This is a genomic window from Streptomyces carminius (assembly GCF_002794255.1).
Classification (GTDB): domain Bacteria; phylum Actinomycetota; class Actinomycetes; order Streptomycetales; family Streptomycetaceae; genus Streptomyces; species Streptomyces carminius.
Map to the genome: position 1 here is coordinate 1 of NZ_PGGW01000020.1, position 42,483 is coordinate 42,483.

The 42,483-nt window shown below is 73.8% G+C and carries 28 protein-coding genes; 11 read left to right on the plus strand and 17 right to left on the minus strand.

Annotated elements, in window-relative coordinates; genetic code table 11:
* From CUT44_RS07780 to CUT44_RS07805, 5 genes are all read left to right on the plus strand, one after another.
* On the plus strand, positions 1-3,324 hold a 3,324-nt coding region (locus tag CUT44_RS07780; protein ID WP_146252181.1), incomplete at its 5' end, for a lonely Cys domain-containing protein.
* A 107-nt stretch (positions 3,325-3,431) separates the two neighbouring features.
* On the plus strand, positions 3,432-4,139 hold the full coding sequence (locus CUT44_RS07785; RefSeq protein ID WP_100201451.1) for a type VII secretion system-associated protein: 708 nt from the start codon (positions 3,432-3,434) through the stop codon (positions 4,137-4,139).
* Positions 4,140-4,688: 549 nt separating this feature from the next.
* The gene (locus tag CUT44_RS33440) at positions 4,689-5,777 is read left to right on the plus strand and encodes a type VII secretion system-associated protein (protein ID WP_199185650.1); all 1,089 of its coding nucleotides are present in this window, start codon (positions 4,689-4,691) and stop codon (positions 5,775-5,777) included.
* A complete protein-coding gene (locus CUT44_RS32995; protein ID WP_158239577.1) occupies positions 5,774-8,659 on the plus strand; it encodes a hypothetical protein in 2,886 nt (961 codons plus the stop codon). The genes CUT44_RS33440 and CUT44_RS32995 overlap by 4 nt, the downstream gene beginning before the upstream one ends.
* Positions 8,660-9,729: 1,070 nt before the next feature.
* The gene (locus tag CUT44_RS07805; protein ID WP_146252182.1) at positions 9,730-11,061 is read left to right on the plus strand and encodes an RICIN domain-containing protein; all 1,332 of its coding nucleotides are present in this window, start codon (positions 9,730-9,732) and stop codon (positions 11,059-11,061) included.
* A gap of 155 nt (positions 11,062-11,216) precedes the next feature.
* Here CUT44_RS07805 and CUT44_RS07810 read toward each other — a convergent pair whose 3' ends face one another.
* The 6 genes from CUT44_RS07810 to CUT44_RS07835 all read right to left on the minus strand — a co-directional run bounded on the left by CUT44_RS07810 (position 11,217) and on the right by CUT44_RS07835 (position 24,590).
* Positions 11,217-12,308 carry a sugar-binding transcriptional regulator gene (locus CUT44_RS07810; protein WP_100201454.1) on the minus strand — a complete coding sequence of 364 codons (1,092 nt, stop codon included), beginning with the start codon at positions 12,306-12,308 and terminating at the stop codon, positions 11,217-11,219.
* A 178-nt stretch (positions 12,309-12,486) separates the two neighbouring features.
* The gene (locus CUT44_RS32670) at positions 12,487-22,785 is read right to left on the minus strand and encodes a hypothetical protein (protein WP_146252183.1); all 10,299 of its coding nucleotides are present in this window, start codon (positions 22,783-22,785) and stop codon (positions 12,487-12,489) included.
* A complete protein-coding gene (locus CUT44_RS07820) occupies positions 22,786-23,151 on the minus strand; it encodes a hypothetical protein (protein ID WP_100201455.1) in 366 nt (121 codons plus the stop codon).
* Entirely contained in the window at positions 23,148-23,657 is a 510-nt protein-coding gene (locus tag CUT44_RS07825) for a YbaB/EbfC family nucleoid-associated protein (RefSeq protein ID WP_233221299.1), read from the minus strand. Before CUT44_RS07825 ends, CUT44_RS07820 begins: the two co-directional genes overlap by 4 nt.
* Before the next feature lie 313 nt (positions 23,658-23,970).
* On the minus strand, positions 23,971-24,348 hold the full coding sequence (locus CUT44_RS07830) for a toxin Doc (protein WP_100201456.1): 378 nt from the start codon (positions 24,346-24,348) through the stop codon (positions 23,971-23,973).
* Positions 24,348-24,590, minus strand: coding sequence for a hypothetical protein (locus CUT44_RS07835; RefSeq protein WP_100201457.1), 243 nt, complete (start codon positions 24,588-24,590; stop codon positions 24,348-24,350). The genes CUT44_RS07830 and CUT44_RS07835 overlap by 1 nt, the downstream gene beginning before the upstream one ends.
* A 293-nt stretch (positions 24,591-24,883) precedes the next feature.
* Here CUT44_RS07835 and CUT44_RS07840 point away from each other — a divergent pair, with 293 nt between their 5' ends.
* Positions 24,884-26,104, plus strand: coding sequence for a cytochrome P450 (locus CUT44_RS07840; protein ID WP_100201458.1), 1,221 nt, complete (start codon positions 24,884-24,886; stop codon positions 26,102-26,104).
* A gap of 78 nt (positions 26,105-26,182) precedes the next feature.
* On the opposite strand, the gene CUT44_RS07845 is transcribed toward CUT44_RS07840, so the two are convergent.
* From CUT44_RS07845 to CUT44_RS07870, 6 genes are all read right to left on the minus strand, one after another.
* The gene (locus tag CUT44_RS07845; protein ID WP_100201459.1) at positions 26,183-27,460 is read right to left on the minus strand and encodes a cytochrome P450; all 1,278 of its coding nucleotides are present in this window, start codon (positions 27,458-27,460) and stop codon (positions 26,183-26,185) included.
* The gene (locus CUT44_RS07850) at positions 27,457-28,074 is read right to left on the minus strand and encodes a GTP-binding protein (protein WP_100201460.1); all 618 of its coding nucleotides are present in this window, start codon (positions 28,072-28,074) and stop codon (positions 27,457-27,459) included. Before CUT44_RS07850 ends, CUT44_RS07845 begins: the two co-directional genes overlap by 4 nt.
* Entirely contained in the window at positions 28,055-28,414 is a 360-nt protein-coding gene (locus CUT44_RS07855; RefSeq protein WP_100201461.1) for a DUF742 domain-containing protein, read from the minus strand. The genes CUT44_RS07850 and CUT44_RS07855 overlap by 20 nt, the downstream gene beginning before the upstream one ends.
* On the minus strand, positions 28,411-28,830 hold the full coding sequence (locus CUT44_RS07860) for a roadblock/LC7 domain-containing protein (protein WP_100201474.1): 420 nt from the start codon (positions 28,828-28,830) through the stop codon (positions 28,411-28,413). The genes CUT44_RS07855 and CUT44_RS07860 overlap by 4 nt, the downstream gene beginning before the upstream one ends.
* Before the next feature lie 135 nt (positions 28,831-28,965).
* The gene (locus CUT44_RS07865) at positions 28,966-30,645 is read right to left on the minus strand and encodes a sensor histidine kinase (protein ID WP_100201462.1); all 1,680 of its coding nucleotides are present in this window, start codon (positions 30,643-30,645) and stop codon (positions 28,966-28,968) included.
* A gap of 443 nt (positions 30,646-31,088) precedes the next feature.
* Complete coding sequence (locus CUT44_RS07870; RefSeq protein WP_100201463.1) at positions 31,089-31,991, minus strand: TIGR03619 family F420-dependent LLM class oxidoreductase; 903 nt, start codon at positions 31,989-31,991, stop codon at positions 31,089-31,091.
* A gap of 289 nt (positions 31,992-32,280) precedes the next feature.
* On the opposite strand from CUT44_RS07870, the gene CUT44_RS07875 reads away from it, so the two are divergent.
* A complete protein-coding gene (locus tag CUT44_RS07875; protein WP_100201464.1) occupies positions 32,281-32,844 on the plus strand; it encodes a snapalysin family zinc-dependent metalloprotease in 564 nt (187 codons plus the stop codon).
* Positions 32,845-32,892: 48 nt separating this feature from the next.
* Here CUT44_RS07875 and CUT44_RS07880 read toward each other — a convergent pair whose 3' ends face one another.
* Positions 32,893-33,513, minus strand: a complete 621-nt coding sequence (locus CUT44_RS07880; RefSeq protein ID WP_100201465.1) for an L-threonylcarbamoyladenylate synthase — start codon at positions 33,511-33,513, stop codon at positions 32,893-32,895.
* Between the two features lie 204 nt (positions 33,514-33,717).
* Here CUT44_RS07880 and CUT44_RS07885 point away from each other — a divergent pair, with 204 nt between their 5' ends.
* Positions 33,718-35,124, plus strand: coding sequence for an FAD-dependent oxidoreductase (locus CUT44_RS07885; RefSeq protein WP_100201466.1), 1,407 nt, complete (start codon positions 33,718-33,720; stop codon positions 35,122-35,124).
* 195 nt (positions 35,125-35,319) lie between these two features.
* Here CUT44_RS07885 and CUT44_RS07890 read toward each other — a convergent pair whose 3' ends face one another.
* The 3 genes from CUT44_RS07890 to CUT44_RS07900 form a co-directional block, all read right to left on the minus strand.
* On the minus strand, positions 35,320-36,753 hold the full coding sequence (locus CUT44_RS07890) for a DEAD/DEAH box helicase (RefSeq protein WP_100201467.1): 1,434 nt from the start codon (positions 36,751-36,753) through the stop codon (positions 35,320-35,322).
* Positions 36,754-37,048: 295 nt separating this feature from the next.
* The gene (locus CUT44_RS07895; RefSeq protein ID WP_006604579.1) at positions 37,049-37,252 is read right to left on the minus strand and encodes a cold-shock protein; all 204 of its coding nucleotides are present in this window, start codon (positions 37,250-37,252) and stop codon (positions 37,049-37,051) included.
* Between the two features lie 826 nt (positions 37,253-38,078).
* Entirely contained in the window at positions 38,079-38,834 is a 756-nt protein-coding gene (locus tag CUT44_RS07900; protein WP_233221301.1) for a LysR family substrate-binding domain-containing protein, read from the minus strand.
* A gap of 118 nt (positions 38,835-38,952) precedes the next feature.
* On the opposite strand from CUT44_RS07900, the gene CUT44_RS07905 reads away from it, so the two are divergent.
* Entirely contained in the window at positions 38,953-39,357 is a 405-nt protein-coding gene (locus tag CUT44_RS07905; RefSeq protein WP_100201469.1) for a DUF5997 family protein, read from the plus strand.
* 91 nt (positions 39,358-39,448) lie between these two features.
* Positions 39,449-39,868: a NifU family protein gene (locus CUT44_RS07910; RefSeq protein WP_100201470.1), complete on the plus strand. Its 420-nt coding sequence runs from the start codon at positions 39,449-39,451 to the stop codon at positions 39,866-39,868.
* A gap of 83 nt (positions 39,869-39,951) precedes the next feature.
* On the opposite strand, the gene CUT44_RS07915 is transcribed toward CUT44_RS07910, so the two are convergent.
* A complete protein-coding gene (locus CUT44_RS07915) occupies positions 39,952-40,860 on the minus strand; it encodes a MerR family transcriptional regulator (RefSeq protein ID WP_100201471.1) in 909 nt (302 codons plus the stop codon).
* A 377-nt stretch (positions 40,861-41,237) separates the two neighbouring features.
* Here CUT44_RS07915 and CUT44_RS07920 point away from each other — a divergent pair, with 377 nt between their 5' ends.
* The gene (locus CUT44_RS07920) at positions 41,238-42,446 is read left to right on the plus strand and encodes an IS110 family RNA-guided transposase (RefSeq protein WP_100201472.1); all 1,209 of its coding nucleotides are present in this window, start codon (positions 41,238-41,240) and stop codon (positions 42,444-42,446) included.
* Positions 42,447-42,483 lie beyond the last annotated feature (37 nt).

Consider the following 42,483-nt stretch of genomic DNA (forward strand, 5'->3'; position numbering starts at 1 on the left):
CGGCTGGAGCGGATGCGGCTGGCCGATCCGGCCTACGCCGGTGACCGGAGCGGTCCGCTGACCTGGGCGCTGCTGGTGGAGATCGCCGGGCGGTACGAGAACTGGCAGACCGGTCTGGCGGGCAGCCGGTCCGAGATCGTGGTGCTGCGTGAGCTGCTGGGCAAGGCGCTGAATCCGCGGGCCGGTGCCCCGGGGATGACGCTCACCGGGTTCATCGAGCAGTCCGCGGCCCTGGCCGAGCCCGCCGATCCGCTGCCCGCCGCCCTGGACCCGGCCGCCTGGGACGACGGCCCGCTCCCGGGCGGGCAGAACGTCCAGCCCTCACCCGCCCAGCCTCTGCCCGCCCAGCCCTCGCAGGAGGAGCAGGCCGGTCCGTCCGGCACGCCCCGGGACGGGAGTGACCCGGCGCCGGTCTTCCCGGAGTCGGGAGCGTGGAACAGCCCCGGTGCCGACGGTGACAGTCCGATGGACACGGAGCAGGACGGCTCCGGAGTGCTGGACGCCTTCCTGGCCGGGGAAAGCCACGGCGATATCGGCATACCCGATCTGGACATGGACCTGGAGGACGCCCCGGCACCCGGCACCTCCCCCGGGGAAAGCCCCGGCAGGACCTCTCAGGACTCGCCCGGACAGGAGCGACAGACGCCCGGGGAAGTTCCCGGCGGCCAGGGCGCGGGCTTTTTCCCGGAGCTCGACCAGGAGGCACTCGGTCAGTTCCTGGCGTCGCTGGACGAGTTGTCGCCGGTGGACTTCTCCTGGGACGACATGACGGCGGGGGACCCGTCCACGGTCGGCGGGTCCGGAACGACGGATCCCCAGCAGGCCGGCACGGTGGAGGCCGGCGGGGCCGTGCCCGCCACCGACCCCGTTTTCCCGGAGCTCGACCAGGAGGCGATCGGTCAGTTCCTGGCGTCGCTGGACGAGTTGCCGCCGATGGACTTCCCCTGGGAGGACATGACGGCGGTTCCGCAGCCCACCGCCGAGCAGATACGACTCGAGCAGACACGACTGCTGAACGACACCGTGGGTGTGCAGGTGGGCGAGGAGGGCTTCGACCACTACCTGGCCATGCTGAAGGTGCTGGACGCCCTGCGGGCGTCGGATGCCGCGTTCTCGCAGGGGCCGATGGACTCCGCGACCCTGGCGAGGATGGCCCTCAGGATCTCCCACCTGGCCGACTGGTATCCGCTCACCGGGGACGACTACAAGACGTTCTTCACCACCGTGTCCGAGGCCGTGGCGGCCGGCCGGGCGGACACCGTCGCGGCTGTGGCGGCGTTCCACCTCGACCGCTATCTGGGAGTGCTCTCGGGACCGGGCACCGTGCACACGGCCATCGGGCAGCTGCCGGGGCGTAACTGGGGAGGGTTGGACACCACCTTCCTCAACCCGGACTTCGTCGGCACCTTCCAGTGGGCAGCCCTACCGACCCTGGTGCCGGCGAAGTGGGCCGGCCGCCGCCCCTACGTGTTGGTGGCGGCCGGCGACCACCGGAGCATCATGGTGACCGACATGCTGGGCGGCTCCCACCCGGTGGGGGCCGAGGAGCTGGCGGAGCTGCTCCGGCACGACCCGGCCATGCCGCCGGACGGCCCGGTGGTGTTCCTGGTGAGCCGCGCCGGGGCGGGCGGTCTGGAACTGCCCCGGTGGGTGGCCGACCGGCTGGGCGGCCAGGACCGCACCGTCTGGTCCACCGACGGGGAGCTGTTCTTCCACTGGGACCTGTGGACAGGGCATCAGTACGCGCTCCTCAACGACCGGGACCCGGGCAACGCCCCGGTGGGCAAGTGGATCCCCAGCAGGCCCGGTTACGTCCTGCCGCCGGGCACCGCGCCCGGGTACTTCCGCACGGTCGACGGCCGGGAGTACCCCGACAGCCGGCTGATGCGGTACACGCTGCTCACCCAGGACGGCGAGGACGTCCACGGCTGGGTCAGCATGACTCCACAGGACATGGCCATCCGGGAGCAGGACTACGCTCATCTGTCCGCGGTGCGGCACTTCCGCCGCGTCTACGTCAACAAGGGGGACTTCCAGGCCGCCGTCCACCCGCTGGAGGGCCCGGATGTCGGATACTCGGTTGCCGGACACAGCAATGAGCAGGAGATCGCTCTGGTCCTGGACGACGGAAGCCAGGTCATCGTGAGCGGTGAGCAAGTCGGCGGAATCATGCGGCGCAGGCCGAGCTTCCGGCAACTGCCCGCCGACAAGACCGCACTCGCACTCTTCTGTCTGGTCGGAGCATCGGCCCCGAACAGTGATCCGCTGGTCGTCCCCGTCCACGGCCAGGCCATGGCCAATGCCGCCGGAAAGGCGATGCGCGCCTCGAACTCGTCGATCGGTTCCAAGGGTCCGGTGGATACGACCCCGCCGACGCTGCAACTGCTCAGCCACGCCGACGAGCCCGACGTGATGCCCCGGATGTTCCACCCCGAACCGACCGGCCCCGAGCTGCTGAGGCTGGCCGGTGAGCAGGCCGGACTGGGACATCTGCCGCCGGGCGAGCAGCAGGAGCGCGTCCTGCGCATGGTGCGCGCCATCAGCGAGATCTTCGGCATCCCGCCCCGGCCCCGGCTGCTGGAGGCGTTCGGAGTGCTGGAGCGCATGCGTCTGGCGGATCCCGGCTACGCGAACGGCGAGGACGGCCCTCTGACCTGGAAGCAGTTGCAGGAGATCGCCTTCATGTACGAGCTCCACCAGGCCGTGCCTTTCGACGGCAGACCACAGCCGGAGCTGATGCGGGAGATGCTGAGCAAGGCACTGGCACTGCCTGCCGACGCGCGTGGGACGACGCTCAGCCAGTTCCTCATGGACTCCGGTCACCTCCCGCTGTCCGCCGAACCGCTGCCCGCCGCTCTCGTCCCCGCCAACTGGCAGGACGGCCCGCTTCCGGCGGCGCCTCCCGCCGCTCCCCAGGGACAGCCGCCGGTGATGAACGGCGGCCGCGGGGCGGACGGCGGGAACGGGCGGCCCTCCGGAGAACCGGGTCCGGTCCGACCGTGGCCCGGACCGCGCCCGGACACCACCGGTCTGGACGGCCGGACGTGGTCGCGGATGCGGGAGTGGCTGCTCAGCCGTGGTGAGAGCGCGGACCAGCAAGTTTTCCGGGTCCTTGACCGCATCGTCCGGTACACCCGGAACCCGGGGCTGCGGCCCCCGGACCGCGCGGCTCTCCCGGCCCCGGTCCGTGAACTCCTCCTGCGGTGGCAGCGGAACGGCATCTGGCAGACGCTCGGGGAACGCCCGGACATCGGGGTGTACTTCCTCTGGCTCGACCAGCTCCCCGCCGGAGACCCGCCACGGGAGGGCTCCGACGGTGCGTGAGACCACGTTCGTGCCGCCGGGGGCGCGAGGCCGCTCCGCACCGGTGAGTACCCGCCCGTTGCCGTGTCCGGAGAAGAGCCGGTGAACCAGGAAGCAAGGAGTACGGCATGAGCGACGCCAACGTCGGCCCGGCGGCCCAAGGGCCGCTGGATCCGGTATCCGGGCAGGAGCCGTCCGGGGACCCGCAGGCCGAGGAACGGATCCTGCCTCCGCCGCACATTCTCGCGGCGGCCCGGGCCGTCCCCGGGGAGCCGGTCTTCGTCGTCGATCCCGCCTGGTCGGGACAGGGCGCTCCGCCGCAGTGGTCGGTACTCGGCTGGTGGCGCAGCGACGAACGGGGCGAGATCACGGGCTGGGAGGACAACGACGAGTACCGGCCGTCCCCGTGGTCGCTGGGCTGGCCTCGGCCCGCCGACGAGGCCGACGCCGCGGCCCAGTTGGCCGTGACCGGCTACGGACCCATGGCGGACGTGCCGCGTGCGCTGGCCGCCGTCGACGAGGTCGCCGTCATCCTGGAGGACGACGGCACAACGGCGCTCGCCACCGTCCCGGACGGGACCACCGCCGTTCCGGTCTTCACCGTGCCGCCCCGCCAGGCCGCCGCCGATCCGGCCGGCGCCGACCTGCCCGCCCACCGGACGGTGCCCGTGGCGGACCTGCCCGGCGTGGTGGGGGAGCGGCCGCTGCTGTACCTCAGCACCACCGCCCCGGTGAGCGTTGTGGTCGAGGTGGACGAGGTGCTGGCCGGGGACGGCGGGCAGGCGGTGCCCACTGCGGCGGACACCCCGGCGTCCCGGCAGGCAGCCGGGACATGAACCGGCCGAGTACGCCCCGTGGCCGCCCGTGGGCGGTGCGTACGGGAGCACGGGGCGTGCTGCACGGGTCCGGAAGGCGTGGCTAAGATGTCTGCGCAGTGGGGCCTCGATGCGGGGTCCGGCCCGGAGCGGGCCGGTGCCCGGCACAGTTCACCCGACCGGCCGCGGACGGCACTCCGCCGGCCGGGAGCCGTGAGCGGCATCGACGGCCGGGTCGTCAGTGACGGTCCTTCGCCACGCCCGCGTGGCGCGGCAGGGGACCGGGCACGGCCGGTGCGTCCGTGGGCGGACGTGAACCGGTCGGCGGGCGCCGACGTGGCATTTCACGGACAGCGCCGCAACCGCAGGAGAACACCGCAACACGGCACCCGCCGCCGCCCGGGCGCGTACTCGCCTTCCCCGTTCACCGGCCACCGGTCTCTCCCCGTCGCACCGCATCCGCGTGTGACGCCGGGCAAGGGCCGCGGAACCGGTCCACCGGAACAGTGAGCACGTCGTCGTGAGGGCGGTGGACCGGGTGAGCGACCCACCACTGAGCTGAGGACGACGATGAGCGAGAGCACCACCGGCGACAGCGCCGTTCCCGAGGCGGGGTCCGGCCCGGCGGCGGACGAGAGCGGCGCGGGCACCCCCGAAGCCCCCGAAGAAACCCCCGACTCCCGGATCGCCGGTGCCGACGAGAACACCCCGCCCGTTCCCGACGAGATCCGCGAGGCGGCCAGGCTCGCCCCCGACCACTGGCTGGGCATGGTCGATCCCACCTGGTCGGGCGAGGGCGAGCCGCCGGAGTGGGCGACGGTCGGCCGCTGGCGCTCCAGCCCCGAGGGCGAGATCGTCGAGTGGCAGGACAACCCCGAGTACCGTCCCTCCCCCCGCGCCCTCGGCTGGCCCGAGCCGGAGGACGAGGTGGACCAGGCCGTGCAGCTGGCCGCCACCGGCTACGGCCCCGGTGAGGCGGTGACCAGGGAACTGGCCGACTACGAGGTGGCGGTCCTCACCGCTCCCGGCGGCGGCCCGCTGTCGGTCGTGACACCCGACGGCGCGGCGGCCGTCCCGCTCTACACCTCGCCGGTGTACCTGCACACCTCCGGCCGCTTCGGCTTCGAACTGATGCGGGTCGACAAGGAGTTCCTGGACCAGGTGCCCGAAGGCCACCTGCTGTACCTCAACCCCTCCGGTCCGGTCTCCATGACCCTGGAGACCGGACCGGTGCGCGAGGCCGTCGAGGGCACCGGAAGCCCTGAAAGCGCCGAGGAAGCCGACGACGAGACCGACGAGGAGTCCGCCGAGGAGACCGGCGAGGAGTCCGGCGAGGGAACTGACGAGCAGCCCGCCGGGAAGCCCGAGGAGACCGGCGACCCGGCCGGGGAGGAGAGCCCGGCACCCGCCGCGGCTCCCGTCCCGATGGTCACCACCAGCTCCGACATCCCCGTCGCCCCCGGCTCCGGCGCGCCCGACCGCGACAGCGCGGGCGAGGCCGAGGCCGGCGCGGGCGCGGACGCCGACGGCACCGGCGCGGAAACCGCCGGTGCCTCCGGAGGCGGGGACGGTGAGGACGGCGAGGGCGAGGTTCTGGACGCGGCGGCCCAGGCACAGCGCATCCTCAGTGGCGACACCTCACAGGAGCGCAAGGCGTGAGCCGCTGGCCATCGGTCTTCTCGCGCAGGAGCGGCAGGTCCGGTCCGTCGCGCGGCACCTCCCCGGCGGACGGCGGCTCACGGGAGGAACCCGCGCCGCCACTGGTGGAGGAGGTCGACGGCGTCCTGCTCCTGCGCTCCGTCGACGACGACTTCCCCTCGCTGGCCGAACTGGCCGAGGTCGCCCGTGCCGTCCGTGCCGACGGCGACGGTGGCGACGGTGGCGAGGGTGGCGAGGGGGACACCGCGACCGTGCTGGTCGGCGCGCCCCCGCAGGACGGGGACGGCGACGCCGGCCACTGGGGGCGGCTCGCCTCCCTGCTGGACACCCTGCGGGAGAAGGGCACCACCCGGGTGCGCCTGGTGCTCTCCGGCGCCGGGCACGACCGCCCCGGGGCGCCGAGTGTGGCCCGCCGTATCTCCGACGCGTGGGAGATGGAGGTCATCGCCCCGGACGGGGCCGTGCTCATCACCCCCGGAGGGGTGCTGTTCGTGCAGGACGCCCCCCGGCCCGGCGGGGGCGGCTGGTGGCACTTCACCCCCGGCGCGGGGCCCCGGCTGCTGGGCCTGCGCACCCCGGTGCCCGGCTGGCAGGACGCCTTCACCCGCCTGCCCGAGCGGACGTCGGGCGGCTGCGTGGTGCATCCGATCCCGGCCGGGGTGGCCGTACGCCCGGCCGAGGCTCCCCAGCCGGGCACCGGCGACCTGCCCTTCGCGGTGCCCGTCCACCCCCGGCGGCCCGTGGTGCTGGTCGGTGCCCCCTACGCGGAGGACGTGGCGGCCGAGGAGGTGGCGGCGGTGCTGGCGGCCCTGCCCGTCGCACAGCGCTCCCAGGTCCGGCTGGTCCCCGGAGGACGGCGCGACCTGCTGCGGCTGGGCCAGTCGGTCGCCGACATGCTCGGCGGCGAGATCGAGGTCCTCACCGGGCTTCCGCTGGCCACCGGCGAGGCGGTGGCCGGAGGCAGGGTCCGCCCGACCCTGATCGGCGCCGGCGGGGAGCTGACCTGGCAGCCGCTGGTGACGGCCGTGGTGTGCGCCCCGGCCGGCGCCGACGGCCGTCCGCCCGCGCCCCGGCCGTTGCACAGCGAATCGCCCCTGCCCGGTGTTCCGCTCACGGAGGAGGGCACCGTGCTGCTGACCGACCGCTGGGCGGCGGCGCCGACCCGGGCCGGTGTGGCGGTGTTCCCCGTCGGCGCGCCGCCACCGCCGGTGGCCGCGCGCACGGTGGACCCCGACAGCCTCACCGTCGAACTCGGCGTACGGGGCGAACCTCTGGACGACTCCCTGCTTCCGGCCCTGGCCCGGCTGCTGACCGACCTGGGTCCCCAACTGCGTGCCAGGGCGACCCTGGTGGTGTGCGGACAGCTGATCATGGGGGAGACGGCGCTGCGCGAACTGGCGGCCCGGCACCGGGTGGCCGGCATCCGCTACATCACGCATCTCGCCTTCCCCGAGCCGGATCCGGCCGCCCCGGCGGTTGCTCCGGCCCCTCCGGCCCCGATGCCGACCCAGAGCGCCACGCGGACCGGTCCGCCGACGCCTTCGCGTACCGACGGGCAGTCCGCGGTGCAGACGGCGGAACGGACCGGACATGGCGGGCGGGACGGCGCGGTGCAGCAGGAGGAGGCGGCTCCACCGGTGAACGCCGCCACCGTCTCCTCCGCTCTCTCCGTCCCTCCCACCATGTCCTCTTCGGCCCCCACGGAGGTCGCCGGAACCGGAGCGGAGAAACCGCCGGCGAGGGGGAGCGCGCCGGTACGGTCCACGGCGCGGCCGGACTCCGGCGCGGCGACGGCCCCCTCGGCGCCCGCAGGGCCCGTCGTGTCCACCGAGCCCGCCTCCGCGCGGAGGACCGCGGCACGTACAGAAGGGCCGGACGCGCCCGCTGCGGACCCCGTGCCGGCACCCGAGCCCGAGCCGGAGCCGGAGCCGGTACCCGAGCCGGAGCCGGTACCCGAGCCGGAGCCGGTACCCGAGCCCGAGCCGGCACCCGAGCCCGAGCCGGCACCCGAGCCGGAGCCGGTACCCGAGCCCCGGCCCGACTCCGTCCCCGAGTACGGCTCCACCCCACCGGCCCACCCGTCCGGGACGGCCCCCCGGCCGGCCGTCCCGGCCATGTCCGCCCCGCTCGCCCCCGGACATGTCAGCAGTGCCGCCGAGCGCGCCGCCTTCCGCGCGCTGGCCGCCGGGGAGTGGGAGCGGCACAGCGCCGCCGTGACCCGGTGGCTGACCCGGATGCCCGCGCTGCGCGGTCTGGAGCTGGAGGCGGCCCGGGAGGACCTGATGGCCGTCCACGCCTACCTGACCGCCGAGGAGGACACGGCACTGCACCACGACGCGCTGGTCCGTGAGCTGCGCACCGGTGAGGAGCGCCTGCTGCCGTACGCCGCGTGCCTGGCGTCGGCACTGCGCAGGCTGCCCTCCTACCGGGGTGTGGTGGTCCGGGGCGCGGACGCTCGCGGCCACGACCCGGACCAGGGCGCCCTGCTGGTGGAACCGGGCCCGGTCAGCGCGCTGGTGCTGCCCCGGAAGCAGCCCGACGGCCCCCCGGTGCGGTATGCCATCTGGTCGGTGACCGGTCGCAGGGTGCGGCAGCTGCTGGACACCGGCGGCGGGGCGCCGCAGCCGCAGGAGGAGATCGTCTTCACCCCGGGGACGGGGTTCCGTGTGCTGGACACCCGGGAGCTGCGCGGCTCGCGGGTGGTCCTGCTGCGGGAGCTGCCCGGTACCGCGGCCACCTGGATGGACAGCGTCGAGGAACTCAGCGCGCTGGACCGCTCGGCACTGGCCCGGCTGGAGAAGGCGCTGGAGGGGGAGGCCGACGACGGGCGGGGCCCGCACTGGCCGCGGCGCTGCACCGGACCGGTGGGTCCGGTCGCATGAGGCCGGTGCCGCCGCCGGCGTAGAGGGCCACCGACAGCGAGGACGAGGAGAGGACACTGATGCCGGAACAGCGTCGGCCTCAGAACGGAACGTCCATCCGCCCTGCGGACACCGGGGACGGCCCGCAGCCCCGCGCGGGTGTCCGCGGGGCGGTTGCGCCGCCGGCGGGACCGTGCGCGGACGCATGGTGGTCCGGCAAGGCGGACGGCACGCCGGTGAAGAACCTGGTCCCGCACCGGCAACTCCGGCCGGACCTGGACGCGGGGGTGAGTACTCCCCCCTGCCGCCGGCCACCGGTGGGCCGCCGTACGCCGTTTCAGCCGGTGGCCCGGCGCGGTGAACCCGCGGGATCGGTTCGTGATCCTGCTGTGTGGGTTTCCCGGGACCGCCGCCCGCGGGACTTCCGGAGACAGCCGGACGGGTCCGCCCGTCCGGTCCGGCCCGGAGAAGGGCCCGGACACGGCCTTCTCCGGCGTATGCCCGTGGTGCCCGGTTCCGGGGAAAGCCGTCTCCCGGACAGTCGGGAGACGGAGTACTGCCGACAGAGCGAGAGCTCCTAAGGAGAACGATTGATGTCAGGTCAGGAAAGGCCGGACGGCGGGGAATCCGCCCGTCCGGCCGCTGCCGCGGGCGGACCACCGGTCCGCAGAGCGGTGGCGATGCCGTCGGTGGGGAGGGATTCGCTGCAGGCCCTGCGGCCTGCGGCGCGGTCCTCCGGCACCGGCGGGGAGAGGCGCCCGGAGGAGGTGACACGGCCGGAGGGCACTTCGGGTAGCACCTCCTCGGAGGGGAAAGCCTCGGAGGGGAACACCTCGGAGGCCGCCGCGGACACCGCGGCGGCGGCGCGGCCCCAGGCCGAGCCGTCCGCCGGCGCACGGACCGATGCGCGGACCGACACGCGGACCGGTACGTCCGGTACGCGGTCGCGGGCCGAGGGCGAGTCCCGGAGCGCCGGGGCCACCCGCGGCCTCACCGCGGTCGCGGGTAGTACCGCGGGTGCGTCGGGCCGTGGCGGCAGTGGTGCGGCGGACGGCGCCGGCGACGGTTCGCCGGGCAGGCCGAAGAAGCCCATGCTGGCCGCGGCGGGAATCGCCGGTGCCGTGCTGATATCCGTACCGCTGCTGGTCATGGTCGGCGACGACTCCGACGACCGGACCGAGCGGCAGCGGGTGTCCATAGCCGCCGACTCCAAGGGTCTGGAGGGGGAGCGGAAAGCGGAGACCGAGACGCTCTACGACGAGCGTCTGGAATCCGCGCCCCGCACCTACGCCCCCCAGAAGACCGAGGAGGACAGCGCCGCCGGACCCGGTTCCGGCACCGTGTCGACTCCGCCGAAGGCGGAGAAGCAGGGTGTGGAGCAGCCGGTGACGGTGGTGAAGAAGGCGGCTCCGGGCACGGTCGTGGTCGGACAGCGTGCCGGGGAGCAGCAGGAGCCCGGCACCACCGGCCAGGAGCCGACGGTACTGGCGACACCGGAGACCGTCGCGAAGCGAGGGCTGTCGGTGCCGCTGATGACCGAGCCGGTCAAGCAGGAGCGGGAGCCGATGGTGCGTGTGGTGACCGTCGCTCCCACGATCGAACCGGAGAAGCACAAGAAGGCGGTGAAGGCCGTCGAGGCGGCCGCCGCCGCCAAGGCCGGGGAGAAGGAGGAGGAAGAGGAGAAGGGGGACGACATCGAGGCCCTCGCCTCACCCTCCGCCTCGCCCTCCGTCTCGCCCTCCGGGGTGCTGGAGAAGAAGTCGGTGCGCGCCGTCGCCCTGATCCCCACCAAGAAGGAGGTCAAGGCGCTCCACGACGGACGCGGGGTGGTACCCCCGGTCCAGACGGAGGAGACGGAGAAGCAGCGCGAGCCGGAGAAGTCGGCGGACGAGGAGCAGTCCCGCGAGTCCGCCGAAGCGGAGACGGGCCACGCCGAGGCCAAGGCCCCGGCGCGGACGGAGGCTCCGGACGGTTCGCAGGAGCGGAAGCAGGCGCAGGCGGTGAAGGGATCCACCACCGTCGAGAAGAAGGTCGTCACCGTCTACGCCTACCGGCTGGTCAGTGCGGACTCGGGCAAGTGCCTGGTCACCACGGCCCGCTCGGTGGGCGGGGAACTGGCGATCGCGCCTTGTGGGACGGGTGAGGAGCAGTACTGGGCCTTCCACCCCGACGACACCATCCGCAACGGTGAGCTGTGCATGACTCTGGCCGACGGGGCCACCGCGGACAACACGGTGATCCGGCTGGAGAACTGCAACGGTTCGGACGCGCAGAAGTTCCGCCTCAACGCCACTGACGACCTGGTCTCGCTGAAGGCCGGCAACAAGTGCGCGGACGTGCTGTGGCAGGACGACTTCGACGGCGCACCGGTGCGGCTCTGGCCGTGCACCGGCGGGGCCAACCAGACCTGGACGCGGGGATAGTACCCACGACGGGTCGGACGGTGTGCTCCGGCCGCGGCCGGAGCACACCGTCCTCCTGGTGAACCGGGCTCCCGGGGACCCCTTCCGCCTCACCGCGGGAGGGGCCTCGGGGGCCCTTCGCTTTCCCGGCGGGGACACCGGCCGGGACGGCCCCGTCAGGGGCGGACCCGCACCGGGGAGCGGTCCGGCGGCCCGGCGCGGCCGTGGGCGCGGGACCGCGGGGCGACCGGCACGGGGGGCGACTCCTCCAGGGCCCGGCGCGCGGTGTGGGCGTCGGTGACGATGCCGGTGAGGAGACCGGACCGGAGCACCGCCAGCACCGCCCGGGCCTTGTGCCGGCCGCCGGCGACACCGATGACGCGGGGGACAGCGTGCAACTGCCCGGCGGAGATGGCGACGGTGCGCTCGTCCAGGCCGGCGTCGACGAGCCCGCCCTCGGCGTCGAAGAGGTGGGAGGCCATCTCGGCGACGGTGCCCAGGGCGGCGCAGTGGTCGCGCTCGTCCTCCTCCAGGGCGTCGTGGACGGTGGACAGCCCCGGCCCCCAGGCGCCGATGGCGACCACCGCGGTGGTGACGGTGGGGAAGCGGCCCAGGACGGCGGCTATGCCCGGCTGGTGGCGCAGGACGTGCGCGGTCAGGGCGTTGGGCAGGACCAGGGGGACGTACAGGGGGTGGGCGGGGCCCTGCGCGAGGGCGGCGGCGCGGTGGACGGCGCGGACGGTCTGGTCGTTGATGGCGGTGGGCGGGTGGACCCCGGTGATCTGGACCACCGCGCACGGCGGCAGCCGGGTGAGGGCGTGGGTGACGGCCGTCACCGCCCGGCCCCAGGCCAGCCCCAGGACGTCGTCCTCGCCCAGCAGATCGGTGACCAGCCGCGCGGCGGGCTGGGCGAGCAGGTCGGTGAACGGTTCGGGGCCGCCCGGGTCGGCGCCGGGCGGATTGACGACGACGGCGTGCTCCAGTCCGAAGCGCTCGCACAGTGCCGCGGCGAGACGGGGATCGGTGTCGGTGGGGAAGGCGATGTCGATGCGGACGATGCCGCGGGCGTGGGCGAGCTCCAGGAGACGCGCGACCTTGAACCGGCTGACGCCCAGCTCCTGGGCGATCTCCACCTTGGAGACGTGGTCCAGGTAGAAGCGCCTGGCGGCGGTGGCGGCCAGCAGCAGCTCGTCGTAGGAGGTCTCGGCTGGTTCGCCGGATGCGGGCGGGATCGTCGTCCGCGCCCGTCTGGTGTCGCGCTCGCTCATGTCCGTCCGGGGATGTGGCCTGTGGGATCTGCGTCGGCACGGAGAGGAAGGCCGGAGCCTTCCCCTCCGACTGGTACGACGGTCGCGCGGAGCTGTGGGTTCATCCTCCGGGCCGGTGAGGTGGACGGTCCGGCCCCCGCGGCCGCGCCGAGCCGCCGGGACCCGGGGTCCTGGTCCGTCACACCGGGACGAACCGCGCACCGTCGAAGTGCAGCCGCACGACCGGCCCCCCGGCCCCGGGCCCGGCCCCGGGCCCGAAGCGCCCGTACCGGCCGTCCGGCCCGCTGAGTACGAGGTCGATGCCGAGTGCGGAGGCCAGGACGTCGGCCGCCGCCCCGGTGTCCTCCGGTACCGATGCCTCGCCGTACCGCCGCAGCAGGATCAGCCGCAGCCGCTGGAGGGGCGCCAGCTCCACCTCGCCGAGGGGGAGCCGGTCCCCGAGGAGAGCGGCCTGCGCCACCTGACCGGGCGGCAGTACGGCGCCCACCGCGTCCAGTTCCGCGGTCGACACCGTCTCGTTCCCGTCCCCGCCGGGCATGGCGGCCCGCAGGCTCCCGAGCCGGTCCGCCAGCGCCCCGGCGAGCAGTGGCCCGAGCGCCCCGGTGGTGGGGCGGTCGGCGGGCTGTTCCGCGGGAGGGGGTGGTGTCGCGGTCGGGGGAGTCTGGTGCGGCCCTGGTTCCCGGTTCGGTTCCTGTTCCTGCGCTGGGCCGGGGTTCTGCGCCTGGCCCTGGCCCTGCCCCTGTCCCTGCCCTTGCTCCCGCTTCGCCGGAGTGCCCACGGACGCCGTGGGTGGTGGCTCGCCGCTGGTGGCGGCCGATGGCGGCGGAGGTGCTGGCGGCGAGGGTGGCTGCTTCGCGGTCGGAGGGGTCTGGTGCGGCTCTGGTTCCCGGTTCGGGTCCTGCTCCCGTGCCGGGCTGGGATCCTGTTCCTGTTCTTGTCTCCGTTCTGCCGGAGTGCCCACGGACGCCGTGGGTGGTGGCTCGCCGCCGGTGGTGGCCGATGGCGGCGGTGGTGCTGGAGTCGACGTGCCGTCGGCATCCCCGTCGGTATCCCCGCCGGCCGGTACCGCGAGCTGGTAGTGGTCGTCGTGGAGGCTGAGCACCAGCCGCGGCCGGGGCACGGGCGGAGCCCCCCTGTCCCCTTCCTCCGGCCGGACGGCGGGGCCGAAGTCCTGGAAGCGGCCGTCGCTCCCGACGACGGTGATGTCCACGCCGAACGTGTGCGCGGCCAGCAGCGGCAGCAGGTCGGCGGCGGAGTTGTCCCAGGTGCTCCGTGTGCCGTGGTCGCCCGGCCGCAGGAGCTGGGCCGCGGCCAGCGCGGCTCTGGCCCGGCGGTCCAGACGGGTGGAGTGCGGCAGCAGACCGTCCAGGGCGTCGAACTCCCGGCGCTGCGGTGTGCCCGGCGCGAGCGGCCCGGTGCCCTCGCCGGTGAGCCCGGCGCCGGTGATCTCCTCGGCGGTGAAGGTGTCCGTGCCGTCCGGTGCCACCGCGTCCAGCAGCTCCGCCAGGCCGCCCTGGCCGCCCCGGGCATCGGCCGCCGTGCCGGTGAGCCGGTCCGCCAGGACGCGGCGCAGCCGCGCGGGCGCCGACCGGAGGTCGGACAGGTCCACTCCGGCCCCGGCCAGCCGCTCCGGGGCGGCCCTGCGGAGCCCCTCCGCCAGCGAGTGGAAGAAGGCGTCGCCGTCCCGCGGCACATCGTGCAGGACATAGGTGACCGGTTCGGAACCGGGGGAGGCCAGCACGGCCCGGCCGTCCTCGGTGGTCCGGGTGTACATCGCGGGGGCGGGTGCCGGGGGGACCGGCGCGGCGGGCGGCTTGGGCGGCGCGAGGTAGGTGACCGGGGGCGGTTCCGGGAAGCCCCGGGCGATCAGCCGTGCGCGGCCCCCCTCGACGGCGGCCCGCTGGTGCCACCAGGTGAGCTGGTCGGCGGCGGCCCGCACCCGGTGGTACTCGGCCGCGGCCGCCTCGGCCCGCTCGCGCAGCACGGTCAGCTCGTCCCGCAGGGACTCCCACGCGGCGAGCGCCGCACCGTGCCGGCCGGTGGCCTCGGCCAGCCGCCGGTCGGCCTCCCGTACGGCCTGCGCCGCGCGTTCCAGCGCGCTGTTCGCGGGGTCCATGGCCTGTGCCGCCCGCCGGTGGGCGGAGCGGGCCTGCCGTGCGCGCTCCCGTGCCGTATCCAGTGCGTCCCGGGCCGCGCGCAGCTCGGCGTACCGGGCCGCGCCGGGGCGGCGCTTCTCCCAGTACGCCTCGTCCGCCGTGACGAAGCCCTTGCTCGCCTTGCCGACCGCGTCCCAGGCCTGGCCGACCCTTTCCGGGAAGCGGGCGTCGGTGATCAGCCCGAGCCTCCTGGCGATGTCCTCGCGGACCCGCACCAGGACGTGGCTGTCCGAACGCACGGTCTTCGGCCCCGGCCGGACGTGGCCGAAGACACCGGAGGCCTTCCGCAGCAGCCGCGTGTCCCGCACGTCCCGCCGCACGTCGGCGTCGCTCAGCCAGGTGGTGGGGACGGCGAAGACGAAGACCCGGCCGGTCTTGGGCTTGACGTTGACGGAGGCCAGATGGTCGTCACCGGCCGGGGTGCCCGCGCCCGCTCCTTCGGAGGGGCCCGGTGCGGTGAACATGTACTGGTTCAGGCCCGTTGTCGGTGAGGCGACCGCGAGGACGGCACCGGGAGAGACATCGTGGGTGTTCTCCTCGGACCGTGCGGCGCCGGTGCCCTCGCCGGTCCGCCTGAGCACCTCCATCTTCTCGCCGTCGGCCACGGTCAGCAGCACCGCGCGGCCGAAGTCGGGCGCGGCGGTCAGCCGCACCGCGGCGGAGTCGGTGCCTATCAGGTTCTTCTCGGTCAGGTCGATGAGCCGGTAGCCGTCGTCGGTCACCGCCCGGTGGAAGAAGGCGGTCAGCATCGCGTCGGTGGTGCCGTCCTCCAGGAGCTGCGCGGAGCCGGTGCCGGCGCGGGTGAGCCCGGTGTCGCCGGCCCGGCGCGGGGCGTCGTCCCGGTCCAGCGAGAACCCGGCGTCGTAGGAGAGGGCGACGGCGTAGTGGACCGCCGCCCGGACGTTGTCCCGGCCGGCGATCCGGCGCACGTCGAAGCCGTGTTCGGGGAAGGCGAACGGCCCCTCCAAGCCGTCCGCGTGCCGGGGCCGGGGCCGCCGTTCCCCGACGGTGAGCTCCCGGGGCGCCGGGAGCGCGGGCAACTCGGGCGGGGGCAGCCGGCGGCCGTCGGTGCCGGGCTCCGGATCGGGGACCATCAGGCTGAGCGGGATGTTCTCGCGCAGGACGCCCGCCGGTTCCCTGACGCTGACGGCCCGGTTGCCGGTGAACTCCCGTACCGCCCGGCCGGCCCGGGCGGTCAGGCTCCGGTCCGTGTTCCGCGGCGGGGTCTCCTCGGAACCGGGGGAGTTGTCCAGCTCCAGGACGATCTCCAGCTCGTACGGGGTGTCCGTCACGGCGTAGGGCTCGGTGGACGCCGCCCGGAACACCGTGAGCGTGGTGACGGAGTGCGCCGAGCCGGCCGACCGGCGGCTGCCGCCGGTCTCGTTCAGCGCGGGGCCCGCGGCCACGGGCCCCCGGGCGTCCTGCGCACCGGTGTGGACGCCCTCGCCGACGACATGGCCCAGCTCGGCGCCCCGGGTGGCCTCCCGGCTCCGGGTGACGGTCTCGACGGCACGCCGGTTCTCCTCCATCTCCACGCCGTGGTCGAGCATGTGCAGGGTGGTCCGGCCGGGTACCAGCCGGACCCGCACCCGGGCCTTGCGGCCGCCGACGCGCAGGCCGTGCCAACCCCACCCCGAGGAGCGGACCGGCACCGAGGAGCCGGTCCCCGTCATCTCCCGGCCCAGGGCCCGCGCCACCCGGGACGTCACCAGGGTCCGGACCCGCTCCCGCTCCTCCTCGGCGAGCCCGAGCGTGGCCACCTGCCGGTCGAACGCCGCCAGCGCCCGGGTGGCGTCCAGCGAGTCGACCGGATACGTCCCGAACTCGTTGCCGCGCAGCCACGGCTGGGGCGACCAGGAGTGCCGGGCGTAGCGGGGCACCTCGCCCAGCCCGTCCTCGACCAGCCCCAGCTCGTGGGCGCTCTTCTCCGGTACGTGCGCCTGCCAGCCGCCGGGCACGGCGGTCAGCCGCCCCGCCGCTCCGGCCAGCTGCCGGGGAACGAGCGTCCTGCCGACCGCACCGGGGCCCAGCCGGCTGGTCGCCAGGACCAGCCGGTGCTCGGCCGTGCCCGCCACCAGCACCTGATGGCCGAAGCTCTTGCGGTTCATGTCGGCGACCGCGATCCGCGCGACGCTCAGACTCCCCGCCTCCGCCGCCGAGTAGGGGCTCGCGACCAGCCCGTAGGTGCCCAGCAGGCCGGGGCCCGCGGCATGGGCCCGGTAGTAGGCGAGCTGCCCACCGGTGAAGACGGTGCGGGACCTGCTGACCTTCCCCGCCGTCTGACCGGCGCCGCCGATGATCATCTCGCTGTCCATCGGCACCGACGGGGTCAGGGCCTGGATGCCGGACACCGTCGTCAGCTGGCGGAACGTCGCCCACACCGACAGGTACGGCCCCTTGGCCAGCAGCCCGGCGGCGCTCCAGCCCAGCGGGCCGGAACTCTGGTCGAAGTTCGACGTCAGCAGCTGCGGCTGGAACGCCCGCAGGATCGCCGACCGGACGGGCGCGCCCTCCTCCGTCAGCTGCCAGGACCCGCCCGGGGCGCTCCGGAGCAGGTCGTCGACGCTCGCCAGGAGCTCGGGGGCGGCCAGCACGCCCACGGTGACGAAGGGATGCCTCCGCAACTCCCGGAACAGCCGCCGGCCGGTCCCGGTCAGGGGGACGGCCCCCTCGGGCGCCGCCGGGCCCGTGCCCTCCACGAGGCCGGCCGGGTCGTCCGGGTCGGCCAGGGCGTCCGGGCCGTCCGCGTCCGACAGGTCGCCCATGGCCAGGGCCAGGGCCCGCTCGGGCCGGACGAGCGCCGTCGACGGCGGCTCGGCGGCCGGCGCGTACGGGTTGCGGGCCCCTTCGGCGTGCGGATCGGTGACCGGCGCGTGCACGGCGGGGACGCTGATCAGCACCCGTCCGGTCCGCGGTCCGCCGCCGACCGGCCGGCCGTCGGAACCGGTGCCGATGAGCGGACTTCCCGGACGGCTGAACACGAACGGCCCCGTACCCAGCAGGCCGAGGGTGGCGATGCCCCGGACCAGGCCGCGGAACCGCCAGTAGCCGCCGTGCTCGGCGGTGAGCGACAGCTCGTAGGAGTACAGATGGGCCCGGTCGCCGCTCACCGCCATCGGCTCGTTGGTGGCGGTCAGACCGAAGGACAGCTCGGTGTCGCTCTGCCACCCCTCCCGTACACCCAGGGAGAGGGTGCCCGAGTTGTGCGGGGCGCCGATGTCGTCCTTCGCCGGGTCGCGCAGGGACAGTGCGCCCTCCAGGGCCGCCTCCCCGACGCGTTTCGCGCCGGCCTGCGCGTCCAGCCGCTCGGCGCCCACGGAGCTGAACCGGTGCCGGAAGTCGTCCTGGACGCCGCGGAAGCGCCGCCGCGTCAGCTCGCCGCGGATCCGGACGTAGCGGTGGGCCTGGCCCAGCCTCCCCGTCTCGTACAGGGGGATGAGGATGCCGGTGGTCGTCAGCGCCTCCAGCGCGGCCCGCAGGTGCGTGTCCGAGACCAGGGCCAGGATCTGCCGGGTGTTGAACACCGCCGCCTCGTACTCGGCGCGGTCGCGCCACTGCGGGAGGCCGGGCCGGGACGGCAGCGACCGCTCGCCCCGGAAGAAGGCGGCGAGCTGCCCGCGGCGGCCCGGCGGCGGTGACAGCTCGGCGAGCGGGGCGACCAGGCGCGGATACACCTGCGCGACGGTCCGGATCACATCGTCGGCGAAGGCGTCCAGCAGGGTGGTGCCGGGAGCGGTCCCCGGCACGTCGCCGTGGCGCAGCCGTCCGTCGGGATGGGTGAACTCCTCCACCCGGTGCATGCCCAGGGTGCGCGGCCGGTCCGCGGTCAGATACGCGGGCGCGAACGGCTCGGGAGCGCCGTTGGCCGACGCGAACGCCGTGCCGTCGTCCCAGCCGGCGAGCCGGCGGGCCTCGGTGTGCGTCATGCGGTCCAGACCCCAGGTCTGGAACCGCCACGGCCGGCCCCCCGTGCCGGTCCGCGACACGAACACGTCCTTCTTCACCAGGTACAGAGCCGTGTTCCCGCCCTTCACCTGTCCCGCCGTCCTGGTCGCCCCGGAGCCGCCCAGGCCCCTGGCACGCGTCCACGAGACCAGGTAGCGGGCCGCGCCGCCGAACTGGAACCGCACGTCGAGCGGGCCCGAGTCGAAGAAGTTGAACGCCGGGCCCGCGGCCAGCTCCAGGCCCAGGACCGTGGTGTGCGCCAGACTGCGCTCGTTGCGCACCGTGGAGACGCTGATGTCCCGCGTCTCGGCGTCCGCCGTGCTGGAGACCAGGGCCGCCCGGGTGGGCACGATGTCCACGACGAAGGCACCCAGGGGTGTGCCGTCGTCCGCGAACAGCGGGGGAGTGATGATCCGGCCGTTGGCCGCCGCACGGGCGTGCCGGTGGAAGCTGCCGGTGTTGAAGAACGCGCTCAGCTCGCGGTAGGCGTCACTGCCCGGCTTCACGTCGGCCTCGGCGGCCGCCCGGGTGAGGATGTGGGACACGGGTCCGAAGTCCTCGGGCCGCACCAGCCGGTAGGTCGAGGCGCCGCCGAGTGCCATCGACCGGGGTATCCGGGCGGCCAGGGGCGCCGGCGGCCGGGTCGCGCTGTCCGGCAGCCGTGCGGACAGGCCGTCGCGCACCGTGAATCCGAAGACCGTCGCGGCCGCCCGCTCCCCGGCGTCCGGCGGCATGGTCCGGCCGCCCACGCCGGTCACGGTGATCCGCAGGTGAACGTCCGTCAGATGGACGTGCGAGCCGTCGAGGGCGCGCGTCTCCGTCTGGCCGGTGCCCTGGTCGGTCTGGCCGTAGCCGGCCTTGCGGACGAAGGCGGCGCGCGGCGCCACCCGGCCGTATCCGCCGAACGCCGCGGTACTCATCGGGCCTATGGGGACGGCGAGCCCCAGCGGGGCGGAGGACTGCGTGTTCTTGCTCTGCCCGCCGGTGACCACGGACCGCTGCATGGTGTCGACCTTGACCCCGGAGCCGTAGCCGTCGTCGAACCGCTGCCATCTGTCGCGGTGGTGGACCGCCGTGATGTGCAGGACCGCGGGGGCGCCCCGGAGGTCGGTGTAGGGGAAGGAGCGTCCCTCACCCAGCAGGCTCCGCGGTTCGTGCCGCAGGGCGTGCGAGATGTCGGCGATCAGGTCGGTCGATTCCGGGGAGACGGGCGGGGCCCCGGGGTCCCCCTCCGGAGGCCCGGGACGGCCGCTCAGGGACCGGTAGGCGCGCAGCAGTGCCCGTACGCCCGCGGAGCCCGGGCCGATGCCCTTCGGCGCCGGGGAGGCCGGGGCGGCGGGAGCGATGGCGGGGTTGTCCCGCAGGAGGCGGGTGATCTCCGCCAGCATCAGCTCGGGACCACGCAGGGCGATGTCGCCGTGGCCGAAGCTGACCAGCGCCTCGGCGGCGACACCGGGAGGGACCTCGCCCAGCAGTGACCGCAGGTCGTCGATGTGCGCGGGGACGACGCTCCCGTCCGGGAAGACCGTGGAGGAGCCGCCGCCGTCCGGTTCGGGGGCGTCCGGAACGAGCACGGGAGGCCGGTCCCGGTCCAGGGCGGTGGTGAGCCACTCCTTTCCGGCAGGTGGCGGGAAGGCCCTGCCCGCCAGGGGGGCGGGTGCTTCGACTGCCGGCTGCGGGTCCGGGTCGGTGGGTTCGGCTGTTGGTTCGTCGGGTGTTGCGGAGGGCGGGGCCGGAGCCGGTTCGGCGGACGTCGTGGAGGCCGGGGTGGGGGGTGGTGCGGGAGGTGGTACGGGAGCAGCCGAGGAGGTCGTGACGACGGGGGGTGCGGAAGCCGGTCCGGGGGGTGGAGCGGAAGCCGGTGCGGAGGCCGCCGAGGAGGTCTGCGGCCGGGAGGTGGTGGAGGACGGCGCGGGAGCGTTCGGCTCACTGGCGGGTGTGGCGGGGCGGGACCCCCGGGGCGCGTGGGGCTCCGCGCCGAACGGTCCGCCGGCGGTCGCCGCGGCTGCGGGCCGGGCGGGCGCGGTGCCGGACGGTGCGGTGCCGCCGGTACCGGCGCCGGTGCCGAGGTCGCCGATGAGAGCGGCCAGGAGGCTGAGGTGGCGGTCGCGCAGACCGTTCTGGGGCAGCCCGTCGGGAGCGGGGCGGGTGTAGTCGCCGAGCAGGGTGCCGGTGATGTCGGGGCGCTGCGGGGCGGTCCAGTGGCCCGCCTCGTCCCGCAGGCCGAGCTGGTGCAGCAGCTCGTGGACGTAGTCGACGGCCTCGGCGTCGGCGTGCCACTGGACCCGGGTCATCTGCTGGTCGGGCCCGACCACGCCGACGTTGAGCCCGTGGGGGTGCGGGTCATGGGCGACCTGTTCGACGCTGATGTGGAGCCGGTCCCCGTTCGGCAGCCGGTACCCCGGCGCGTTGAGGAGCTCCTCGACACCGGCCCGGAGCTTGTCCCAGACGGGCTCCGGGAGGCCGGCCGGGTCACGGGAGCCGACCTGGACGGTGAGATCGGTGACCCACTCGCCACCGTGTTCGAAGCGGCGTGCGTCGAACTTGGAGTGCACCGCGTACTGGGTGGTCCTCCCCGGCCGTTCGGGGTCGGGGGGTGCGGAGACGGGGTCCACCCAGGTGTGCGAGCGGGTGACGGAAGGCGCGGCGGCGCGCGCGGCCTCCCAGGCGGGATCGGGGGAGCCGACGGGGCCGGAGGGGCGCGGCGCCGCACTCTCCGGCGCGGAGTCCGGTGCCGCGTCGTGGCCGGGGCCGGCGTCCCGGGGGAGGGTGTCACCGGCTTCGGCAGCGGGCGGGGAGGAGAGCGGCCCGGGCCCCGCGGGGGAGCCCGGTGCGGTTCCGGGAGCCGCGGAGCCCGGCAGCGGAACCGTGCCCGTGTCCGCTCCTGTGCTCGTGCCGGGAAGTCCTCCGGGACTCCGGGTGCCGGGGTGGTCGGCGGCGGAAGACGACGGGACGTTCGTGGCCGGAGAGGGGTACGGTGCCGCGCCGGACACCGTGGCGGGCGGCGTGGTGAGCGGTGCCGTGCCCTCCGGGGACTGTCCGGGGGCGGGCACGTACCGGTCCCCGCCCCCGTGGACCGTGCCGGGACCGTACGACGGCGACGGGTTCGTCACGGGTGCCGCCGCGGCCGGCGGGCGGGGGCCGGCACCGCCGCGGGACGGGGCCGGGTACGGGGGAGGACCGGGGGGCGCCGGCCGGGCACTGTACGCGGTGCCGCCGGCGAGGGTGCCCGGGGAGACGTCGGAGGCACCCTCCCCCTCTCCCTCCCGCGTACCGGAGGTGCCGTCGACCGCCGCACCGTACGAGGGAGGCGGGTCGCCGACGCCGTCGAACCGGTCCGTTCCGAGCGACAGTTCGCGGAGCCCGAGCCCCGCGTCCGAGGCCAGGGACATCGCGGCCGTGGTGGTGACACCCGCCGCGCCCGCACCGGCGAAGGTGTCCCAGCTCCACTCCAGCTTGCCGTCGAAAGCCCAGTTCACCAGGACCTCGGCCGCGGTCTCGGAGAGGGCGGACACCACGAAGACCTCCGGTATGCCGAAGCCGTGGTCGAGTGCGTTCCGGGTGTGGGGGAACTTTCCGCCGCCGTCACCGGTGGATTTCCCGAGGCCGGGGGGCTTCTCGAAATCGGGAACCTTCCCGAGTCCGGGGATGCCCAGGGAGTCGGAGATGTTCCTGGTCCAGTTGCGTACGCGGTCGGCGCCGCCCCGGAGAACGGACTCGAAGCCGGCCGCCAGGGCGCCGAAGGCCATCGCCTTGCCGACGTCCCCCCAGTCGACCCCGTCCGGTCTGCGGCCCGACGGGTTGAGACTGATCTGCGCCAGCCTGACCGCGAGCGTCTGGAGGCCCTCCTCCAGTGCTCCGCCGAGGGTGGGCCCGAGCTGGGAGAGCCGGATCAGCCGGTCGATGATGATCAGGACGGCCAGCCGGCTCCTTGCCCTGGCCAGCGCCATCTGGGTCAGGGAGGTACCGCCCGTGAAGTATGCCAGGGCCGCGTAGAGCGCCAGCTCGATGAGGAGCATGGTGATCTCGGCGATGATCTCCCACTTCGACGCCTGGATGCCCATCGACCGGTCGACCTGGCCCCTGGCCAGGTCGTCCATGCTGTCGATCATCCGCTGGAGGTGGTCGACGCCGTTGTCGTCGACCAGCAGGGAGAGGCCCTTGACGTACCGGTCGGCCACCGCGGGCGGGAGATCGGTCCCCGCGCGTTCGATCGACGACCGGACGGCCTCCCGCAGCGCACGCAGCCGCTGTCCGTAGGCGAGGTACAGCTCACGGCTGTCGTACGCCAGGTTCTCCCGCGCCTGCAGCGGCTTCTCGCCGAGCAGGACGTAGAGCATCGTGGAGACCTCGTCGGGGAAGTTGATCTCCCGCACTCAGCGCCTGCCGCTCTCCCCGTCGTCGCCGGACGCTCCGGCGGTCCGCCACGAGTGGTCCGCGATCGTGTCGAGTGAGTCGTTGCGCGCCTTCTCGATGGCGTCCAGGTTCGCCAGCGTGGCCGACACCAGCGCGTCCAGGGCGTCGTGCAGGGCGTCGCCGAAGTCCACGCAGCGCTGGTTGTCGCGCTCGTAGGCCGGGCGCACCTTCAGTGCGTAGTCGTCCGTCCAGCCGGGCCACTCGGTGTACCGGCCCTCACGGTCGAGGAAGTCCGTCACGAGTGTCCTCGCCATGCCGGGAAGCCGTCGCATCTCCTCGACGCTGTGCCGCAGCCCGATGGTGTCCGCGGAGAAGGCCGTGCTCATCCCCGGTCACCTCCCTGTGCCCGGCGGTAGTCCGCCCCGTCGTCGTCGGTGTCCTCGTAGATCTCGTCCCGCAGCCGGTCGCCGGGCGACCGGCCGGGTCCGGAAGGGTGGACGCCGCTCAGGGCCGGGCCGAACAGCCGCTCCCAGTCGACGTCGATGCCGCGGAACCCGGGAACGTCTCCGGCGGGCCGGGTGAGGGGCTCGAAGGCCGAGATCACCCGCTGCGCCATCGCCGCGCGTCCCCGGTTCGCGGTCTCCAGGACGGAGGCCGCGAGCCGGTCGGCGGACATGCTCCGGTACCTGTCGTTCGGGAAACGCAGCCGTGTCAGCTCGCCCTGAGCGCCGACGGTGACCTCCACGGCCCCGTCCGGGGACCGCATGGTCACCGACGCCTCGCGCAGTTCGCCCTCCGTGCGGGCGACGGCCTGCCGTACGGCCTCCAGCTCGGCGCGGGCCTCGTCGATCCGCTGCTCGATCGGTGTCGGGGACTTCCCGGTGTCGTTCACCGGCCGATCACGTCCTCTCCCCGCTGACCACGGCCCTGACCATGACACCTCCGCCGCTCCTCGGTGGCCCTGCCGTCCGCACCGGGAGAACCACCGGCCGGTTTCTCCGGGCGGTGCGGCGGGCGGACGACAGTCCACAACAGACAGGAGTCAGTTAATGCTCAACGAGTGACGGAAAGTTTTCCGGAGGGCTGCTTCGGGTGCCGTGATCGAATCCCCTGGTTCACCTGGCGGCGGCCTTCTGTTCGGCCGTTCCCGGGCGGCCGGGCCCGTTGGCGGCCTTCCGCCGGTGCCGTGCGGTCGCCCCGCCCGGTCACAGCCGCCAGGCGCGTATGCGGTCGGCGACCCGGTAGACGCTCGCCTTGCGGTCCCGGATGTCGCGGACGAGTTCCACCAGCGCTCCGTACGGAGGGTCGATCCCCTCGCCGCAGGCGTGCATGTAGGCGACCGCGGCCTGGCAGGCGTACAGGCTGTTGCGGTAGGGCAGGGGCTCCAGCCGCACCAGGGTGTGCAGCAGGGAGGCCGCGCGCCAGGCCGGGTCGGGGTCGGTGGCGTCCGGATGGGGGATGCGGGTGCGGTGGCGGGCGACGGCCGCGACCAGCGCGGAGTAGTCGGCCACCGACAGGTCCTCGGGGACGGCCTTCTCCTGGACGTCCAGCAGCCAGGAGACATCGACGTACAGCGGGGGCATCAGGCGGCTTCGGCTTCCCGGCCGCCGTGGCGGACCGGCGGGACCTCGTCGGGGAACGCCTCGTCGAACTCCGTCCGGTGCTCGTCGCCCCAGGTGAGCGCGTAGCCGACGAACTGCAGACGCTGTTTCTCGCGCAGCGGCAGGTCGTGGACGTACTGCTTGAGGGACTTTCCCTCGGCGGCGGCGGCGGCGCGGACCGCCTCCAGCTCTTCCTCGGTGAAGGTGATGTTCAGCGACGGCATACTCCGCATGGTACCTAGTAGGTACCGGCTGTGCCAGTCGGGGGTTGGCTGTGCGGCGGAAGCCGGTCCGCACCGTTCCGGCACGTCATGGCGCGGCCCGCCGCGGATCTGCCGTGAATCCGCGACGGGCGGGCCGCGGGCGGGCCGTACCGCCCCGGATCTCAACTCCGCCCGCTGCCGTACCAGTTGAAAAGGTGTGAGACACAACTGAACGGTTTTGGCAAGTCTGTTCTCCTCGGCCGAAGATCAATACTCTGTGTCCACGGCCTGTCACCTGATCGAGGAGTCCCGCCTTGACCACCGCGCAGCAGATACCCGACATACTCTCGTCCGAATTCGCTGCCGATCCCTACACCGCCTACCGGGTGATGCGGAAGGACGCGCCGCTCATCTGGCACGAGGCGACCCGCAGCTACATCATCTCCCGCTACGAGGACGTGGCGACGGCCTTCAAGGACGGCGCGACCTACACCACCGACAACTACGAGTGGCAGATCGAGCCGGTCCACGGAAAGACGATTCTGCAGCTGAGCGGACGCGAGCACGCGGTGCGCCGGGCGCTGGTGGCACCCGCCTTCCGGGGCAGCGACCTGCGGGAGAAGTTCCTCCCGGTGATCGAGCGCAACGCACGCGAGCTGATCGACGGCTTCCGCCACACCGGCTCGGTGGACCTGGTCGACGCCTTCGCCACCCGCTTCCCGGTGAACGTCATCGCCGACATGCTCGGGCTGGACAAGGCCGACCACGACAGGTTCCACCGCTGGTACACCTCGGTGATCGCCTTCCTCGGCAACCTCTCCGGCGACCCGGAGGTGGCGGCGGACGGCGAGCGGACCAGGGTGGAGTTCGCCGAGTACATGATCCCGATCATCCGGCAGCGCCGGGAGAACCTGGGGGACGACCTGCTGTCCACGCTGTGCGCCGCCGAGGTCGACGGCGTGCGGATGAGCGACGAGGACATCAAGGCGTTCTGCAGTCTGCTGCTGGCCGCCGGCGGTGAGACCACCGACAAGGCCATCGCCGCCCTGTTCGCCAACCTGCTGGCCCACCCCGACCAGCTGGCCGCCGTACGGGCCGACCGCTCGCTGATCGACCGGGCGTTCGCCGAGACCCTGCGCTACACACCGCCGGTCCACATGATCATGCGGCAGACGGCGCGGGAGGTGACCGTCAGCGGCGGCACCATCCCCGCCGGGGCGACCGTCACCTGCCTGATCGGGGCCGCCAACCGCGACCCCGACCGCTACCGCGACCCGGACACCTTCGACATCTTCCGGGACGACCTGAACACCACCACCGCGTTCTCCGCCGCGGCCAACCACCTGGCCTTCGCCCTGGGGCGGCATTTCTGCGTCGGCGCGCTGCTGGCCAAGACCGAGGTGGAGGTCGGCGTCAACCAGCTGCTGGACGCCATGCCCGACGTACGGCCGGCCGACGGTGCCGAGTTCGTCGAGGACGGCGTCTTCACCCGCGGGCCGAAGGCCGTGCGGGTGACGTTCACCCCCGCCGGCTGACCGGGCGCCGGCCGGACACCGGCCGGAAGCTGTCGCCGCGGGACCGCGGTCCCGCGGCGACAGTGACCAAGACGGCGGTCACTGCACCACCGGGGTGAAGGCGACCGGCAGGGCGGTCAGGCCCCGCATCCAGATCGAGGGCCGCCAGGCCAGCTCCTCGGGCTCCACGGCCAGCACGATGTCCGGCAGCCGCTCCAGCAGTGTCTCCACGGCGGTGCGGGCGATGACGTCGGCGAGCTGGGGCGCGGGGAAGGGGCAGCGGTGCTCGCCGTTGCTGAAACTCAGATGGGCCGAGTTGACCTGGGCGCCGACATGCCCCTCGGGCCAGATCTGCGGATCGGTGTTGGCCGCGGCCAGCCCCAGCACCACGCAGTCGCCGGCCCTGATCTGACGGCCGCCGAGCTGGATGTCGCGCACCGCCCAGCGGCCGATGAAGTTCTGGGTGGGGGTGTCCAGCCACAGCACCTCGTTGAGGGCCTGGCCCACGCTCACCCGGCCCCCGGAGACGTTGAGGGCGAACCGGTCGTCGGTGAGCAGCAGCCGCAGGGTGTTGCCGATCCAGTTGCCGGTCGGCTGCTGCGCGGCGGCGATGACGGAGATCAGGTCCTGGACGATCTCCTCGTCCGCCAGCCCCGCCGGACTGGCGATCATGCGGGAGGTGACGTCCGGGCCGGGGGAGCGGCGCTTGTCCGCCACCAGCTGCTGGATGCGCTCCTGGACACGGACGTAGGCGGCGACCGGGTCGTCGCCCTCTGCGGCGTCCAGGGACATCCGCAGGTCCTCCACCAGGGCCTCGGTGTCGGCGCCGTCGAGCGGCATGCCGCACATCTGGACCGCCGCGCGCATCGGCAGGGCGTGGGCGTAGGAGGACATCAGCTCCGCCTGCCCGCTGCCGGCGAACCGGTCGACCAGCTGGTCGGCGATCCGCTGGCAGTGCTGGGACAGCTCCAGCTGGTCGACCCCCTCCAGTGCGTCGCTGATGACGCCCGCCCGGCGCTGGTGCTCGGCGCCCTCGGTGAACAGCACGGACGGCTGGTAGCCGACGTACGGCAGCAGCGGCCAGTCGGCGGGGATGTTGGGCCACTGGTTCCAGCGCCGCGAGTCGCGCGCGAACAACTCGTCATGGCTGGTGACGTAGGAGACCTCGGCGTAGCCCAGCGCCAGCCAGGCGGGGATGCCGCCGTCCAGCAGCACGGGGGCGACCGCGCCGTGCTTCCGGCGCAGCTCCCGGTACAGCTCGAAGGGCGTCTGCTGGTACTGCAGACCGCTCAGGGCCACGGCGTCGGGGTGCGCCGCGGGGCAGGCCGGTCCCGCGGCGCCGTCCGGCGCGTGGTTCGGGACGGAGGTGTCGGTCATGGGGTCAGCTCCCGTGCCAGCGCCTGCTGGTAGAGGTGGTCGACGAGGGTGATCAGCACGTTCTTGCCCGACTCGCGGACCCGGGCGTCGCAGTCGACCAGGGGGATGTCCTCCGACAGGTCCAGTGCCTGGCGGATCTCCGCGAGCGAGAAGCGCGCGGTGTCGTCGTCGAACCGGTTGACCGCCACCACGAACGGGGTCCGGTGGTGCTCCAGCCGGTCGATGGCGTACCAGGAGTCGGCCATCCGCCGGGTGTCGACCAGCACCACCGCGCCGAGCGTTCCGGAGAACAGCCGGTCCCACAGGAACCAGAAGCGCTCCTGCCCGGGCGCCCCGAACATGTACAGCACCGTGCGCTCGTTCAGGCTGATACGGCCGAAGTCGAAGGCGACCGTGGTGGTGTTCTTGCCCCTCAGTCCCGCGGTGTCGTCCACCCCGGCACCGGCCTGGGTCATGACCTCCTCGGTGTTCAGGGGCCGGATCTCGCTGACGGACCGCACCAGCGTCGTCTTGCCGACGCCGAACCCTCCCACGACGACGATCTTCAGTCCGGTCTCGGCGGCGTCCGCGAGCGGTGTGCGGGCCGCCGGGACCTCAGAGGTTGCGGAGTCCAATGAGCACCTCCTTCAACAGGGCGGAGTCGGGCGTGTCGCCGTGCTCCGCGGCCGGGCGCGGGTTCCGCGCGGTGATGCGCCCGGCGGTGAGCAGATCGCCGAGCAGGATCTTCACCACGGTGATGGGCAGTTGCAGGTCCGCGGCGATCTCGACCACCGCGGTGGGGTGGCGGCACAGTTCCAGGATCCGGGTGTGCTCGGACTGCATGCCCTCCGTCGGCCGGCACTCGCTGACGATGAGCGTGACCAGGTCCAGCCGGACGTCACCGGCGTGGCTGCGCCCGCCGGTGACGGTGTAGAGCCGGTGGGGGTCCCCGGTGTCGACGGGTTTGCGGATCATGACGGGACACCGTCCTGGGTCGGCTTGCGGGGCTCCGCGCGCAGATGGTCGCCGATCTGCTCGACCGCCTCGTCCATGTGGTGGCCCACCACTCCCGGGTCCGCGGTGTCGTCGGCCACGACGGCCAGATGGGCTCCCTGGCCGGCCTCGACGATGAACAGCAGGCCGCCGTGGAACTCCGTCATCGAGTGCCGTACGCCCCCGGTCCCGTCGCCGAACTCCACCGAGGCGCCCTGGGCCAGGGCCTGCATGCCGGAGGAGATGGCCGAGAGCTGGTCCGCCTGGTCCAGGGAGAGGCTGCCGGTCCAGCACAGTTTGAGGCCGTCGCGGGAGAGCACCAGGGCGTGTCGTGTCCCGGGAGTGCGCTGCAGCAGGCTCTCGAGAAACCAGGTCAGGCTGTTGTCGGTGGTCTCCATGATCTGCATCGGGCGAGTTCGGACCGTCCGGCCTGTCACTCGGCCCGTGCCTCCAATCTCACGGTCTTGCGAAAAGGGGGAGGGGAAGGGTGCCCGCCGCGGTGGGGGCGTCCCGGAGAAGGCGCGGACGCGCGTCTACTCGGAGTCCTGCTCGGAGCCGGTCCCGGTGCCGGAGTCGGTTCTGGAACCCGGCTCGGGACGTCTGGCCCGGTGGAACGCCCCGAAGCGCGCTCCGGCGTCCCTGGCGGGGCGCTCCCGCTCCCGGGCGGCGTCGGCCTCGGCGGCTCTCTCGCGGACGCGGTCCGCGCGGGCCATGGTGCGGCCCCGGGGCCGCACCGGCAGCCCGTGGGTGGTCTCGCCGGCCGCGTCGGCCGGGGCGGAGACGGCCGGCGCGGCCGACTCGGCCGGCATGGCGGCGGTCTCCCGCGGCGCCGGGGAGGCCGGGAAGGCGGCCGAGGCGGGGGCCTCCACGCGCTGCTGTGCCAGCAGGTGCGGCGGCAGCAGTACCACGACACCGGTGCCGCCCCGGGAGGACGGCCGGTAGCTCACGGAGATGTCGTACTTGTCGGCCAGCAGGCCCACGATGGCCAGCCCCAGCCGGGTGCCCTGCAGGGAGGCCAGGTCGGTGGACCTGCCGGACACGGACTCCTCCGCGCGGCGCATCGCCGCGTCCGACATGCGCAGCCCGCTGTCCTCGATGGTCACCACGATGCCCGCGGTGCGCTCCTCGACGTACACGTTGACCTCGTCGATGGGCGGGGAGAAGTTCGCCGCGTTGTCGATGAGCTCCGCGAGCAGGTGCATCACGCCCTCGGCGGCGAAACCGGCGATCGCCGCGCCGCTGGCGCAGTGCATGCGGACCCGCCGGTAGGCGGCGATCCGCCCCACCGAGCCGCGCAGGATGTTCTCCATCACGATCGGCTTGTTCCAGGCCCGGCTGGCCCGTCCGCCCATCAGCAGGGCGAGCCGGTCGGTGAGCAGACCGATCTGCGAGGTGCTGTGGTCGAGCCTGAGCAGGTCGCCGAGCACCTCCTCGCCGTGGCGTTCCTGCATCTCGCGCAGGTCCGCCAGCATGCTCACGGCCGCCGCCTGCACCCGGCTGAGCGCCTTGGCGCCGGCCACCCGGGCGGCGGCGGACCGCCGTTCACTGGTCGCGTACTCCCGGACCACGAAGTCCGTCAGCGCGCCCAGCCGCTCCCCGGCCGGACGCGGCAGGTCCGCCAGGACCGTGTCGGCCGAGGCACCCGTGCGCAGCCGCTCGAAGGCCTCCGGGAGGGTCTTCGCGACGAGGTGGCCGACGCCCTCCGCCAGATACGAGGCCTGCCGTACGACCTCGTCGCGCTCCGCCTGCGCGGCCTGCCGCTGTCCGACGCCGGCGGCCACCTCCTCGGCGAAGACGCGGAGCACCTGCCGCAACTGGACGCCGTCCGGGGCGGGTACCGCCGCCAGCGCCTCCTCGGCGCGCGCCCCGGCCCGCAGGCGGTTGGCGACGGCCGGCAGGCTGACGTTGACCAGGTGTGCGGCCTGTGCCGAGGTCCGGTCCACCTGCTGCCGCAGGGCGTCGACCTCACCGGACGCCGTGGCCGAGGAGGCGCGCAGTCTCCGCACCGCCAGCACGGTGACGAGGACGGCCACCGCGGTGACCAGGCCGGCGGCGGCCGCGGTGCCCAGCACCCAGGAACGTGCGCCGTCCGGGGCCGCCGCGGTGACGGCGCCGCCGGCTGCCGCGAGCACGGCCAGGCAGATGACGGACACGGTAAGGGGCAGACGCCCCCCGGGCGCTCGGTGCGGGCTGGGGGCGGCGGGCTGTGACATCGCGCATTCCCTGTGGCTGTGTGGGGTGAGTGATGTGGGTCGGAAGACGCGCAACGCCTCAAAGTTCTTCTGGAGAACGGGCGTTGCTCGCTCACACCGTTGATGTCGTCATACTAGTCATGACCGGTGGGGCATGTGCGCGGTTGCCCGCACAACTGATCACTCGGATCGTCCGGGCAGGTCACCGGCCTTGTCGCCCCTTGTGGACGGCCCGTCAGGCACCGGATTTCCGGGGCCGGTCACCACGGCCCCGGCCCCGTCGTGGCGTCCGGGAAAGGACGCGGGGCGTGCTGTGGCCCTCCGCGCACCGGCCGTGTGGCCGCGTCCCGGGCCCGGCAGGTCCTCCGGGCCGGGTGGAAGGTCCGGGCACCCGGCCGGCCCCGACCCGGGTGCCCGGGGCCGGTCCGGGCGGCCTGCGACGGCCGTCCGGACCGGTCTGCCGATCAGCCCCGGGCCACCAGGCCGATCATCTCCACCGCGTGCTCCATGGCCTCGTCGACACTCTCGACGGCGTAGGTGGTGTCCACCATGACGTGGTCGATGCCGGTGCGTTCGTGGACGGTCCTGATGGCGTCGGCGACCCGGCCGGGCGCAGTGCCTGCGTCGATGTTGACGCGCAGGACGGTGTCGATGGCGGACGGGTCGCGGTCCGCCTCCCGGGCCCAGCGGTCGATGAGCGCGCGGTGCGCCACGAGGCCGTCGGTGTCCACCCAGCTGGGCACCGTGCACAGGGGCAGCCATCCGTCGCCGCGCTCGGCGACGCGGCGCAGCGCCCGCTCGGACAGGGCACCGAGGTAGAAGGGCGGACGCGGGCGCCGGGCGGGCTTGAGGGGCGCGTGGTGCAGGGGGACCGACAGGAGCTTGCCGTGGTACTCGGCCGGATCGGTGGTCCAGACGGCCTCCAGCGCGTCGAGCAGCTCGTTCATCCGGGCGCCGCGTGTGCCGAAGTCCAGTCCCGCGGCCTGGTACTCCTCGGGCGACCAGCCGACGCCGAAGCCGGGCAGCAGCCGGCCACCGCTGACCAGGTCGATGCTGGTCAGCGCACGGGCGAGCTGAACGGGCGGGTAGAGCGGCGCGACGAGCACGTGGGAACCGAGCAGGACGCGCTCGGTGGCGCCCGCGGCTATGCCCAGGAGCACGAACGGGTCGGCGGCGGGGTTCAGTTCGGCGGGGATGGTCGTGCCCTGGCCGCCGTAGCCGATCCGGGGACGCACGGCGGCCAGGTTGCGGTCTCCCACCCAGAGGCTGGCGGCCCCGGCCCGTTCGACCTCCCGCGCGAACTCCGCGGTCCGTGCGATGCCGTACGCCTGGTGGTGGAACTGCGGCAGAGCGAAACCGATCTTCATCGAGGCCCTTCTTCGGGGTCGGCGGTGGTGGGGGAGGCGTGCACGCGCGGCACGGCCACGGCCCGACGGACCTGACGCTCCGTGCGCCGCCCGCCCATCCTCACAGACCGGGCCGCCGCCACCCGCCGCCTTTCGCCCCTTCTTCCCTTCCGCCGCGCCGATCGCCGCCGCCGCCGCTGCCGCCGGTGGCCGGCCGTGCCGATTGACGGATTGGCTTCCGTTTCCGGTGGGCAGTGAGCCTGGAGCATGTCATGCGCACGTCCACCTTTCCCCCACGAGGAGGCCGACCATGCACCCCCGTGTGCTCGCACGTGTTCTCGCCGCCGTCCTGGCGGCGACCTTCGCCCTGATGGGCGGGCAGGCCGCGGCCGCCCCCGTCCCCGTCGGCGACCGTGCCCTCGCCCCCCGCGTCGTGACCTATGACGCGAGCGCGTCCGCCGAGTTCAGGGCCGCGGTCGACCGGGGCGCGGCGATCTGGAACGAGAGTGTCGAGGGCGTCGAGCTGCGGCCGGCCAGAGCCGGGCAGCGCGCCGACATACGGATCCTGGCGGACAACGGCTGGCCCCGCGCCATGACCACCGCACTGGGCCGCGGAGTCGTCTACATGGGCCGGCAGGCCGTCGACCAGGGCTATGACACGGTCCGGATCTCCTCTCACGAACTCGGCCACATCCTGGGCCTGCCGGACCGCAAGCCCGGCCCCTGCTCAAGCCTGATGTCCGGCTCCAGCGCCGGGACCGCGTGCACCAATCCCTACCCCAACGCGGCGGAGAAGGCCGAGGTCGAGGACAACTTCGGCAGCTCGCTCACCCGGTCCGCGGAGGTGCCGCGCAACATGGTGATCGTGGACTGATCCGGACGGACGCGGGCGACGCCGCACCTCCGCCCCCTCGGCGCGACGTCACTCGAACCGCGTGACGTCGCCCGCTCCCCGGCGGACGATCTCCGCCTCGCCCCCGGAGAAGTCGACGACCGTGGTCGGCTCGGTGCCGCAGTCACCGGAGTCGACCACGGCGTCCACCACGTGGTCGAGCCGTTCCTTGATCTCCCAGCCCTGTGTCATCGGCTCCTCCTCCCCGGGCAGCAGCAGCGTGCTGGACAGCAGCGGCTCGCCCAGCTCGGCGAGCAGGGCCTGGGTGACGACATGGTCGGGGATGCGGACTCCGACCGTCCGCTTCTTCGGGTGCATCAGCTGACGCGGTACCTCCTTCGTCGCGGGCAGGATGAAGGTGTAGCTTCCGGGCGTGGCCGCCTTGATCGCCCGGAACACGTTGTTGTCGACGCGCACGAACTGACTGAGCTGCGCGAAGTTCTGGCACACCAGCGTGAAGTGGTGACGGTTGTCGAGGTTCCGGATCGACCGGATCCGGGTGATGCCGTCACGGTTGCCCAACTGGCAGCCCAGCGCGAAACAGGAGTCCGTCGGATACGCGACGAGCGCGCCGGAGCGGATACTGTCGACCACGTTGTCGATGGTGCGCTGCTGGGGGTTCTCGGGGTGCACATCGAAGTACTTCGCCATTCACCGACCTTATGCGATGGCCTCGCGCGACCGGCGTGCCCACGGCCGTATGTCCCGGGCGGGGCGCCCCTGCCCGGCCTGAGCGCCGGAGTACCGGGGCCGCGTCCGGCACGGTCCACGGATGGCGGCGGTGCCGCGGCGGGAGGCGGGGCATACGAGAGCCGGGGCCGGGGGACGCCCGGCACAGTGGAGGGAGGACACGGCATGGCGGCCGCACAGCGCATGGTGGTCATCGGGGCGAACGCGGCGGGCATGTCGGCCGCCTCCCAGGCGCGCAGGCTCAAAGGGGCCGGGGATCTGGAGATCGTCGCCCTCGAACGCGGTGGCCACACCTCCTACTCCGCGTGCGGCATCCCCTACTGGATCGGCGGCGATGTCACCGACGCCGGCGACCTGATCGCGCGCACCCCCGAACAGCACCGCGAACGGGACATCGAGCTGCGCCTGCACACCGAGGTCACCGAACTCGACCCGGACCGCGGCCGGGTCCGCGTCCGCGGGAGCGACCCGGCCTCCGAGACCTGGCTGGGCTTCGACCACCTGGTCCTTGCCACCGGCGCCCGCCCGCTGCGGCCACCGCTGCCGGGCATCGACGCGCCGGGCGTCCACGGGGTGCAGACCCTGGACGACGGCCGGGCCCTGCTGGACGACCTGGAGAAGACCGAGACGGCGCGCCCGGCGGACGCCCCGCGGCGCGCGGTCGTCATCGGCGCCGGCTACATCGGCGTGGAGATGGCCGAGGCGCTGATCCGCCGCGGCTACCGGGTCACGGTGCTGGACCGGGCCGAGCAGCCGATGACCACACTCGACCCCGACATGGGCCGGCTGGTGCACGAGGCGATGTGCCGCATGGGTATCGAGACGGTCACCGGCGCCACCGTCACCGCCGTGGCCGCCGACCGGGACGGGCGGGCGCGCGCGGTGGTCACCGAGGACGCCGAGCACGAGGCCGACGTGGTGGTGCTCGGGCTGGGCGTACGGCCCGAGACCGGGCTCGCCCGTGCGGCGGGACTGCCGCTGGGGGACTCCGGCGGACTGCTGACCGACCTGGCGATGCGGGTACGGGGCCGGGAGAACATCTGGGCGGGGGGCGACTGCGCCGAGGTACTCGACCTCGTCTCGGGCCGCACCCGGCACATCGCGCTGGGCACCCACGCGAACAAGCACGGCCAGGTCATCGGCACCAACATCGGCGGCGGCTACGCCACCTTCCCCGGTGTCGTCGGCACCGCGGTCAGCAAGGTCTGCGACCTGGAGATCGCCCGCACCGGCCTGCTGGAGAGCCAGGCCGCCTCGGCCGGGCTGCGGTTCGTCACCGTGACGGTCGAGTCGAGCAGCCGTGCGGGCTACTACCCGGGCGCCGCTCCGATGCATGTGAAGATGCTCGCCGAACACCGCACGGGCCGCCTGCTGGGTGTGCAGATCGTCGGGCGTGAGGGCGCGGGCAAACGCGTGGACATCGCCGCGGTCGCACTGACGGCCGGGATGACGGTCGAGCAGATGACGTCCCTGGACCTGGGGTACGCGCCGCCGTTCTCCCCGCTGTGGGACCCGGTCCTGGTGGCGGCCCGGAAGGCGGCCGCACAGGTGCGCCGGGCCGGCACGCACTGACCGGGCCGGCCGTCCGCCCCGCCACGGGTCCGAGGCCCGGACAGCCCGTGACGGGGGTCACCGTCTCCACGGACCCGCCGCCGGGCGCACGGGTTGCCCGGCCGGTACGGGGACCTCCGCGCGACCGCGTCCGGAAAGCCGAACGTCCCGGACCGCGCACGGTCCGGGACGTTCGGCTCTCACGGCCGGACGCGGTCAGCGTCCGCGGCGGCGGCGCGAGGGGGCACCGCGCCCGGCGCGCCCGGCACGCTCCGGTGCCGGCGCGGCGATGGTCACGGGGACGCCGGAGGGGGCCTGGGCTCCGGTGATACGGGTCAGTTCGGCCTCTCCGGAGCGGACCCGGGCGGTGCGCGGGACGATGCCGGCGCAGGCCAGCAGACGGTCCATGTCGCGCCGCTGGTCGGGAGTGACCAGGGTGACGACGCTGCCGGACTCGCCCGCGCGGGCGGTGCGGCCGCCGCGGTGCAGGTAGTCCTTGTGGTCGCTGGGCGGGTCGACGTTGACGACCAGATCGAGGTTGTCGACGTGGATGCCGCGGGCCGCGACATTGGTGGCCACCAGCACGGTGACATGGCCGGTCTTGAACTGGGCGAGGGTGCGGGTGCGCTGGGGCTGGGACTTGCCGCCGTGCAGGGCGGCGGCGCGTACCCCGCTGTTCAGCAGGTGCTTGGTGAGCCGGTCCACGGCGTGCTTGGTGTCGAGGAACATGAGCACCCGGCCGTCGCGGGCCGCGATCTCGGTGGTGACGGCGTGCTTGTCGGCGCCGTGGACGTGCAGGGTGTGGTGCTCCATCGCGGTGACCGCACCCGCCGAGGGGTCGACCGAATGGACCACCGGGTCGTTCAGGTAGCGCCGGACCAGGAGATCGACGTTGCGGTCCAGGGTGGCCGAGAAGAGCATCCGCTGCCCGCCGGGACGCACCTGGTCGAGCAGCGCGGTGACCTGGGGCATGAAGCCCATGTCCGCCATCTGGTCGGCCTCGTCCAGCACGACGGCGCCGACCTGGTCCAGCCGGCAGTCGCCCCGCTCGATGAGGTCCTTGAGCCGCCCCGGCGTGGCCACCACGACCTCGGCCCCGGCGCGCAGGGCACTGGCCTGCCGGCCGATGGACATGCCGCCGACCACGGTGGCCATCCGCAGGGACAGGGACCGGGCGTACGGGGTGAGGGCGTCGGTGACCTGCTGGGCCAGTTCCCGGGTGGGCACGAGGACCAGGGACAGCGGCCGGCGCGGCGTGGCCCGCTGCCCGTCGATGCGGGCGAGCAGGGCAAGCCCGAACGCGAGGGTCTTGCCCGACCCGGTGCGCCCCCGGCCCAGGACGTCCCGGCCGGCCAGCGAGTTCGGCAGGGTGGCCGCCTGGATCGGGAACGGCTCGCTCATACCCAGGCCGGTGAGCGTCTTCAGCAGCGCGGCCGGCATGTCCAGTTCGGCGAACGCGGTGACCGCGGGCAGGGCGGGGGTGACGGTGACGGGCGGGGCGAACTCCCCCTGGAGCGCGGCGGGGCGGCGCCCGTAGCCGCTCGAACGGCCGGGGTTCCGCGAGCGGAATCCGCCGTTTCGGTCCGAACCGGCGGAAGAACCCTTGCCGGCGAAGGAGTGACGGCTGTGCGTACGGGTGGTGCGGTTCATGAGGAACCTCCTCGAAACGGCGCGTGTCGAGGATTCCCCTGGCTTGAGCAGGCGTGCGGGAAAACGCAGGAACGTGCCGGTGGACGGTGGAATGCGATCCGGGCGGACCGGGAAACGCCTGGCCCGGGGGAGCCCCGGAACGGTGGGACTGCGGGACTCGCCCGGCGGGCGGCGCGGGTTACCGGACCGAGGTCCGGAACCGGGGCCCGTCATGTGCCGGGGCGGCCCGGGGAAAGGCGAAGAGCCGGGGCCCGCACCCCAAGGTGCGGGCCCCGGCTCTCGACTGCGCCAGGCGTCAGGCGGGAACGATGTTCTCCGCCTGCGGGCCCTTCTGGCCCTGGGTGACGTCGAAGCTCACCTTCTGGCCTTCCTGGAGTTCACGGAAGCCCTGGGCGGCGATGTTCGAGTAGTGGGCGAAGACGTCGGCGCCGCCGCCATCCTGCTCGATGAAGCCGAAGCCCTTTTCCGAGTTGAACCACTTCACGGTTCCAGTAGCCATGTTTATCTCCTTAACGGGGCAGTGTCAGAGACCGCCCTGTGCGATCCCCGAGTCGCCGCGATGATTACCCCGTCCGGAAAAGCAAGGCCGGAAACAAGAAAATGCACCCTCGACGCAGAACGTCGATGGGGGCACTTGTAAGTCTTTGGGAACCACAACTGCAACTGAGATCGACAGTAGCACGGGAAGGACGGCGGTGGGAGGAAGGCTTTCCGGCTTCCTCCGCCGTGTCCCCGCCGCGCCATGGAGAACTCGTACGCCGTCTCGCTGTTTTCTGTTCCCGCGACAGCAGATATTCGTCTTCGCCGACTGGAGCGCTCCTGCGGCGCTCCGTCGGAGCTCCCGCGCGGGGCGGGGGCTTCCACGCGGTGCCCGCTCAGGCGTCTGCTCCTCTCCGTCGGTCTTCTCTCCGGATGCTCCCCGCGGCGGTTCGTGTCTGCCGCGCCGCGGGTCTCGGGCTTCGCCGACTGTGCCGGAAACCCCGGTCCGGAGGCCTGAGGATGTCTGCTGCGGCCAGAGCAGGTTTTCGGGTTCCGGGAGGGCAGGGCGGCGCCAGGCGCTCCGGGGAGTCCCCGGCGCGTGAGGATCCGGCGGTCGCCGGTCGGGAGGCGGGCGGCGGCCCGGGGTGTGACGTACGCCATGATCCACGTACCCGCTGCCGGGTGATCCGGAGTCCGGAAGAGGGGCCGCCCCGGCGGCTGGGAGCACCGGCACGGAGCGGACGGTGGCACCGGCCGGCCGGGGTACCGCACGGAAGGGGCACCCCTTCCGGAGACGGGGAGGGAACGGGCAGGCCGTACGGAATCCGGGAACGCGGTGCCGGTGGTCACGACCGGCGGGGCCTGCCCCGTCTGCCGCCCCTGGAACCGCCGGAGCCACCGGAGCCGCTCCGCGGGTTCCTGCCGCCGGCCGATCCGCCGGCCGCCGGTTTCCGCCGTGCGCCGCCCCTGCCGGAGCGCCCGGACGCCTCCTTCTTCGCCTTCGCCTTCGCATCCGTCTCCGCCTCCGCCGGTGCGGGGCGGCGACGGCCCCGTGTGCTGTTGACGGTCCGGCCGCGGACGATCCCGATGAAGTCGTCCACCAGATCGGTGGTCCCGTCCTCCCGCCACGACAGCGCGACACGCGACTGGGGGGTCTCCGTGACCGGCCGGTAGGTGAGGTCCCTGCGGTGGTGGAGACGGGCGAGCGACTGCGGGACGACGAGCAGGCCCACTCCCGCCGCCACCAGTTCGACGGCGTCCGCCGTCGTGGCGGGACGCGCGACCGCGGGCCGTCCCGGCGGGCGCTCCCAGTCGAGGGTGTCGTCGAGGGGGTGCAGGACGACCTCGTCGGCCAGGTCCTCGGCGGACACCTCGTCGGCCGCGGTCAGGAAGTGGTCCCTCGGCACCACGACCACCGTCGTCTCGGTGTAGAGGGGGATCGCGCTGAGATCCGTCCGGTCGGTCGGCAGCCGCAGGAGACCGGCGTCGGCGCCGCGGGCCCGCAGCACGCCGCCCGCCTCGGCGGCGGTCACCTGGAGGAGGACCAGCGGGACGCCGGGCAGGCGCTCGTTCCAGATCCGCACCCACTTGGCGGGCGTCACCCCGGGAACGTACGCGAGCCGGAACGAGGGGGACGTTTCCGGACCTGTCGAGCCTGTCACCGCGCCAGGCTACCGGGCGCGGTCGGCGGCGGCGCGCCCGCTCGATACCCTGGGCGCCATGAAGTCGCACCAGACCGCCCAGACGATGAAGCCCGCCACCGCGGCGAAGAAGCTGGGTGTGTACCTCGAGGCCACCCCCGCCGAGTTCCAGGAGGGTGTCGTCTCGCGGGCCGAACTGAACGCGCTGCAGGCCGACCCGCCCGAATGGCTGCGGGACCTGCGGCGCGACGGCCCGCACCCTCGTCCGGTGGTCGCGGCGAAGCTGGGGATCTCCAACTCGGGACTCGCGCGCGGCGGTATCACCGAGCCCCTCACCACGGAGCAGATCGAGGCGCTGAAGGCGGAGAACCCGGAGTGGCTGCAGAAGGAACGCGCCACCCAGGCCGAGGTCCGCAAGGAGGCGGCGCGCATCAGGGAGAGGAACGCGGAGCGAGACGAGGAGTCCCCCCGGCCGCGTTCCTGAGATCCGGCCCTCTGCGTTCCCTCGCGGCGCCGGGTCCCCTCCGGCGTGCCGCCCTCGCCGGAGGGTGGCGTGGGGTGGTATCGCCGCGGGCATGCTCGCGGCGGCCCCCGCACCGCCGACCGCACCGCCGGCCGACGGCATCCTCGCCCGGGTCGAGGTGGAGCCCGCCGCCGTCGTGACCCACCTCGGCGCGGGCCGCTCCTGGTCCCGCGAGGGTGCCCGGATCCGCACCGCCCTCGACGATCCGGCCGGCTGGACACCGGCGGCCGCGTCCGGCCCCGCCGACGGTGGCGCGGAGTTGTCCGCCGCCGTGCGGGATGCCCCGGACGGGCAGGTGGGCGTGTTCGCCCGCTCCCACGGAGGCACCATCGGCCTGGTCGGCGTGCACGGGGGCGTCGTCACCGTCGGACTCGGCGGCGCCTGCCGCGGCTGCCCCGCCGCTTGGTTCACCCCCCACCGGAGGCCGGAGCGCGGGCTGCGGCAGCGGTGCCCCGGCCCGGTGGAGATCTGAACGGCCGACCGCTGACCCTCACCGGCCCGGCGGGGCACCCGGCCACTCGCCTGCCCGGGGACGGCCGCCCGGCAGCCGGGCGCTCAGCGGGCTCGGGCTCCGTGCCGCAGCTCCGCCTGCAGCGCCTGCTCCAGCCAGAGGTAGTCCTCCTGGTGCGCCTGGCGCGGCCGGCGGCCCCTGACGAGGGAGAGCAGCCGGTGGAAACGCCGGACGTCCGCGGCGAGCCCCGCCCGGAGAGCCGCGAGGACCTCCGCCCGGTCCGCGTCGTGGAACAGCCGGGTCAGTACGGCGGAGGCCTCGTGCCCCGCCGGGGCCACCTCTCTCTCACGGGCCTCGCCGACGACCTCCACGACATGCCGGGTGAACCAGATGGAGGAACCGGGCCGCCCGGGCGCGTTCAGCGCGAGCATCCGCCGCATGCGGGTGCGGAAGTCCGGATCCCGGATGAGTTCGGCGAGTTCGAGCCAGGCGTCCACCTGCTCGGCGGACGGGTTGTCGGGCAGTTCGAGGGGAGAGCGCCGCAGACGCTCGCCCATGTCGGGGGCGCCCTCCAACTCACCGGACACCTCCTTCATGAAGTCCTCGACGATCTTCCGGCGCTCGTCGGTCGAGAGCCTTGCCAACTTGTTCACAAGTGCTGTCTCCTCGGTGGTGGATCCACGGTGTGCGATCACGGACAGAACGGCCCGGTTCACCTTCAGCGCGCGGATCTGCGCGTCCACCGCGGCGATGTGGTCGGCGGCGACCCGGGCGGCCGTCGTCTCACCACGCACCACACGGCGCACCTCCTCCAGACTCAACCCCAGTTGGCGGAGGCTCCGGATGAGTTCCAGGCGAAGGACGGCGTCGGCTCCGTACAGGCGGTAGCCGCCCGCGGAGCGCCGTTCCGGCGTGAGCACGCCGATGTCCGACCAGTAGCGGATACTGCGGACGCTCGCGGCCGTCCGGCCGGCGAGCTGCCCGATGGTGAGCAGGGGTTCCTCGTCGTTCACCCCGCGAGTGTGGACCCTCCACCCACTGGAGACTCAAGGGCGCCGGCCCGCCGGGCACGTGCCCCGTCGCCGCGGCCGTACTCCGGCCCCGTGGCCCGGCACCGTCGGGAGCCCCGTTACCTTCTTCGTGGCCCCGAAACGGGGCTCCTGGCCTCCGGGCCCGGCATGACTGTTGCCCCCTGTCGCTCGAATGACCTGGGGGGTGGTGTCACCGGGCCCGAGGGCACCGACTGACCGCTGATGAGAGGCCCGACCGCCATCCGGCCCGGCGCAAGGCCGGGCCACCTGGGGGTGGCAGGTCTGCGTAACGTGGATGCGCGCATACGGTGCCAGCGCCCCGAGGCCGGGACGGACACAAGCCACCCTCGGGGGGTACGGTGCTCGACACCAGCGAGATCGCGGTCTACCTGGGCCTGGACGTCGGCAAGGGCGACCACCACGGCCACGCTCTGACACCGGCGGGAAAGACCGTCTTCGACAAGCGGCTGCCCAACAGCGAACCGAAGCTGCGGGCCGTCTTCGACAAGCTCCGCGGGAAGTTTGGCACCGTCCTGGTCGTCGTCGACCAGCCCGCCTCGATCGGCGCCCTGCCGCTGACCGTGGCCCGGGACACGGGCTGCCACGTCGCCTACCTGCCAGGACTGGCAATGCGGCGGATCGCCGACCTCTACCCCGGCGAGGCCAAGACCGACGCCAAGGACGCGGCCGTGATCGCGGACGCCGCCCGCACCATGCCCCACACCCTGCGCGCCCTCGACCTCGCCGACGAGACTGCCGCCCAGCTGACCATGCTCGTGGGCTTCGACGAGGACCTCACCGGTGAGGCCACCCGCACCTCCAACCGGCTGCGCGGCCTGCTCACCCAATTCCACCCCTCCCTGGAGCGGGTCCTGGGCCCGCGCCTGGACCACCCGGCGGTCACCCACCTGCTGGAGCGCTTCGGATCCCCGCAGGCCCTGCGCAAGGCCGGCCGCCGCCAGCTGGTCAACCTGCTGCGGCCCAAGGCCCCGCGTATGGCCGAACGCCTCGTGGGCGACATCTTCGACGCCCTCGACGAACAGACCGTCGTCGTTCCCGGCACCAGCACCCTGGACGTCATCGTGCCCTCGCTCGCGAGATCCCTGGCCGCCGTCCACCAGCAACGACGGGCCCTGGAAGTCCAGATCAGCGAGCTGTTGGAGGCCCACCCTCTTTCGAAGGTCCTGACCTCGATGCCCGGAGTCGGGGTCAGGACCGCAGCCACCCTGCTGGTGACCGTGGGCGATGGCAGCAGCTTCCCCAGCGCCGCCCACCTGGCCTCCTACGCCGGCCTCGCCCCGGCCACGAAGTCCTCCGGGTCCTCCATCCACGGCGAACACGCCCCACGCACTGGAAACCGGCAGCTCAAACGCGCGATGTTCCTCTCCGCCTTCGCCGCCCTGCACGACCCGGCCTCCCGCACCTACTACGACAGATGCCGGGCCCGCGGCAAGACCCACACCCAAGCCCTCCTCCGCCTCGCCCGCCATCGCATCAGCGTGCTGTTCGCCATGCTCCGCGACGGCACCTTCTACGAACCCCGCACCTCCGAAGCAACCGCCGCATGACCAACACGGGCTTGATGAAAGACATAGAGGCACCCCC

Bases quoted from the DNA above. Each gene is read 5' to 3' on its own strand.
- CUT44_RS07785 (WP_100201451.1), top strand. From the start codon at position 3,432: ATGAGCGACGCCAACGTCGGCCCGGCGGCCCAAGGGCCGCTGGATCCG.
- CUT44_RS33440 (WP_199185650.1), top strand. From the start codon at position 4,689: ATGAGCGAGAGCACCACCGGCGACAGCGCCGTTCCCGAGGCGGGGTCC.
- CUT44_RS07805 (WP_146252182.1), top strand. From the start codon at position 9,730: ATGCTGGCCGCGGCGGGAATCGCCGGTGCCGTGCTGATATCCGTACCG.
- CUT44_RS07810 (WP_100201454.1), bottom strand. From the start codon at position 12,308: ATGAGCGAGCGCGACACCAGACGGGCGCGGACGACGATCCCGCCCGCA.
- CUT44_RS07820 (WP_100201455.1), bottom strand. From the start codon at position 23,151: ATGAGCACGGCCTTCTCCGCGGACACCATCGGGCTGCGGCACAGCGTC.
- CUT44_RS07830 (WP_100201456.1), bottom strand. From the start codon at position 24,348: ATGCCCCCGCTGTACGTCGATGTCTCCTGGCTGCTGGACGTCCAGGAG.
- CUT44_RS07835 (WP_100201457.1), bottom strand. From the start codon at position 24,590: ATGCCGTCGCTGAACATCACCTTCACCGAGGAAGAGCTGGAGGCGGTC.
- CUT44_RS07845 (WP_100201459.1), bottom strand. From the start codon at position 27,460: ATGACCGACACCTCCGTCCCGAACCACGCGCCGGACGGCGCCGCGGGA.
- CUT44_RS07855 (WP_100201461.1), bottom strand. From the start codon at position 28,414: ATGATCCGCAAACCCGTCGACACCGGGGACCCCCACCGGCTCTACACC.
- CUT44_RS07860 (WP_100201474.1), bottom strand. From the start codon at position 28,830: ATGGAGACCACCGACAACAGCCTGACCTGGTTTCTCGAGAGCCTGCTG.
- CUT44_RS07865 (WP_100201462.1), bottom strand. From the start codon at position 30,645: ATGTCACAGCCCGCCGCCCCCAGCCCGCACCGAGCGCCCGGGGGGCGT.
- CUT44_RS07870 (WP_100201463.1), bottom strand. From the start codon at position 31,991: ATGAAGATCGGTTTCGCTCTGCCGCAGTTCCACCACCAGGCGTACGGC.
- CUT44_RS07875 (WP_100201464.1), top strand. From the start codon at position 32,281: ATGCACCCCCGTGTGCTCGCACGTGTTCTCGCCGCCGTCCTGGCGGCG.
- CUT44_RS07880 (WP_100201465.1), bottom strand. From the start codon at position 33,513: ATGGCGAAGTACTTCGATGTGCACCCCGAGAACCCCCAGCAGCGCACC.
- CUT44_RS07885 (WP_100201466.1), top strand. From the start codon at position 33,718: ATGGCGGCCGCACAGCGCATGGTGGTCATCGGGGCGAACGCGGCGGGC.
- CUT44_RS07890 (WP_100201467.1), bottom strand. From the start codon at position 36,753: ATGAACCGCACCACCCGTACGCACAGCCGTCACTCCTTCGCCGGCAAG.
- CUT44_RS07895 (WP_006604579.1), bottom strand. From the start codon at position 37,252: ATGGCTACTGGAACCGTGAAGTGGTTCAACTCGGAAAAGGGCTTCGGC.
- CUT44_RS07905 (WP_100201469.1), top strand. From the start codon at position 38,953: ATGAAGTCGCACCAGACCGCCCAGACGATGAAGCCCGCCACCGCGGCG.
- CUT44_RS07910 (WP_100201470.1), top strand. From the start codon at position 39,449: ATGCTCGCGGCGGCCCCCGCACCGCCGACCGCACCGCCGGCCGACGGC.